This window comes from Solibacillus sp. FSL W7-1324 (assembly GCF_038008025.1).
In the GTDB taxonomy this organism is placed as follows: domain Bacteria; phylum Bacillota; class Bacilli; order Bacillales_A; family Planococcaceae; genus Solibacillus.
This window is the reverse complement of the sequence record NZ_JBBOYH010000001.1, coordinates 2,603,239-2,660,909: the sequence shown is the minus strand read 5'-3', so window position 1 is coordinate 2,660,909 and position 57,671 is coordinate 2,603,239. Positions and strand designations below refer to the sequence as shown.

Sequence of the window (57,671 nt, the reverse complement as noted above, 5' to 3'; positions counted from 1 at the left end):
GAACATACGTCCATGATCCTCTTCTTTTAATGCCACGCCAAGCCCTTCGAAAAATGCAATAATATCTTCATTATTATAAACGGTAAAGGGACTGTATAAAAAACGTCCATTGCCGGGTATATGTTTAATGATTTCTTCCGCTGATAGTCGATTTGTTACGTTGCAACGTCCACCACCTGATATGGCCAATTTCTTTCCTACTTTTGAGCCCTTTTCAAGGAGCAGCACTTTTTTGTTTTGCTCGGCTGCTGCGATTGCTGCCATCAATCCTGATGGACCGCCTCCTATTACAATTACATCATACATAGATAATTTCTCACTTTCTTTTGCAAAAATTTTTTCGTTCAACGGATTTTTCTCTTACTTATTATACACGAAGTGAAGAAACTATTTGAGTAAATGGTCTTTCACATGTAAACTTGTAAAAGGAAATGTACGGGAACTTTTTGAGGAGAGTACCGTCACATGAAGGAAGTTAAATAATGTAAATAAATAACTTGCTCTACAGAGTTGTAAGGTAAGTGAATTGTTATACTAAGAGAATTTCATATAGAACGGTAGGTTATTTCATGTCTTCATTAATGAAAGGAACAGCCATATTGACAATCGGGTTGTTTCTATCAAAGCTTTTAGGGTTAATTTATATTTTCCCGTTTTACGCCATTGTAGGTGAAGATAATATTGCTTTATACAATTACGCCTACATTCCTTATAACATTATGTTAAGTGTTGCCATTGCGGGACTGCCGATTGCAGTTTCAAAATTCGTCTCGAAATATAATGCACTTGGAGATTATGATGCCGGCCGAAGACTAGTAAAAACAGGTGCTTTACTGATGACGCTTACAGGAATTGTAGCGTTTATTTTAATGAATATGCTTGCAACACCGCTTGCAAATATAGTGATTGACAGTGAAGAACAGACATTTACTGTTGAGCAAGTAGCGAACGTGATCAAATGGGTGAGCTATGCATTAATTGTTGTACCGTTTATGAGTTTAGTACGTGGTTACTTGCAAGGATACGGCCACTATTTACCGACATCTGTTTCTCAGTTAGTCGAGCAGATCGTGCGCATTGTCTTTTTACTTGGTGGGGCATTCCTCGTTGTTAAAGTGATGGGCGGTGATGAGATTGCCGCAATTAATTTCTCAGTGTTTGCCGCATTTATTGGAGCGATTGGCGGACTGTTGACATTGTTTTATTTCTGGAAAAAGCTACGCCCTGAAATTAAGGCTGTTCAAACTGTTGCACCGAAAGAACAGAGGCTTCCTTATTCGGATATGTACAAAGAAATTTTCAAATATTCGATTCCTGTTGTTTTTGTCGGGTTGGGAGGATCGTTATTCCAGCTTATCGATTTGCTGACATTTAACCGTGCGATGAGCGCAAGTGGAGTACCGGCGGAAATTTATGAACCGTATTTTACAATGCTCAATTTGCTAACACAAAAAATCGTCATGATACCTGTTGTGTTGGCGACAGGCTTTTCAATGGCAATCATTCCGACGGTGACGAAATTTTATACGGAAGGTAATTTGCGTCAAGTACATAGTGCGATGGATAAAACGTATCAAGTACTGCTGTTTATTACTGTACCGGCAGCGATCGGAATTTCAATTTTGGCGGAAGATTTGTATCATTTCTTCTATTCCTTCAGCGAAATGGGTACACAAGTATTAAGTCACTATGCACCACTTGCGATTTTCTTTGCTTTATTTTCAGTAACAGCTGCTATGTTACAAGGGGTCAATTACCAAAAGTGGGTCATCTTCAGTTTACTTGTCGGCTTGCTTACAAAGACGATACTCACGATACCGCTTATTCACCTCATGTCGGTTGATGGAGCGATTTTAGCGACAGCGCTTGGCTATGGAGTGACAATTGGAATTAATATTTTTGTCCTGAAAAAAGTGACAGATTACAATGCGACAGTTGTGTTGCGACGTATTTTATTAATTATTATTCTCACTGTTGTGATGGCTTTAGGTGTATGGATTACACATATGATTTTAACAGCGATTGCCCCGGCGGATACAAAAGTCTTGGCACTGCTGTATGCAATTATTTGTGCAGGAGTCGGTGCGATTCTTTACGGCGCGATTTCATATCGACTAGGGTTAGCCCAATTATTATTAGGTGAAAAATTCACGAAAATTGCACGTAAATTAAGATTAGTAAAATAAAAATGAGGACGTCTACAATAAAAGGCGTCCCCTTTTTTCATGGAGGACTTTATGCGTTTAGATAAATTATTGGCCAATATGGGCTACGGCTCACGAAAAGAAGTTAAACTATTATTAAAACAAAAAGCGGTAACAGTGGACGGAGTTACAGTAAAAGATTCAGCAATGCATGTAAATCCTGAAAAGCAAAATGTTTCGGTATTCGGTGAGCGTGTAGAATATGTGGAGTTTGTTTATTTAATGATGAATAAACCACCGGGTGTCATCTCAGCTACAGAAGACCGTTATGATCAAACGGTCATTGATTTACTTGATCCGTCTTATCAGCACTTCGAACCATTTCCTGTCGGACGGTTGGATAAAGATACGGAAGGGTTGCTGTTAATTACAAATGACGGCAATTTAGCACATAATCTGCTTTCTCCTAAAAAGCATGTCCCAAAATGGTATTACGCGAAAATAGACGGAGTAGTAACGGAAGCTGATATTGAAACTTTCGCACAAGGTGTAACATTGGATGATGGCTATCATACAAAGCCGGGGGATTTAAAAATATTAGTTTCTGGCGAAGAATCGGAAATTGAACTGATGATCCAAGAAGGTAAGTTCCATCAAGTGAAGCGCATGTTCGAGGCGGTAGGCAAGAAAGTGACGTATTTAAAGCGTCTGTCAATGGGAACATTGGAGCTTGATGAAGAATTGGCTTTAGGGGAATACCGCGAGCTGACAGAACAGGAACTTGAACTTTTAGCGACAAAATAATAAACAAAGGAAAAGCGAATGCCCCGACGAAAAGGCATTCGCTTCTTTTAGTTCTCTGTGTCAAGAACTAAGTGAACGCTTGCTGAGTCAGCAATGTTCATAATATTTCATTTGTAACTGATCGACACCTTACGTTATGTTGGGACAATTAGTCCTTTCTCACAAAATAAAGAATCAGCCGCTTTCAAGAATTCTAAGATGTCATTTTTACTTTTTTCTTCGTCGTTGTCCATTTACCCCGACTTGGACTCATTACCAAGTCATTGAAGGCTAACACATTCAAATCTCTTTGAATGGTGCGAGGAGTGATGTTAAACTCTTCGACTAAATCCTGTGTAGTCACTTCTCCTTTATTCAGGATAAACATATACACGTCTTTAATACGATTAAGCATTCTATCAGTAGTTGGCTTCATTTCTAAAAACCACTCCTTCGATCTTAATTTCTCATGGCATAAGACTAGCGGACGACAAAATATGTGCGGAGTGCACTTAGGCTTTAATAGTTTGCCTTAGACATCCCCTTTTCTGAAAGTTTGGTCAGAATAGATGTTCTGACACATACATTATAGCGGAAAACCAAACAGATTTCCAGAAATGAAAGACGAAAAACACTATTTTTACAGAAAATTCATATATTTAATATTCCTAGAAATAGAGAAAATGATGATTTTGTCAAATGATTATTGTAATTTCAAGAAGAAGGAGTACAATAACAATATTATAAAAATGAGGTGTCGTGATGGATTGGTTACAACTGGCTCAGGAAAGAAAAGAAGAGCTTATTCAGGAATTACAGCAATTGATTCAAATAGAAAGTGTAAAAGATGAAAATAATTTTTCTGATATAATGCCTTTCGGTGCTGGACCTAAAGCAGCATTGGAATTCATGCTTCAAAAAGGTATCGAGCAAGGGATGATTACAAAAAACGTGGATCATATGGCCGGCCATATTGAAATGGGCCAAGGTGAAGAACTTGTCGGGGTACTTTGCCACGTAGATGTAGTGCCTGCAGGAGATGCTGCAAGCTGGACATATCCTCCGTTTGAAGGACAAGTGGCCGATGGAAAATTATTTGGCCGTGGTGCAATCGATGACAAAGGTCCAACAATGGCTGCATGGCTGGCGATGAAGCTGATTCATGATGCAAAAATTCCGTTGAAAAAACGTGTACGTATGATTATTGGCACAGATGAAGAAAGTGGATTCCAATGCGTAACGCGCTACTTCGAAAAAGAGGAAATGCCAACAATTGGTTTTGCACCTGATGCAGATTTTCCGCTAATCAACGCTGAAAAAGGTATTGCCCATTTAACGTTCTCAAGTAAAGAAAAACAATCAGGCGATGAGCAATTACTGTCATTCTATGCAGGCAACCGAACAAATATGGTGCCGGATGAAGCGACAGCTATTTTAAAATATGCCGAAGAAAGCACAAATGAGAATTTTCTGAAATATTTAAAAGAAAATGATGTTGAAGGTACTTTCACTAAAAATGATAATGGGATTATAATTGTGGTGAAAGGTAAATCAGCTCATGCAATGGAACCGGAAAAGGGAAGAAATGCAGCAGTTTACTTAGCGAAATTTTTACAAAATGTTGTGAAGACAAAACAAAGTAAGGCATTTGTTGATTTTATTGTCCGTGTTTTTGAGGATCATTTTGGAACAGCATTGGACTTCCAATTTGAAGATGCAATGTCAGGACCGACAACATTAAATCCTGGAATCGTAAGCTTTGATGAGCGCGGGGCATCAATTGAAGTGAGTATGCGCTATTCTGTGACATATCCATTCGAAGAAAAAATTACGAAAGCACAGGCACTACTCCAGAATGAAGCATTTTCGCTAGATGTAGTGAGCAATTCAGTTCCGCATTATGTGAGCGAGGAAGATGAATTGGTGCAAACATTGCTGCAAGTTTACCGCAAATACAGCAATGACTACTCGAAGCCACTTTCAACTGGCGGAGGAACTTATGCGCGCGTTATGGAAAAAGGGGTCGCATTTGGAATGCTGTTCCCAGGCGAACAAGATGTTGCCCACCAGGCCGATGAATTTGTTGATATTGAAAACTTGATAAAGGCGGCTGCGATTTATGCAGAAGCAATCGTAAATTTAGCAACTAACTAATAAAAAGGTGGTATTTGAGATGAGCTTTAGTTTATGGAATGATCAAATTGTAAAAAATGAAGAAGTACTGGTGGATAAGGAAGACCGCGGTTACCAATTCGGCGACGGTGTATATGAAGTCGTGAAAGTATATAATGGAGAATTGTTTACAGCGACTGAGCATATTGACCGTTTTTATAGCAGTGCTGAAAAAATCCGTATTACAGTTCCTTATACTAAAGATAAATTGCACCAATTATTGCATGAACTTGTAGAAGCTAATAATATTGACACAGGTCATGTTTACTTCCAAATTACACGTGGTGCCGGCCCTCGAAACCACATTTTCCCTGGGGATGATGTGAAACCGGTAATTACAGGGAATACAAAAGAAAATCCACGCCCATTAGAAAATTTTGAAAAAGGTGTAAAAGCTACATTTGTGGAAGATATTCGCTGGTTACGTTGTGATATTAAATCATTAAACTTGCTTGGTGCGGTTCTTGCAAAACAGGAAGCATATGAAAAGGGCTGCTATGAAGCGATTTTACACCGTGATGAAATCATTACGGAAGGTTCATCTTCAAATATTTACGGAATTAAAGAAGGCGTACTCTATACACACCCAGCCAATAACCTGATTTTAAATGGAATTACACGTCAAGTAATCATTAAATGTGCTGCGGAAATCGGTCTTCCTGTTAACGAACAGGCGATGACGAAAGAACAGCTGCTTGCTATGGATGAAGTAATCGTTTCTTCAACAACATCAGAAGTAACGCCAGTTATTGAAATTGACGGTAAAGTTATCGGCAATGGTACACCGGGCGAATGGACACGTAAATTACAAGCACAATTTGAAACAAAAATTCCAAAAGGGATTAAAGCATAATTTAGTACGCCGTATTATATTAATAAGCAAAACATTATTGCGAACAAGTTGATTGGAGTGGAGGGCGAGTGTTCGTGCTGACGGTTACACCTTTCGCACTGCTAAAACACTAGCTGACGGCTTACGCCTTTCGCTACAAGATTTTCTCTGTGACGAAAGCGTAAGCGTCAGTCACAAGCAAAGCTTCCTGCGGGAATAGCGTGCCGCCTGAGATTAGGAACAAAAGCTAAGAACGCCACGTCCTGTGGCAACGCTTTTGTGACCAACATCCTGTTGGCCTCACGCCCGCGGAAAGCGTCCGACCCGGAATGGAAATCAACCCCGATGTTATGGGGAAATTATAATTCCTTAATTTAAAAATAGCGCGTTGCTTAACGGCAAGGCGCTATTTTTTTTTGCAGATAACCTGTAAAATATAACGTAATGAAGATTTGGAATGAACTTAGGGAGTAGATAAAATGGCTCAGTTAATAAAACTTCAAGATTATATTTCACGATACGAAATTGACTTGGCACGCTATCCAACGCAGTTTATTCGCTTAAAGCAAAATCAGTGGGAGCGAATAAAGTATCAATGGCAGACGGGTGAAACAATCGAACGTTGGGAACATATTGAGGAAGAAGTAAAGGAAGAGAAGAAAAAATCATTGTTCCAAAAACTTTTCCCTTTCAAAAAAGGTGTAGAAGTATTTGAAGAAGAACAAGAAGATATCGAAAAAGTGAACATTTCCAACGATTGGGCTGTAGAAGAAAATACGTATCAGGAAGAAGATACGACGTTAATTTTTGAACCGAATCTTGTCTATACGCCAAAAACATTGGAAGAACTTAAGAAAATGTTCATTGATCAGTTTTTTCATTTTCAAATGAAATGGGCAAGCTCGACATTACGTGAAAAATCTTATGTAGATCCAAAATTTATGCGTGATACATTATTGCGTTCCATGCTTCAAACATTGCCGGACAATTACTTAGTATTCTATTATCCGATTTTACGTGTAAAAAAAGCGCCGATAGAATTGGATATTATCATTATGACACCGACAGAATGTCTATGCATTACGGTTTTGGAACAGGAAAGTCAGGCGGTATATATCGCAAATAGTGAACGTTTCTGGTTAAAGAAGGTCGGGAAAAATGAAAAAAAAGTGTTAAGCCCTTTAATTCAATTAAACCGGATGGAAAAAGTGATCGAACAGATTTTTCAACAGAATCAAATTGAATTGCCGATTCGAAAAGTATTGTTAACACGAAATGGCTATATTGATTATCCTGGAACAATGTATGGCGTTTCATTTGTGGATAAACGAAAATTCCCTGAGTGGATGGGCCAATTAGCGCGTTCCGTTTCACCGATGAAGCATATGCAAATACGTGGGGCACAATCCATCTTAAATACTGTTCAGACAACATCCTTTCATCGGGATATTTGGAATACGGAAAATAAGGAAGATTAAACAATGGAAGTGCATTTTATAATTAATCCTAAGGCAGGTAACGGCCAGGGGGTTATACGTTGGCGCCATTTCCAAAATCAGTTGACGATCCCTTATCAAATCCATTGGACAAAATACAAAGGTCATTCGCTTCTGCTGGCAAAGGAATTTGCCGGACGGTCAACAAAGGAAAACCCGGTCTGTCTAATTGCTATCGGAGGCGATGGGACAATCCATGAAGTGTTGAATGGCGCAATCCATTCTGAAAATGTCTATATAGGGGCAATTTCGGCAGGTTCCGGCAATGATTTTGCCAGAGGATATAAAGCATTCGAAACGGGTGAACAGCTAGAGCAATTTGTAAACACAGTAAAAAGTACTTCACACGATTGTGGGGTAGTGAACCTCAATGGGAGAACCAAATACTTCATTAATAATTTTGGTGTAGGGTTTGATGCATTAGTGGCGAATACCGCAAACAACTCCCCACTCAAAAGTACCCTTAATAAATGGAAACTGGGAAAGCTGAGTTATCCGTATTATGTCATTCAAGCCCTATTTTCATATCGACCATTTACGCTTACAGTATTCCAGGAAGAGAGAATAAGGCGCTATGAAAATGTGTGGTTTGTTACGGCGAGCAATCAGCCTTATTTTGGTGGGGGAATGAAGTTATCTCCACAGTCAAATACAACCGACGGCCGGTTCGAACTGACCGTCGTTTCCAATTTATCGAAATGGAAATTATTATTTCTTTTCGGAACAGTCTTTTTAGGGAAGCATACACTTTTGAAGGAAGTTGAGCAGTTTGCAGCGACGGATGTACAGTTGATTTTTGAGGATCCGGTCTTGGTACATGCAGACGGGGAAACTCAAAAGTTAACTCCTGGTCAAAATACAATTGAAATTTCCGTTCAGAAAAATGCGTGGAATTTAGCAAAATAAAAGCAAACGAAGCTATTTTCCGTTATAATATGAGGCAGCTACACAATAGAAAAGAGGATAAGTAAGTGAGATTAAAGCATAAACCATGGGCAGCGGAATACATTCAACAACATCCTGATGTAATTATTCCAAACCCGGAAGATTATAAAGGTAAGTGGAATGAAGTATTCGGCAACGACAACCCGATTCATATTGAAGTTGGTACGGGTAAAGGGCAATTCGTTTTAGGAATGGCACTGCAAAATCCGGATATTAACTATATCGGTATTGAATTATTTGATAGTGTTATCGTCTGTGCCCTTGAAAAAATCGAAGCAGAAAACAAACCATCGAATTTACGTTTGTTAAAAGTTGATGGCGCGAAGTTGGAAGAGTTTTTCGGAAAAGGGGATGTGGACCGTGTTTATTTAAACTTCTCGGATCCATGGCCAAAAGTACGACATGCAAAACGTCGCCTGACACATGAAGGTTTCCTGAAAATTTATGAAAACATTTTAGTTGATAACGGTGAAATCCATTTCAAAACGGATAACCGTGGTCTTTTTGAATATTCACTCGTAAGTATGAACGAGTATGGTATGGCATTAAACTATGTATCGCTAGACTTACATGCGAATATGCCGGAAGATAATATTATGACAGAATACGAGGAGAAATTCTCGAAACTCGGTCAGCCAATATATCGACTAGAATGCCAATACAAGACGAAATAATAACGATTTAGGGGGATGGAGAAATGGATCGATTTGAATTTCACAACATGACATTGACATGGTTACATGGAGGTGTCACAGCACTGGATGGCGGAGCTATGTTTGGGGTAGTGCCAAAAGCACTGTGGTCTCGTAAATATCCGGTGAATGAATTGAACCAGATTGAATTAGCATGTGAACCGATCTTAATTCAATACGAGGGGAAAAATTACTTAATCGATACGGGTGTAGGTGCTGGTAAGTTAAATGAAAAGCAGCTGCGCAACTTCGGTGTTTCTGAAGAATCAACAATTGAAAAAAGCTTAGCTGAAGCTGGATTACAGCCAGGCGATATTGATGCAATTTTAATGACACATCTCCATTTTGATCATGCTGGTGGTTTAACGAAGTGGGAAGGGGACAAGCTTGTTCCGGTTTTCCCGAATGCAGTTATCCACACGACACAGATTGAATGGGACGAGATGCGCAATCCGAACATTCGTTCAAAAAATACGTATTGGAAAGAAAACTGGGAGCCTGTACAGCATTTAGTATCAACGTATGAAGGGGAGCTGGAAGTGGCACCTGGATTAAAAATGATCCATACAGGCGGCCATAGTGAAGGACATGCGATTATTCGCCTTGAACAAAACGGTGAAGTGGCACTACATATGGCGGATATTATGCCGACACATGCCCACCAAAATCCGCTTTGGGTATTGGCGTATGACGATTATCCGATGACAAGCGTATTTGCGAAGGAAAAGTTAATGAAAGAAGCGCTGTCAAATGGCTACCGCTTTATCTTTTACCATGATGCGTATTACCGCATGATTCAGTGGGACGCAACAGGCAAGGAAGTAACGGACAGCCTGGAACGTTCAAAACCGGCATTAATTAAGTAAACACGAAAGCACCTGCATGATGATCGATGCAGGTGCTTTTTATTATCGGTTGCGTACTTTCAGCATGTATTGAGTGTTTACAGTAATTAATATGATAGCGATGATAAGGATGGCGAAAAGCTGGGATTCGCCGGATGCGACTGAATAGAACATGCACAGCAACAAAGAACATAATAATAAAACATTTGTCAGATTGAATGCGGAGTATAATCCTTGCAACATAATATGGCGTTCGCCTTCGTCCGACATTTCAAACATCTTTTTCGAATATTGTTTATCATTATAAGAAGGGATTTCACGGTACGGATACACATATTTAATATAATTGCCTACTAGTGGTGTACCAATAATAGGGATTAATATAACAGGAACTGATATGATCTGAATAATGATTGACTGTTCTGTGATGATAGCTACACAAGCTCCTACAATACTAAGAATCAATGACATATTAATTGCCAGTGAAGCATCACTGTACAGTTTATATAAATTCTCTTCCTGCAAATCTTCGTCTTCACCGCTTAGTTGGTGTAGTGATTGTCTTTTTAACTGACTTAATTTAATGAAGCCAACAACTGTTAAAAGAAACGCAATCCCCAAAAAAACAAAAGTCATTTCTGTTGCAATTTCGTACAACGGCAGTGTAAACCCGCCTGATACAATAAAGACACTTATAAGTCCCCCTACAATACCTCCCAATAAAAATTGTTTTACAGTTCGTTTCATTACAATTCCTCCTCTTCGAAAATAAAAATCTCATCAATCGGTTCATTCAAAATTTTTGATATTCTTACGGCTATTAATAGTGAAGGGACGAGTTCTTCGCGTTCGATCAGGCTAATCGTCTGTCTTGATACTTTTGCGCGTTTTGCTAATTCGGTTTGATTTAACTGATACCTTGCCCGCAACTCCTTTAATCTTGTTTTCATTTCTTCACCTCTTGTATATGATTGTAAAACAATCGAGTCAAATTGACGAGTATATTTGTCAAGTTGACTAAAATATTTTTATTGGAGGCCGAAAAAATACGATGACTAAAATTACGTCATCGCATCCTCTACATTATATTTGTTTAATATCAACAATGGCACCGGAACGTGCATCTGCTGCGAACTCGTAGTTTTCAAGCTCGCCATCGATTGTACGGGAAATACCTCCACGATAGACCGGAGTTTCTGTAAAGCCATTACTGAAGTTTTCTGTTTTCATGTAAATCCAAGAACCATCAATTGGTGCGTGTTTTTTAAATTCATCTTTGATGTTGGCTAAAATTTGATCTGGATTCGCAAATGGTGCGACACGATTGCTCATTTCTTTAACAATGACAGCTGCTGCCATCCCTGTTACTACCCCTATTGTAAAGTCTTTTAAATTCATCTCAAAATACCTCCTCAAAATAGTGACTACATTTACTTTATCATATTCTGAAAATAGAGTAAAAATAATAGAAGGTTCGAAAGTCGAAATATTGCTTGCAATTTGTGGTATAATGAATGCAAATCTACATTTAGAGGTGTTGCAGAATGAATCAAGATACACTTGCTCTTTTTAAAACATTAACAGAACTGCCTGGTGCACCAGGGAATGAGCGCGCGGTCCGCAATTTTATGCGCTCTGAATTAGCAAAATATTCTGATGAAGTTATCCAGGATAATTTAGGTGGCGTATTCGGCGTGCGTAAAGCAAAAGATGAACAAGCGCCAAAAATATTAGTCGCTGGCCATATGGATGAAGTTGCTTTCATGGTTACTTCCATTACTGAAAACGGCATGATCCGTTTCCAAACACTTGGCGGCTGGTGGAATCAGGTTATGCTGGCACAACGCGTTACGGTCTATGCAAAAGATCGTGAAATTCCGGGTGTTATTGCATCAATTCCGCCGCATTTATTAACAGATGCTGAGCGTTCAAAACCAATGGATATTAAAAATATGCTGATTGATATCGGGGCAGATTCTAAAGAAGATGCGTTGAATTTAGGTGTACGTCCAGGGCAATCCATTATTCCCGTATGCCCATTCACACCGATGGCCAATCCGAAAAAAATTATGGCAAAAGCTTGGGATAACCGATACGGCTGTGGTTTAGCGATTGAACTGTTAAAAGAGATTCAAGGTCAGGAAGTGAAAAGCCATATTTATTCCGGAGCAAATGTTATGGAAGAGGTCGGCTTACGCGGAGCGGCTGTTTCATCGAATATGATCAAGCCTGATCTGTTCTTTGCATTGGATGCATCACCTGCGAACGATACAACTGGCGACAAAAATGAATTTGGACAATTAGGTAAAGGAACATTACTTCGAATCCTGGACCGTTCAATGGTAACACACCGAGGTATGCGTGAGTTCGTGCTGGACACAGCAGAATCAAACAATATTCCATACCAATATTTCGTTTCTCAAGGCGGTACAGACGCAGGACGTGTGCATACACAAAATGACGGTATTCCTTCTGCAGTAATCGGGGTTTGCTCACGTTATATTCATACTTCTGCTTCGATTATTCATGTGGATGACTATGCGGCGGCTAAAGAATTGTTAGTAAAATTAATTCAAACAGCAGACCGATCTACAATCGAAACTATTCGCGCAAACGTATAAAAAAATTCAATATTATATTATAATACAAGGATGCGAACTTATCGCATTCTTGTTTTTTAGTTGCGGATACTAGGTTGAACGTGACTTACATAGGAAATCGGTAAACCATTTTATACAGGTATAGACCGTTTAAAAACGAACAGCTTGGAGATGAAATAATGAAAGTAGCAGTCGGATCAAAAAATAAGGCGAAATTAGGTGCCGTTGAAGCAATTGTCAAACAGTATTTCCCTGAAGCCACAATCGAAAATATGGAAGTACCCTCAGATGTATCGATTCAGCCTTTTTCAAATGAAGAAACGAGACAAGGTGCGATCAATCGTGCACGCCATACAATGATGCTGACAAATGCAGATATGACATTTGGACTTGAAGGTGGAGTCGATGAAATCGAAGGAACGATGTATTGCTGTAACTGGGGTGCGGCTGTTTTAAAAGATGGAACAGTTATTGCCAGTTCAGGGGCACAATTTGCCTTACCTGAAGAAATTGCTCAGGAGCTTCGTATGGGCAAGGAACTTGGGCCGGTGATGGACGTCTATACAAATAGCGAAAATATTCGCCATCATCAAGGAGCAGTCGGTATTTTCTCAAATAATTTAATTGACCGTCAGGAAATGTTTGAACATATTGTGAAATTATTAGTCGGTCAAATTTTATTTAAAATGAATAAAGAGAAAAAGGATCAGATGTAAAGCACATTCGTTGCAATACGGCTCGAAAAATTATTATGATACGATTGAACGTTTGAAAGAGAGGGAAAGCAATGGGTCGTAAATGGATACATTTGTTTTTGCTTACTTCAATTGTTGTTATATTATCAGCATGCAGTCAAACAGTCGAAGAACAGGCACAAGCTGGGATGGAAAATGCTGAAACAATATTTAGCAGCGAAACGAACGAAGCAAACAAAACGATTGGACATATAGAGCTATATTTACCAAAAGGATATAGCATTGAAAAAGGAATCGATGAATTGAATTATACAATTTTGAACGGAAAAGATTCTTATATACTTTTCGTCAATCAAAATGAACCGGAAGACAGTCGGTTACAGTATGACTTGCTAAAGCAGGAAAACAAAAATGAAATTGTGGAAGAAAAAACTTTCGAAGAGGATGGCCATTTCGGATTTTCTGCTGTCACGAAATTACCTGAAGAGAAATATGAGCTGATTGTAAATATTGGCGGAGTGAAATTATCGACTATTTCCGAGGATAAGAAAATGGACGATAAAATCAAGGAAATGATGGAAATTGTGAAATCGGTGAAAGTGGTTAACTAGTTGAAGCGTTAGGGAAAGTAATCATATAGCTTTTTTGTTACAATAGATGAAGTAAATGGAACGGTTCACATTTGTGAGCCGTTTTTGATTAGATAAAGGAGTGGTTGAATGGAATCGAAACAGTTAGTAGCTGAACTGAAGGCTAAGTTAGGTGAGGCAAACTTTACATTCACATTCGATGAAAAGCATGATAAATTACGTCTTGAACATAAAAAAATCGGGCGGGGTATGGATATTTCTTTACCCGAAATTTTAACGAAGTACGAAAAGAAAAAGCAGCAGGCAATCGATGAAGTGATTTATACAATCGAACAAACCTTTTTAGCGATGCAACGGGAAAAAGAGCAGGGGTTTGCTGGATTGGCATCGGTTTATCCGATCATCCGCTCAACATCTTTCCCTAAAAAGTCGAATGAAGGACATGCGTTTATTATGACAGATCATACGGCGGAAACACGTATTTATTATGCGCTTGATCTAGGCACAACATATCGTTTAATCGATGAGTCCATGTTATCGAAATTAAATGTAACAGAGGAGCATATACGCGAAGCTGCCCGTTTTTCTGTAAAAAAATTGCCGACTTCTGTTAAACGGGATGAAGTTTCAGGTAATGTATATTATTTTTTAAATCAGAATGACGGTTATGATGCAAGCCGAATTTTAAACGAAAGCTTTTTAAAGGAAATGGAAGGCCAAATTGAAGGCGAAATGACGGTATCTGTCCCGCACCAGGATGTATTAATTATTGGTGATATTCGCAATGAAGTAGGGTATGATGTATTAGCGCAGATGACGATGCATTTCTTTACAGTTGGCGCGGTTCCGATTACGAGCTTGTCATTTGTATATGAAAACGGTCATTTAGAACCAATATTTATTTTAGCGAAAAACAAAGTAAAAAAGGAGCAAGAAGAAAAATGAAAGTAGCTTACAACAAAGCACACGTAGGAGATGTCCTATTAGTTCAATTATCAATGGAGTCAATCGTAAAAACAGCGATGGATCGCGCTGGCGATGTAGCCATTTTAAAAGAAGAGACAACTGGTGAAGTGAAAGCTTTCAACCTTTTTAATGCAAGTAAGTACGTACAACTGGATGTTGCAGGAAATGTGGAAGTAACACCGGAGCTTGTAGAAAAACTAGAAGCGGCATTAAAAGCAAATGGCGCAGAAATCTCATTGGATGTAGACTTCTCACCAAAATTTGTAGTTGGCTATGTTGAAACAAAAGAAAAGCATCCAAATGCAGATAAATTAAGTGTTTGTAAAGTAAATGTCGGGGATGAAACATTACAGATCGTATGTGGAGCACCGAATGTTGATGCAGGCCAAAAAGTAGTTGTAGCTAAAGTTGGCGCTGTAATGCCTTCAGGTTTACTGATCAAAGAAGGTAACCTGCGTGGTGAAGATTCATTCGGTATGCTTTGCTCAGCACGTGAACTGGCAATTCCAGGTGCACCTGAAGTAAAAGGGATTTTAGTACTGGATGATTCTGCAGAAGTAGGAAGCCCATTCGAAGTTCCAACTCGTTAATAAGTACGATAAGTTAGTATGTTGAGCTGAGTCTCTCATACTAACTTTTTTTTATCCTTAAAAATATCAGCGACAAAGCGCATTTAACCGGCAAATATGATATGCTTTTGAGGTGTATATTATTTATGCACAGCAATCTAAATAAGAATAAAGACCGTTGCAAATAGTGGAATTTGTACGGCAATGTTTTTAAGGAAAGAAGTGGTATTTATGAGTTGGATTAAAAATAAATTTAATAAACTATTTAAAATGGATTCAGATGAAGAATATGATGAGTATGAACAATCACCAAAATCGGATGATATAAATCAGACAAACCAATCACAAGCGCAGCAAGATTATTATGAAGAACCTGATGCACCAAAAAAAGCATTCCGTTTTCCTCTAATAGAAGATAATTATGAGCAATCAGTAAAACCGGAAAATGAGCAGCGACAAACGACGCGCTTTTATGATGATGATAAGGAAGAACTGACATTACCGAATTATTTGCAAAAACATTCTGCGAAGGAAGTATATGATGTTGAAGTCTCCGGCATTCGGGATTTGCTGGAACGCCGCCGTAAAGGGAAAAGTCATACAAATGCAGCACATACAAGAGACCCGGTTCGCCGTTTGCCAAATTTAAAAGAAGAACGAGAAGCAATACGTCACAATAAGCCTGTACGTGGTGAAAGAACTGAAAATAAACAAATTTTAAAACCGATCGAAATTAGGAAACGTTTTATTCCTACTGACGTTCCATCACCTGTCCATGGTTTTAAAAAACCGTCACCTATTGAAAAATTAATTGAAAAGCAGCAGGATGAAAAGTTAAAAAAAGAAGAGCAGGAACCTAAATTACGAACTGAACAAGAACATACTGATAATGCAGAACAAGCGATGGAGCAGGTTGTTATACCAACTAATGAGGAAGAACAACAAGCTGCGCCAAATCTTGAACAAGGAATATACGAGTCTAGTAAAGAAGTAGAAATTTCACAGACTGAAAACCTTGAACCAGAGTCACAATCAGAACCTGAACTAGAACCTGCATATGAAGCTGAGGCAGATCCAGCACCTGAACCGGAAGAATTAATTTTAGGCGAAACGGACGAATCAGTTGAAGAAGAGCAGCAACCGATGGAAGAAGAGGTAGTTGAACATCTGACAGAAGCGGTTAGTGAGGTAGAAAATGAAGTGGAAGAGGCTGTAGTAGACGAACCTTCAGCTACAGAAACAATCAATGATGTTCAAGTGAAACATGTAACGATTGAAAATTCAACGATTCATATCGGTCATTTAAATGTGGAGCAAATGCCTCCATCATCTGAAGAAGCCGTTGTAATTGAAGAGAAGAAGGAAGAAACGGATGAAGTTCAGCCAATCAGTACGAGAAGCCGTGTTCCGTTTAATGTGGTGATGCTGAAGTCAGATAAGCAAAAATTGATGACAAAACAATTTGTCGAGCAGCAGCTTAGCATGCAAAGCAAACAAAATAAAGTAGATGAAGTAAAGCAAGAGAACATGATTCATCCGACTGCACAGACAGATGAAGCTAATCCAGAACTAGAGGATACAGTGCAGCAAGGAAACAATGATGAAGCAGAAGCTGTTAATCCAGCAACAGAGCCATTGCAAAATGAAGTACGACAAGTACAGGAAAATGCTGAAATCAATTTTAACGAACATGTTATAAAGCATGAGCCGACGAATCAGTATGAAGAGGAAACGATGCGCACATCCACTTCTACATCTGTAGGGTTGCTGGAACGTGAATCCGATATACCTGAAAAAGTTGAAGAGCTATTAGAGGTAGCAGCAACTACGGAAGCTGTAGTGGAAGAAGTGCCGGAAACTTTGAACGTTCAGGAAGTACCGGAAATTCAAGAAGTGACAGAACTACCGTCAGTTAAAGTAGAGGAAGAGCCAATTGTTGAAGAAACGGCAGATGGAAAAGAATTATCTACGCAAGAAGTGATGGAAGAGGAAGCTGAAACCGTAATAGAAGCACCACCAGTAAAAAGAATTCCTTATGTGAAACCACCGCTTGAATACTTAGTACCGCCAGAGGAAATGGTGGAAGACCGCGACTGGATGGATGAGCAAGGCGAAAATTTAGTGGAAGCACTGTCTCATTTCCAAGTCCAGGCTCAAATTGAATCGATAGTCCAAGGACCGGCTGTTACTCAATTTGAAATTACCGTAGGACACGGCACAAAGGTAAGCAAAGTCCGCAATTTAACGGATGATATTAAATTGGCATTAGCTGCAAAAGATATTCGAATCGATGCGCCAATTCCAGGGAAGCGATCAATCGGTATTGAGATTCCGAACAGGATTTCTCGTTCGGTTCGCCTTTCGGAAGTGACAGAATCAGCTTCTTTTAAAGATTCGGATTCACCACTGGAGGCAGCACTCGGATTGGATCTAACAGGGAAGCCGGTCACAATCGACTTACGGAAAATGCCGCATGGTCTGATTGCCGGTGCGACAGGTTCAGGTAAATCGGTATGTATTAACTCGATTTTAGTGAGCCTCCTGTATAAAGCAAATCCGAATGAATTAAAGCTGATGCTGATTGACCCGAAAATGGTGGAACTTGCGCCATTTAATCATATTCCGCATTTAGTCAGCCCTGTAATTACAGATGTTAAAGCCGCGACTGCAGCATTAAAATGGGCAGTAGAGGAAATGGAAAGACGTTATGAGTTATTTATGCATAGCGGTGCACGTAAAATAGAAGCATATAATAAAATGTGCGATGCAAATGGTATGTATGCACAGAAACTTCCATACTTATTAATTGTCATCGATGAGTTGGCAGATTTAATGATGATGTCCCCGCAAGATGTGGAAGACAGCATTGTACGAATTACGCAAAAGGCCCGTGCTGCAGGAATACACTTAATTGTTGCTACACAGCGCCCATCTGTAGATGTTATAACAGGTCTGATCAAGTCCAATATTCCAACGCGTATCGCCTTTTCTGTATCATCGCAAATCGACTCTCGCACAATTTTGGATTCACAGGGCGCAGAACGATTGCTCGGTCGAGGAGATATGCTATATTTAGGAAATGGAATGTCGGCTCCAACACGTATTCAAGGTACATTCGTAACAGATGATGAAATCGAAGAAATAATCGAGTATGTACGTGAACAAGGCGAGCCACAATATATATTTAAACAGGAAGAACTATTAAAACGCTCAGAAACAATAGAGGAACAAGACGAGTTGTTTGAAGAGGTATGCCGATTTGTGTTTGAACAAGGCTCAGCATCGACATCACTTTTACAACGCCGTTATCATATTGGCTATAATCGGGCAGCTAGATTAATCGATATGTTAGAGCGACATGGTTATGTTTCAGAACCAAAAGGAAGCAAACCAAGAGATGTATATATTACAGAGGAAGAGCTGTTTGAGCAATTCGGAGGCTAATGCACCAGCAAGTTGAACAATAAAAAATTAGAATTGTCGTTCAATTATCGTAACGTGTATTTAGTGCTATAATGTAGGCATACTTTGAAACAATAAATTGATAATTCAATGGGGTCTTCGTATCCTAGGAGGGTTTTATAAATAATGACACGCTATCATTTTACCGGTATTAAAGGTTCAGGCATGAGTTCCCTGGCACAAATTCTATTTGATGCAGGAGAGGAAGTTCAAGGTTCCGACTATGAAACATATTATTTTACGGAACAACCATTACGTGATCGAGGAATAGAAATTTTAAATTTCGATGAAAACAATATTAAAGAAGGTTTAACCGTTATTGCAGGGAATGCATTTAATGATGATCATCCAGAATTAGTTCGTGCACGCGAGTTGGGTGTTGAAGTTATTCGCTACCATAAGTTTTTAGGCGAATACAGCAATCGCTATACTTCTATTGCCATTACAGGTGCACACGGTAAGACGTCTACGACTGGTTTAATGAGCCATGTTATAGGCGGTTATATGCCGACATCGTATTTAATCGGTGATGGTACTGGTTCAGGTAAAGAAGATGCTTCATATTTTGTTATGGAAGCATGCGAATACCGTCGCCACTTTTTAGCGTATCATCCGGATTATGCAATCATGACAAATATTGATTTTGATCACCCGGATTATTTCACAAGCATTGATGATGTATATGATGCTTTCCAACAGCTTGCTTTACAGGTGAATAAAGCAATTATTGCTTGCGGTGATGATGAACAGCTTCAGAAAATTCAAGCCAATGTACCGGTTGTCTACTACGGTTTTGATCCTGCTAATGATTTTTCAGCGCGTAATATCGTTAAAACATCGGAAGGTACGGAGTTTGATGTTTATGTTCGAAATGAGTTTTACAGTAAGTTCTTTATCCCGTTATTCGGTGATCATACGATTTTAAACTCGTTGGCGGTAATCTCACTGTGTCATTATGAAGGGGTTCCGGCAAAGCTGATACAAGAACGCCTTAACACATATGGCGGGGTAAAACGTCGCTTTACTGAAACGAAAATGGGCAATGCGATTTTAGTAGATGATTATGCACATCATCCAACAGAAATCGCGGCAACTTTGCAATCAGCACGCCAAAAGTATCCGGATCGTGAAGTTGTTGCGGTATTCCAGCCGCATACCTTTACTCGAACTAAAGCATTTTTACAAAACTTTGCGGATAGTTTGAGCGGTGCCGACGCAACCTACTTATGTGATATTTTTGGTTCGGCACGTGAAAAACAAGGTGAGCTTTCAATTCAGGATTTAGCAAACTTAATTGATGGCTGTATTGTTTTAACACTTGAAACAATTGATCAACTTAAAAAACATGAAAATGCCGTATTCCTGTTCATGGGAGCGGGAGATGTTCATAAATATCAAGATGCTTTTGAAGCAATTTTGAACTAATTGAAAAACAGCTTAACCTCAAACTAAAGGATAAGCTGTTTTTCCATACATAACGTGAAATACTTGTGACGACCAACAATGTGTTTTGAATGAACCAATTGGGCTTTCCGTTATTGCGGGGAAATGTAGAACTTCTCTCCATAAAGGGTTTTATTCATCTACAGATTGGGGAATATGAAAGCATGGACAAAAAGGTCATTCGCCTATAGTGAATAAATAAATAACAAATTAATGGTATTCACGTAAGAAAAGCTTGTATTTCTTGAGGGTTTTGCGGAAAAAATGCTTTTCTAGGAAAAGGATTGTCGCAATTTTTGTCGAATGTAATAAATGGAACTAGATAGAGGAGGTTATATTTGATGGAAGTATTACTTTATATTGCGGCATTAGTGGCTGCAATCGGATTTTTAGTCCTATGTGTAAGTATTGGTATGACATTGTTTTCTGTGAAGAATACATTAAATTCAATTGCAGGAACAGTTGCCGGTATTGAAGGACAAATGGAAGGCATTACACGTGAGACAACAAGCCTTCTTACAAAAACGAATGCACTGGCAGATGATATTTCAGATAAATCGGAGAAGTTAAATTCAGTAATGCATGCTGTAAAAGGTGTTGGTGATTCTGTTAATAACTTGAATTCATCCGTTCAACGTATTACAACATCGATCTCAACAGAAGTGCATAAAAATGAAGACAAGATTGCGCAAGTCGTTCAATGGAGTAATGTAGCAATGGGGATTGCAGATCAATGGCGTCAGCGCAAGCCGATTAATGAAGAAGATATTGTGTATACGAGTACTAAAACAAATGAAACACCACCAAATTTAGGCCAGAAGTCAAAGTTTGGTTTCTTAAAACGCAAGTAATAAGGGAAACGACATTCAATAACAAGGGGGAGTTTTTAAAATGGAAGAAACACGTTATGATTATAACCGATTAAATGATTCGATTTATGATGATGAAAAAATTCATGTTAAGGATTTTGTTATCGGAGCATTGGTAGGCGGTATTGTCGGTGTAGCGACAGCATTATTACTGACACCGAAGACAGGCAGTGAAATGCGTAATGATGTGGCGGTACAAGCTGTTACATTAAAAGATAAGAGTATTGAGCTTTCTGGTACGGCAAAGGAAAAGACAGCACAGCTTTCAACGCAATTAAAAGAGCAGTCTTCTTCAATTGTTGAAAAAGTAAAAGCAAAGACAGCAAAACAACCACCTGTTATGGATGATGGAACAGCTTCATCGGAAGGTGAGGAACCATTACCATTAGACAAAATGGTCGATGAAGAAGTACTTGCTGCTGAATCTCCGGATCCGGATAGTGTAAATACAGACCCGGATATCGCACCAAACTCAACACGCCATACAGATGTACAATAAGAAAAACGGCTCCCAAAATATGGGGAGCCGTTTTTTATTTTATTCAATAACCGGTTGATCCGTTAGCTGAATTTCCAATTGGTCACCACCGAAGATTTCGGCATCAAACGAAGAGGGCTGTCCATTCCGTAAAATCGTAAATGACCCTTTAAATGTTGCAGGTAGCTGCCAGTTGGAAAAACGAAAGACATCCTGATAAATCCACTTGCTTGTATCTTTCTCGATAATATTAATTGTAGCCCCATTCGGCACAATTGCTTCATGTTGGACTACTTGACCGTTTAGTAAAAACTCACGGGCTACTTTTACAAGTTCGACTTGTTCATGCTGAAACGATACGATTGCTTTTTCTTCCAGCAATAAATTTAAATGTGCTGCAATTTGTTCAGCTGTCGGTAAATGGCGTTGTTCAAATGTAATAATATCCCCATTTTGAATAGGGTAATGCAGTTTCCCTAGCTTTCCGTTAATGAAAAGCTGTGATGAAAAATCAGGGAATGATACAGGTTTCCCGTCGATATGAACAAAATAAGATTGGAACTGCTGCATATGCACAGATTGGTTCAATGACTTCAATGCATCTTCTACCGTTTCGATTGTTTCGACGACAATTACGTCTCGGTCCTGTATAGGTGTATCGAGTTTGACGATTTTACCGTTTACAAATACTTTCGGTTTAATATTATATGGCTTTTCTTGAATTGTCACAGTCATGACGGAAGCATGGTCAATAATATCTCCAATAGTAACAGCTGCGGCTGTCCCATCTTTTCCTGGAATCAGTTTTATTTGATCTCCATTTTTAATAAGAGATTTAATCGAGGCATTTTCCCCATTGAGTATAATTTGTGCAGGCTGACCATGTTCACCAGGCACGAAAACATTTTGACCGTTCACTGTTATCGACAATCCATGTCCTGGCTTGCCGTATAATTGTTTTGCTCTAATATTCGCAGCCAAAAATGCATCACCGACAGTCATTTCCTTTAATTCAAATAGTCTTACGATTTGTTCGTTCACTTGAATTGACATGTAATGAATCGGCGCTTTTTGTGCAGCAATCGCAATTCCAATCGGTGTCACAAGCTCAGGCGTTGCAGCAATATTCTGTGCGCGTGTTAAATTCTGTATGGCATTCACATCACGTACCGCCACACGGTTAGCCGGCAAATTTAGTGTTTTGCCGATTTCTTCCGGCAAGCGGGGTGTTAAGCTCCCGCCGCCGACTAACATGACCGCTTTTGGTGGGATGTTATTGTTTAACCTTAAAATTTCCTCGCCAATGGACTTTGCCAAATTTTCAATCGCAGGGTATATTGCTTTAATTACTTCTTCCCGTGGGTAATGTTCGTCAAATCCTAAAATATCCTGGATGAGAATTTCCTCGCTCGTATGCAATTGGCGCTTTGCCATTTCAGCGACCGGGAAATCCAGTAAATAATGGTCACTTAAACTTTCGGTAATCTCATCACCGGCAGTCGGCACCATTCCGTATGCGACAACCGTACTTTTGTCTGTGATGGCAATATCCGAAGTTCCGGCACCAATATCAACAAGTGCCACATTTAAGCGGCGCATAGATGGTGGAATAAGGACATTGATTGCGGCAATCGGTTCTAACGTGAGCGCCTCCATCTCCAAATCGGCTCGCTTTAATGCGGCAAGCAATGATTCCACTACAACACGTGGCAGGAAAGTGGCAATCACTTCAACGGATGCTTCATCACCTTGCTGATCAAGGAGGCTTCCAATTTCTTCACCATCCAAACGGAAATATAAAACGGAATAGCCGACACAATAATAATGGTTATTTTTTGTATCTTCCTTATGGAGCAATAATTGTTGCTGCGCCTGCTGAACGGCTTGCAGCTCCAGGCGGTTAATATCTTCTTCCGTAAAGATCGGTCGGTTTTTAATAGAAATGGAAACACTGGCCTGTTCGGTCTTTAATGCACGCCCGGCTGCTGCTACACTCACTTTCTCCAAAGGACCATGCGTTTCTTCCAATTCAGTCTTGATTTCCTGTATTAGCTCCGCTACATACAGGACGTTATGTATTTGGCCATCAACCATTGCACGCTCTTTATGTTCTTTTACTAATATATCGGCAACATGGTAGGTGTCTGCATGCTGCTCTAAAATAATGCCGACAACGGACCGTGTTCCAATATCAAGTGCGAACAATTTGTTTGCCATATGAAAACGCTTCCTTTCTATTATTATCACAATATACTTTAGCGAGTTGAAGCGCTAAATTAAAAATGCGTGACATTCTACAATAGTTTGATTATAATAAGATTATTACTTAAAAATGTATCATACTTTTTATTTAACTGAAAGTGCCGGATACGCAAAGAAGAGGGGTAGAGGAATATGCATCAACAAGATTTAGAAAGCTTACGTAGCCAGATTGACAGCCTGAACTTAGAAATTTTACGTTTAATAAATGAACGTGCAACTGTAGTAGAAGAAATTGGTAAGATTAAAGAAAAACAAGGTGTGAATCGCTATGATCCGCTACGCGAGCGTCATATGCTTGACTTAATTAAAGAAAACAATAACGGTCCGTTAAATCAAATGACGGTTGATTATATTTTTAAACAAATCTTCAAAACAGCGCTTAAACAATTAGAAGCAGAAAAGAAAAAAGAATTACTCGTTTCACGTAAAGAAAAGTCAGAAGATACTGTCATTAATGTTAATGGTGAATTAATCGGTACAGGTGCTCCTTCTTTCGTATTTGGACCATGTGCGGTTGAATCATATGAACAAGTTGCCGCAGTAGCTGCAACAATCCAGGAAAAAGGATTAAAACTGATCCGTGGCGGTGCATACAAACCACGTACATCACCGTATGATTTCCAAGGTTTAGGTCTGGACGGGCTTAAAATTCTAAAAGATGTTTCAAAAGAATACGGTTTAGGTGTTATCACAGAAATCGTAACACCAGCTGATTTAGATCATGCATTAGATTACATTGATGTCATTCAGATTGGTGCTCGTAATATGCAAAACTTTGAACTATTAAAAGCGGCTGGATCAACAAATAAGCCTGTATTATTAAAACGCGGTCTTGCAGCAACAATTGATGAGTTCATCCATGCAGCAGAATACATCATGTCAAAAGGTAATGAAAACATTATTTTATGTGAACGCGGTATCCGCACATATGAAAAAGCTACTCGTAACACATTGGATATTTCGGCAGTTCCGATTTTAAAACAAGAAACTCATTTACCGGTAATGGTAGACGTGACGCATTCTACAGGTCGCCGTGATTTATTGTTGCCATGTTCAAAAGCGGCAATCGCTATTGGAGCAGACGGTGTCATGGCAGAAGTGCATCCAGATCCATCAATCGCATTATCGGATCAGCAACAGCAAATGGATATCCCGACATTCAATGCATACTACGATGAACTATTAAAATTCATGAAACAATACGAAGTGTCAAAATAAATATTAATAAGCCCATGTTGAGTCATTTCAACATGGGCCTTTCTGTATTTTTCGCAAGTGCTTCCGTGTTGATGGCATATTTTTTGAATATTTTAAGACAATTGATGAAAAAACCAGGTATTCACTAGGTTTTGGATTGAAAAGAGAAATGAAAATATTATATGATGAAGCTATACATAACAATTAGTATTACTAGTCAATTTGAAAAACTTGTATCACTAAGATAAAAAAGGGGGAGAAACTTTTGACTGTCACAATTTATGATGTTGCACGTGAGGCGAATGTATCAATGGCAACCGTATCTCGCGTAGTAAATGGAAATCAAAATGTTAAGCCTGCAACAAGAAAAAAAGTGTTGGAAGTGATAGAGCGTCTGGAATATCGTCCAAATGCAGTAGCACGTGGCTTAGCAAGTAAAAAAACAACATCAGTAGGAGTCATCATCCCTGATATTTCGAATAATTTAAATGCCGAGCTTGCTCGAGGCATTGAAGATATTGCGACAATGTACCGCTATAACATTATTTTGGCGAATTCAGATCAAAATGAAGAAAAAGAACTAACGTTACTTGATACGATGCTAGGGAAGCAAGTGGATGGCATTGTGATGATGAGTGAAGAGGTAACAGACACTATTCAACGTGCGGTGGAGGCTTGCCCTGTACCGATTGTATTGGCAGGGTCTATCAGTTCTACTGAAAAAGTAGCTTCTGTAAATATTGACTATTATAATGCGGCATTTGAAGCTGTAGAAACACTTATTAATAATGGACATATGAGAATTGCATTTGTCTCAGGGCCGTTAAAGTATACAGTGAATGGTCAGCATAAACTTGCTGCCTATAAAGATGCCCTTAAAAAAGCAAACATAGAAATAGATGATGCTTTAATTGATGCCGGAGATGGCTCTTATGACGACGGATTGGAAAGCTGGGCGAATTTAAGTGAACTACAGCAACCGCCTACTGCCATTTTTGTCGGGAATGATGAGTTGGCAATTGGATTAGTCCATGGCATTCAAGATAGCGGGAAAAATGTACCGAATGATGTGGAAATCATCAGCTTCGAAAATTCAAAACTAGCGCGCATGGTACGACCTAGACTGACAAGTGTTGTATTGCCTTTATACGATATCGGAGCAGTTGCAATGCGCTTATTAACGAAGTATATGAACAAAGAGGAAGTTGAACAGCAACATGTCATCTTACCACACCGCATAGAAAAGCGCGGTTCAAGTAAATAATAAAAGCGTCTGTCAACAGCTGACAGGCGCTTTTGTTTTAGGATAGCTCTATAATTTCACCCGGAATTTATAGCAACATTATAAACGGTTTTTTTCTGTACGAATTATATGTAGGGCTTTTTCAAGCATTCGTGCATTTTTTTCCTCAATTTCAGCTTTACGCGGAATCGGATCGTATAAAGGTTGTGGATCATGCCAAGTCGGTATTAGCTGAACAGGCGATTCCGTCTGCCATTTATCGAGCCATTGCTGCGGTAACGGTCCAGTCGGGGCAGGCTGATCGGTCATCTCCGTCCAAATATGTGACCAAGCACGCGGAACGACCCGCCAAATATCATAGCCACCGCCGCCAACTGCAATCCAGCGACCTTCACAATATTCATGTGCCAATTTATGCGCAAGCTTTGGTATTTCTTTGTAAATGTTCATTGTCCCGTACAAATGTGTGAGCGGATCAAAATAATGGGCATCTGCACCGTTTTGCGTCAAGACGACATCGGGTTTGAAAAATTCAAATACTTCACGCATGGACTGTTCATATATTTCCAGGAAGCTCTCATCCTCTGTAAATGCGTCAATAGGGAAGTTAAAAGAAGTCCCGTATCCTTCACCGTTCCCGCGCTCTGTTATATTGCCTGTACCAGGGAATAAATAGCGGCCTGTCTCATGAATCGATAATGTACATACATTCGGATCATCATAAAAGGACCATTGAACACCATCGCCATGATGTGCATCAGTATCTACATATAAAACGCGTAGCCCATACTTTTCCTGAATATATTTAATCGCTACGCTGCTGTCATTATAAATGCAAAAACCGGATGCTTTTCCACGGAAACCGTGATGAAGTCCGCCGCCCAAGTTTAAAGCATGCTGAGATTTACCTTGCAGTACTTGATCGACTGCCTGCAATGTACCGCCAACGAGCAGTGCGCTTGCTTCATGCATATTTTTGAATATCGGTGTATCCTCTGTTCCAATACCATATGGTTCCCCTTGCTGGGGTGTTAACTCGCCATGACCAGCTTTTTTTACGATTTCGATATATTGCATGTCGTGGGCCAGCGCAATTTCTTCATCTGTCGCAATACGGGCAGGGACGATATCCTCATCCTTGAGGGCACCGATATTTTTCAATAAATCAATCGTTAAGTGTAACCGTTTGTGGTTAAACGGGTGTGTGTCCGAAAATTTGTAAGTGAGTTGTTCTGGTGAATAAATAAATACAGCTTTTTTCATAATGTAACGCCAGGCAAGTTTGGCCACAATACATCGTATCCTTGCTTACGCAACTCTTCAATAATATGCAGCGGATTGATTACTTGCAGACGGACACTTACAATTCGGGACTTCTTATTTTCACCATCAGGATATACGAGAACACTTAATACATTTGCCTTGTTATCATGGAATACTTTTGTTATTTCAAACAGCATACCGGGCTTGTCATTTACCCGAATGTCAATTTTAGATCCGGGTTTATGTGCGCCTGTTAATTCGATGTAAGTATATAGTAAATCAGTCGTCGTGACGATACCGATCAGCTTTCCGGCAGTAACAATAGGTAAACAGCTGATTTTAGCATCATAAAAAGTCATGGCTACTTCTTCAACGAAGTCTAGCGGATGGCCGACAATCGGATTTTTGACCATGATTTTCTCGATTGGAGCATCATAAACCGTAGAGTCCGGTTCTTCGCGTAACCGGGAAGGCAAAGCGTTTTTCAAGTCATGGTCTGTAATGATGCCTACAACAAGATTCTCTTTGTTTACAATCGGCACATGACGGATATTTTTATCCCGCATTAGTCCGACAGCATCACGTACTGTGTTTTCAGGCAGGAGTGTATGTATCTCTCTTTGCATAATTTCTTCGACAATCATAGTTCATTCCCCTTTGTGATAAGAATTAATACATGAAACGATTTCTAAAGCGAAGTCTGTCAAATCTCTCCAATGTCTCAGTTCCGACACGTGCCCCCACACGCGCCATGAGACAGTTGGCAGGATGGGAAGTGATTTCAGGATCATCTGTTGCATAATACTCGAAATTGACGGATGTCATCATTCTCTCCATCATATTCCGGTATTCCCACACGGATAAACCTGTCCCTTTTAAATCCCAGTGCCAGTAATATTCAGTTGTAATGACCAAATAATCTTCCATTGCATTATCCATAAATGATACTTCCAATAATTTTTTGCCGGAGCCGGATCCTCTAAAAGAAGGAATGACTTCAATGGCGCCAAGCTCAATCATATTCGGAATCCGATCCTCAGACCAGCGTTCCAAAGGGTCTGGATAGAGATACGTGACATAGCCGACAATAATATTATCCTGTCGAATGACAATAATGCGCCCTTCTTCCAGCTTAGCAATCCCGACAAGGGCTTCATGCTGTTGATGGGAAGGTCTGAAAGCTTTTAAATCTTCATGTAATGTGTAGGTAGCTAGTTTTTCGGAAGAAACAGGTCCTTCTACTAAAACATTACCATTCTTCGTTTTGAATTCAAGACGATAATAATTTTTCACATGAATCATAATCACACCACCTGCATTTAATACATCTATTATACTCTATTTCATGCGAAAATACGCTTAAATTCGCGAGATGTCACTAAATTGATTGAAAGTTTTAAATATTTTGCCTATTATAGTATTTTTATTGTAAAATGATTGTAGTTTTTAATGAAAGGGGATTTTTCATGGGGATGAAAACAATGGAAAAGCTAGCAGTCATTCCGGGGGAACATAATTTAAAAAATTATGAGGAAACAGCTGCGAATCATGTTTGGCAACATAGTGAAACAGCATTTTCTTGGTTTGAAACGGGGAAGGTCAATATTGCATATGAAGCAATAGACCGACATGCAACAACACACCGCAAAAACAAAGTCGCTCTTTATTATAGTGATGGGAATCGAAAAGAAGCCTATTCTTTTTATGATATGAAACGTCATACAAATAAGGCTGCGAATGTGTTGAAGGAAAAGGCGGACTTAAAAAAAGGGGACCGTATATTTATTTTTATGCCACGCACGCCGGAGCTTTATTTCAGCTTAATTGGTGCATTGAAAATTGGCGCAATCGTAGGGCCATTATTTGAAGCATTTATGGAAGGGGCCGTATATGACCGGTTAATGGATAGTGAAGCGACCGCAATCATTACAACACCAGCATTGTTAAGCAGAGTCCCGCTTGAGAAGCTGCCGCTTTTAAAAACGGTTTTTGTTGTCGGGGAAAATATTGAAGAAACGGATAAGATACTAGATTTTAATAAATACTTTGCAGAGGCATCTCAGGATTTTGACATTCAATGGGTCGATAAGGAAGATGGCTCCCTTTTGCATTATACTTCCGGTTCAACGGGTGCTCCAAAAGGGGTATTACAGGTCCATTATGCAATGATCCAGCAATATCAGACAGCACAATGGGTACTGGATTTAAAGGAGGATGACATCTACTGGTGCACAGCCGATCCTGGATGGGTAACAGGGACGGCTTATGGGATTTTCGGTCCATGGTTAAATGGTGTGACGAATGTCGTTATCGGGGGACGATTTAGTCCGCAGGCTTGGTATGGAGCAATTGAGGAATATGGTGTCACAGTATGGTATAGTGCGCCAACTGCATTTCGAATGTTGATGGGTGCAGGTCCGAATATTATCGGTAAATATAATCTTTCAACTCTTCGTCACGTTTTATCGGTCGGTGAACCATTAAATCCGGAAGTCGTAAAGTGGGGTATGGAAATATTAAATCACCGTATTCACGATACATGGTGGATGACGGAAACGGGTGGCCATATGATCTGCAATTACCCATCAATGGATATTAAGCCGGGTTCGATGGGGAAACCTGTGCCAGGTATTTATGCAACGATTGTAGATGATCAAGGCAATGAAGTCCCGCCATATACAATGGGGAATTTGGCCATCAAAAAAGGATGGCCTGCAATGATGCGGCAAATTTGGGGGAACCCTGAACGCTATGAATCCTATTTCTTAAAAGGAGAATGGTATGTTTCAGGTGATTCTGCATTTAAGGATGAAGAAGGTTACTTCTGGTTCCAGGGTCGAGTAGACGATGTCATTATGACGTCAGGAGAACGTGTAGGACCATTTGAAGTGGAAAGTAAACTGCTTGAACATCCTGATGTAGTGGAAGCAGGCGTCATCGGAAAACCAGACCCGGTGCGCGGTGAAATTATTAAAGCATTTATTTCATTGCGTGAAGGGGTAGAGCCTAGCGAAGCGCTTGAATCGAATATTAGAGATTTTGTAAAAAACGGTCTATCCGCCCATTCGGCACCACGCGAAATTGAATTCAGAGATAAGCTGCCGAAAACCCGAAGCGGTAAAATTATGCGCCGTGTTTTAAAGGCATGGGAACTTGATTTACCGGCAGGCGACTTATCAACAATGGAAGATTAATTTTATATGCCAGTACTTCTTAAATCGGGGCGCTTACATATGTAGGCGCCTTTTGTATTATTATTGAACAATAATTTAGAATAATCTAGAATTATATAAAAATACAGTTGACTAAATAAATATACATACTTATACTTATTTTTATCATTTAGAATTCGTAAAAGATTTTTTCGGTTATATAAAATTGACGAGGTGACAACATGAAGGCAGGTATTATTGGTGCAACAGGGTACGGCGGGCTAGAACTGCTGCGTTTTTTGCATAATCATAAAGAAGTAGAAGAAATTGGATTATTCACATCTTCTGATGAAGGAACTCAGTTTTCGGATAAATTTCCGCATTTAACGGATATTTATAATCAATCATTACTTAAATTGGATGATGAGGCATTGGCGCAATACGATGTCATATTTGCAAGTACGCCATCCGGGGTATCAAGTACGATTTTTCCATCTTTAGTTGAACGGGGTCCAAAATTAATTGATTTATCCGGGGATTTCCGGCTGAAAAATTTAGCAAGCTATGAAACATGGTATAAAAAAAATCCGGCACCACAGGAAGTTGTGGATCGAAGTGTTTACGGATTAACGGAGTGGAATGCGTCGGCGATTGAAAACGCAGATTTAATTGCCAACCCGGGCTGCTATCCAACGGCTGTTTTATTATCCATCCTGCCTCTTATAAAACATCGTCTAATTGATCCGAGCTTCCTCGTCATCGATGCGAAGAGCGGAATTTCAGGAGCAGGGAACAAACCGTCACAGGCAACACATTTCAGTGAAGCAAATGAGAGCTTCTCGATTTATAAAATTAATGAACATCAGCACATTCCCGAAATCGAACAAGCGATTTCAATGTTTACCGATATCGAAACAACAGTAACATTTAATACGCATCTTGTACCGATGACACGAGGTATTTTAGCAACTTCCTATGCACAAGTAACGGAAGGGGTTACTCAAAAACAATTAGTGGACTGTTTAACAGAAACATATAAAGATCATCCATTTGTCCGTGTCATTCAACAGGCTTCCGCAGTGGGAACAAATCGCGTGAAAGGTTCAAACTATTGTGATATTTATGTGAAACTCGATGAAAGGACAAATCGGGCAACGATTATCGGTGTGATCGATAATTTAGTTAAAGGAGCTGCCGGCCAGGCTATTCAGAACATGAATGTCCAATTCGGCTTCCCGCAGCAAACAGGCTTACAACTCGTTCCGTATTTTATTTGATTTATAAAGATGAGAAATAAATGACTATCAAGTTGATTGGTTGGAGGGGAAGGCGAGTCGATTGTGCCTTCTCATTCATCAGCGAACAGATTATGACGAGGACAATTAAGGGAGGGTCATTAGATGACTTCAACAATAGAGATGAAGAAATTATCAAGCAAAAATATCGTATCACCAAAAGGGTTTACAGCAGCAGGTGTTCATTGCGGACTTAAACATAAGAAAAAAGATTTAGCGATTCTAGTAAGTGAAGTACCAGCAAGCGTTGCCGGAGTATTTACAACTAATGCAGTTCAGGCAGCACCTTTAAAAGTAACAAAAGAAGTTGTATATGAAACGAAAAAAATGCAGGCAATGATCGTCAACTCAGGAAATGCCAATGCATGTACAGGTAAACAAGGCGTATTGGATGCATATGAAATGCAACTGCTTGCCGCACAAAAGCTTGGCATCGCATCTAATTTGGTAGGGGTAGCCTCTACGGGTGTCATCGGGGAAATTATGAAAATGGACCCGGTTAAAAAAGGTGTTGAACAATTAAATCCTGATTCAAAGTTAGAAAGCGGTATTGATTTCTCTCAGGCAATTTTAACAACAGATACTGTCATGAAAAATACAACTTATGCCACGATCATTGATGGCAAGGAAGTCATTGTATCAGGAACAGCTAAAGGTTCCGGAATGATTGAACCGAATATGGCGACAATGCTCGGGTTTATTACAACAGATGCCAATATTGCATCAAATGAGCTGCAAAAAGCATTATCAAGTGTAACGGATTGCACATTTAATTCAATCACAGTGGATGGTGATACATCTACGAACGACACGGTTATTGTAATGGCTAATGGCTTAGCGGGAAATGAACCACTATCTCCATTACATCCTGACTGGGAAAACTTTTACACAGCACTACGTCTTGTGGCAGAAGACTTAGCAAAGTCAATTGCACGTGACGGGGAAGGCGCAACAAAGCTGATTGAAGTAGAAGTGGATGGAGCAGTTTCAGATGAAGAGGCACGTAAAATTGCAAAAACAGTTGTAGGTTCACCGCTTGTAAAAACAGCAGTATTTGGCTGTGATGCAAACTGGGGACGTATTATTGCAGCAGTTGGCTATTCAGGTGCTGTAATCGATCCCGATAAAATCACAATCAAAATCGGTGGGGCAACAATGGTGGAAAATGGCGAACCAATTAAGTTTTCCGAGGATGAGCTTATCGAAATTTTAAAACAGCATGAAGTAAAAATATATGTGTCACTTGAAGTTGGGAAAGGGCACGGATTTGCATGGGGGTGTGACCTGACTTATGACTACGTTCAAATCAACGCATCATACCGCTCGTAAAATGGTCATCAAACTTGGCGGCAGCACATTAGAAGGTCTTAACGAGACCTTCTTTCGCAATTTTAAAGCGTTGCAGGATCAAGGGTTCCAACTCATTATTACACATGGAGGTGGACCTGCGATCAACCGTGAATTAGCCGCTGCCGGTATCGTGTCACAAACGGTAAACGGACTGCGTGTAACAAGTGAAGAAATGATCGGTATTGTACAGTCAACTTTAATCGGAAAAGTAAACCCTTCACTTGTACATGAGCTCCATTCAGCAAATATTTCTGCTATTGGGCTGAATGGATTTGACGGGGGACTGCTGGAGTGTGAATTTTTAGATTATAAAAATTACGCATATGTTGGAGAAGTGAAGCGTGTTAATATAAATATGTTAAACTCTTTGACGGAAGCTGGAATTGTACCTGTTATTGCCTGTATCGGTGCAACGAAGGATGGGCAGGCGCTGAATATTAATGGCGATACAGTGGCAAGTGAAATTGCATTGGCTGTCGAGGCGGAATGTCTCCTGCTTGTGACGGATGTGGCCGGTATTCGCATACAGGATGAATACCAGACAGAAGTAACACCACGCCTGATCGAACAATGGATTGAAGAAGGGCATATTTACGGCGGGATGATTCCGAAAGTACAGGGTGCCCTGAATTGTTTGAAGGCAGGTATACCTTCTGTACAAATTGTTAATGAAGCTTTAACCGGGACGACTATTTTAAGTGAGGAGCTAGTGAAATGAGTGCATTATTCCAAAATTACGCAAGAAGACCTTTTGCTATTGTCGAAGGCAAAGGAACAGAAGTATTTGATACGACAGGGAAGAGATATTTAGATTTTACGAGCGGCATTGCTGTTTGTAGTTTAGGGCATGCACATCCATCAATCGTTGAAGCTATTCAAAAACAAAGTCAAAAACTGTGGCATATTAGTAACTTATTTGAAAGTCCAGGACAGGAAAAACTTGCCGCATCATTAGTGAAAGATTTGCATTTATCATATGCATTTTTCTGTAATAGTGGTGCAGAGGCGAACGAAGCGGCTATTAAATTAGCACGTAAGCATACAGGGAAACATAAAATCATTGTGTTTGAACAGAGCTTTCACGGACGTACATTTGGTGCGATGAGCGCAACTGGACAAGATAAAGTGCGTAAAGGATTCGGTCCTTTAGTGAGTGAGTTTATAACATTGCCATTTAATGATATCGAAGCATTGAAAGCTGCAGTTGATGAAGATACTGCTGCGATTATGCTTGAAATGATTCAAGGTGAAGGCGGAGTAAATCCTGCAACGGATGAATTCGCGAAAGCCATTCATGAAATTCAGCAATCCTCAGATATTTTAGTCATTGTTGATGAAGTACAAACAGGTATCGGACGTACAGGAACTCGTTTTGCATTTGAACAGACAGCTATTAAACCGGACATTGTATCAATGGCTAAAGGTCTCGGCGGGGGTTTCCCAATCGGGGGAATTCTTGGGACAGAAAAGCTGTTTAACACATTTAATGCAGGTACACACGGTACGACATTCGGCGGGAATCCATTAGGTGTTGCCGTTGCTCAAACAGTTATCGATCAAATATTCAATGATGCCTTTTTGGATAATGTAAAACAAAAATCAGCATACTTTATTAAAAAACTGGAAGAAGCTTTTCCGGAAGATAAATATTCAGTTCAAGGGAAAGGGTTAATGCTTGGTCTAAGCCTTGGCGGAGAAGGTGTGGCACCTTATGTGGCCGCATTGGATGAAGCTGGTCTATTAACAGTTGCTGCCGGCCCGAAAGTGATTCGACTATTACCACCTTTAACAGTGAGCGAACAGGAAATTGATGAAGCAGTCAATTTACTTAAAGATGTATTAAAAGCAGAACAATTATCAATTTAATTACATTAAAAATCTCACCAACCTATAAAAGTTGGTGAGATTTTTTCTTTTATTCCCCTGATGGTTCTGGTTCGACCGGATCGACGTCAACTTCAATCTCATCCAGGTCTTCAATTACTTCCCCAGGTACAACATTTTCCTCATCTTCCGTTTCCGGTGGAGCTGGTGGTGCAGTTTCAACCACTTCTCCGACTTCATTCGAATAGCCTGATTCCAATCCTGTAATATCGACTGCTACAACGATGTAGCGAACACCTGGTGAAACAGATACCCGGTAACCTTCATAAGATTTTAATGAACGTACAAGCGATCTGCCCTGATCGGTAACACTATATACGCGGTAGCCAACAACATCATTGGATGCGGAGGCTGTCCATGATAGTGAACCGTTTGCCAATGTCGCATAAACAGGTTGCGGTGGTGCACTGTCCGCAGAGAATGGAGCACCGGTTACAACTCCATTACCAGAACTGAACGACAGCAATTTTGAAGCGTCTCCACCCAGTCTGCCTAACATCCGGTCAACGAATGCCTGATTCAATCCGAAACCGCTCATTTGGACAAACTCAGTAGGTGTATTCGGTAATGCAGCATACGTGTTGCCGTTAATCACAACCGATGTAGAAGATACAAAGCTGTCATCCGGCTGTGTTGGTAAAAATACATTTTTATTAAATAGATCGGAAGTGACTAAACCGGCATTGGCGCATGAAGTTGAAGGTGCCAGGCCTGAAATACCACAAAATGATCGTGTCACAACGCCTTCAGGTTTTTTGAATGCTTCTTTCGTACCGACTAATTCCGGGTTGATATCATATAACGTATTCAAGTAATTTGCCCATAGACGGTTTACACGTTGACTTGGGTGCTGGTAACGGTTATTAAATGCATAAAGGGTACGCAGTTTTTCGTAACCCATCCAGACACCTACCGAGATATTCGGATTATATCCCACGAACCAAACATCGTTATGGTCCTGTGTTGTGCCGGTTTTGCCAGCAAAGTCAGACGAGAATTTCAGCTGGCTCTTTGCCAATGTACCAGTTCCGCCCTGCTTCAACACATCACGCAGCATATCGGTCATGATATATGCTGTTTCAGGTGCAAATACTTTCACAGGCTCTACTTCATGTTCATAAACAATATTGCCGTCCAGATCTTCAATGCGTTCAATCATGTAAGCATCGATAAATTGACCATTATTGGCAAATGTAGCATAAGCGTTAGTATTTTCTTCAACAGAAGCACCAATCGTCAAACTGCCCAGAACGGTCGAACTGTTTTCGTAATCAACAGGCAGTAATTTAGAGAAGCCCATCTTTTCCAGGAAAGTAGCAGGGCGACGATCTAAAATGGAATCATATAAACGTGCTACAGCCAAGTTTTGCGATGACGCAACAGCCTGACGTGCAGGAATAATACCTAATTCCTGGTTCGGGTTATAGTTCACAGGATCCCAACCAGTAACCGGATGTTTAAATTTCACGTCGACAACAGGGCTTCCTGCTCCGATGACACCATATTCGATTGCCGGTGCATAGGCAAGTAATGGCTTCATTGTTGAACCATTTGAACGGAATGCGTTTGTTGCATGGTTCACTTGTGTAATAGTGTGGTCGCGTCCGCCAACGAAACTTAAAATGCGGCCGGTGCTATTTTCAATAACGATACTTCCTGTTTGTACAGGAACATCCACTTCTATTTCTTCTCCTGTTTCAGGATCCTTTTCTTTCTTTTTGTATGTTTGACCGTATAAAGTGAACTCTTCCGTCACTTTTTTCATGGCATCATACATATCTTTATTGATCGTAGAGTAAATACGGTAACCACCGGAACGTATTGTACGGTCGGCCATTATAGTATATTTCTCATTTAAGTTTTCTTCTTCTTTTAAACGATCCGGATCAATACCGTCTTTTTCAGCAAGTATTTTTGCAAAAATTTCTTTTGAACGGAGCTCAAGCTCTGCTGTTAACCAAGGATATTTTTCTTCGGGACGAATTTCATATCCTTTGAAGTCTTGTGTAACATCGTACTTAATCGCTTCGTCATATTCTTTCTTCGTAATATAACCAGCTTCCTGCATACGATAAAGAACCGTCTTCATACGGTCAATACCTGGCTGCATCCCATCCGCACTTTTTTTCTCACCTTTATTTGTAAAAGGTGTGTACTTGAACGGTGCCTGAGGGATACCGGCAATATAGGCCGCTTGCGGTAAATTTAATTTAGATGCAGATACACCGAAAATACCTTGCGCTGCCGTCTCAATACCGGCAATATTACGTCCCGAAGAGTTTCGGCCATACGGGATAATATTTAAATACGCTTCAAGTATTTCTTCTTTTGTCATAAAATGTTCCAGACGATACGCAAGTAAAATTTCCTTTGCTTTACGTTCATATGAAACTTCATTCGTTAATATTTGGTTTTTGATTAATTGCTGTGTAAGTGTAGATCCACCTGTCTGTGTAGATGAGTTGGATACATCTTGCAGTAAACCGCGGATTACAGCTTTCGGTACAATACCTGTATGCTCGCGGAAATATTCATCCTCTGTTGCAAGAACAGCATTTATTAAGGATGGGGATATATTGGCAAGCGATGTTTCACGACGGTCCAAATCTGTTCGGATCTTTCCTATGTAAATATCGTTCGCAAAATAAAGTTCACTTGTTTCTTCATAACTGAAAATTTGCTCGCGCATTTCATCTTTTGATCGCAAAGGTTCATCTTTTGTTAATGATGCGAAGTAACCTGCGCCTACAGCTCCGACAAACAATAGTGTCGCGGCTGTAAAAATAATCGCCAGCAATATTAAATTCCAGAATACACCGCTTCCGATCCGGACATAGCGCATTCGTTCTGAAGAAGCAAGGATTTCGATTTTTTTATTCAATTTTTCGAGCCATTCTCTCACATCATCGACCTCCTAAAATCTTGTTTATTATAGCATATTTGAGATATAAACGAATATAAATATTGACATCAACTATTTTCTAGGTAGAATAGAAAATATAAATTTCAGGCAACGAAGAGTTTGCAGTAATAAATGTGTTCCCTGCATAGAGAGCTAGCGGTTGGTGAAAGCTAGACATAGCGCATTTATGAATTACGTACTTGGAGCCTGAACGGATCGTCACGTTATAGACGCTTAAAGTGGAAGAAAGACTGAAATTTCTTCAAGCCGGGTGGTACCGCGTTAAATAATAATTTGACGTCCCTGCATGCATTTGCGTGTAGGGACGTTTTTCGTTTCCTTACAAGTAAATGACGCATCATGTAAAAGGAGAGAAAACAAATGACAAATGAATTACTGCAAGACTTGGAATGGCGCGGACTGTTATACCAGCAAACAGACGCGGAAGGTATGGAAAAGCTATTAAATGAGGAAAAGGTTTCCCTATACGTAGGTGTTGACCCGACAGCAGACTCGATGCATATCGGACATATTGTGCCATTGCTTACATTACGCCGCTTCCAAAAAGCAGGCCATACACCGATTTTATTAGTTGGCGGAGCTACAGGAACTGTAGGAGATCCATCTGGCCGTTCAGAAGAGCGTCAGTTACAGACAATGGATCAGATCGAAAAAAATGTGCAAGGTCTAAAAAAGCAAATGGAGCGCTTATTCGACTTTTCATCGGATGCGGCAAACAGTGCTGTTCTTGTAAACAACAATGACTGGGTTGGTCCGATGTCATTAATCGATTTCCTTCGTGATTACGGGAAACTGATCAATGTTAACTACATTTTAAATAAAGATACAGTTGCATCACGACTCGACTCAGGTATTTCATTCACTGAATTTGCCTACACATTAATCCAAGGTATCGACTTCAACCACTTGTATGATCATCACAATGTTCGAATTCAAGTAGGCGGTTCGGATCAGTGGGGCAACATTACAACTGGCCTGGAAATGATTCGTAAAACACATGATGAAAATGCGAAGGCGTTCGGTATTACAATTCCGCTTGTAACAAAAGCGGATGGTACGAAGTTCGGTAAAACAGCGGGTGGCGCTGTATGGCTGGACGCTGCAAAAACATCTCCATACGAGTTCTACCAGTTCTGGATCAATACAGCGGATGCCGATGTCGTGAAATACCTGAAAATCTTCACATTCCTGACACGTGAAGAGATTGAAGGTCTTGCAGTAAGTGTGGAAGAAGAGCCGCATTTACGTAAAGCTCAAAAAGCGCTGGCTGAAGAAATGACACGTCTGATTCATGGTGAAGCAGGTCTGGAAGCAGCAGAGCGTATTACAAAAGCATTATTCTCTGGTGATTTAAAAGCATTATCAGTAGAAGAAATGAAAGTAGCCTTCTCTGGTGTTCCTTCTGTAGAAGTGACAAAAGAGGATAAAAATATCGTGGAATTAATCGTAGAAGCAGGGATTTCTTCATCCAAACGCCAAGCACGTGAAGATGTAACTAACGGTGCGATTAGTGTGAACGGTGAAAAAATTACGGATCTTGACTATGTAATCGATTCGAAAGACCGTTTGGAAGATGCTTTTGCCATTATCCGTCGCGGTAAGAAAAAATACCATATGGTTAAATTTGCTTAATTAAAATAAAACGTCTTGGAAGGCAGCAGTTTTCCAAGACGTTTTTTTAAAAGGAGTTTCCTGTTTCATAAAGAAGGTATAGGATAGGGGTGATAATATTGGGAAATAAATCGTATTTATGGAAAATTGTCGTTTCCATTTTTGTCTTACTGACTGTCAGCTTTTTTACTTTCATATTATTATTTATGGTAGCGTTTAGCGGTAACATTCACTTTATACCGTTCATCATTTCCGCTGCGGTCATTATATACATTGGTTATGTGCTTGTGCTTTTTGATGTATTTTATAAAAATAGAAAACGTATAAAAATCTTTTGGACGATTGCCGGAATCATTTTAGTCGTCTGTTTGATACAACCTGTTTATAAATGGTTCGATAATAGGGTGCCGACTGTTGATGCAGAAGTGAATATTTACCAATATGAGCCATTTACAGATGAAAATAAATTAGTTCAATTGGAGAATGAGCCTACTTTAAAGCTAGAGGAACCTTTACCGAAGATGGATGGCGCAACCGCATTGTATCCATTGTATGCCGCCATTACAGAGCATGTATATCCAGAAAAAGAATACAATCCCTACAAAAGTGAAGTTATGGTCAACCAGACGCATGAAGCCTATACAAATCTGATTTTCGGAAAGACGGACATGATTTTTGCAGCGGGTCCTTCCGATGCGCAAATTAACCAGGCTGAACAACAGGGGATTAAACTTCATCTGACACCAATCGGAAAAGAAGCATTTGTCTTTTTCGTCAACAATAAAAATAAAGTCAATCGTTTATCGCTCGATCAAATTAAGGGAATCTATGCTGGGGAAATTACAAACTGGTCAGAAGTTGGGGGCAAAGATGATTCAATCAGGGCATTCCAAAGACCCCAGGACAGTGGATCGCAGACAGCCCTTCAACGGCTTATGGGAGATACTCGATTGATGGAAGCACCAACGGAAGATATAGCGACAGGAATGGGCGGAATAATCAATGAAGTGTCCCGATACAAAAATTATAAAAATGCAATCGGCTATACTTTCCGCTACTATTCAAATGAGATGGTTAAAAATAAAGAAATCAAACTTTTGGAAATCGATGGAGTTGCACCGACAAGAGAAACGATTCGCAACAATACGTATCCGATAGCTTCCGAATTTTATATTGTGACAGCAGGCGAGCCAACAGGAAATGTTAAGGAACTGATTGATTGGGTGCTTTCGGAAGAAGGGCAGGCATTAGTTGAAAAGGCTGGCTATGTATCTCTTAAATCTGGCGAATAGCAAAAGATTGGTATGCTACTAAAGGAGCAATAATTTTGTATCACCTTAAAAGTATCAGTATAATAGAATGTATACATATTTTTAGGGGGATGTTATTTTGAGTGAGCAATTAACGGGCACAGTCGATGATCGACATGCCATATTAAGCATTGCTGTTAAACCCCGAGATACTATTCGTTATGTGTTAACAACTAAAAAGTTATCTTATTTCATTTTCGTTGGTATTATCGGAGTATTTGCTAGCAATTTAACCGGCTTTATCGGTGAAGAATTTACAGGACAATTTACATTGGGGGATATCGTCTATTCAACATTTCTAGTTAGTCTAATACTGTACTTTCTTTCTACCGTCTTATCGGCAGGTGTATTGACACTATCAGCAAAAGCGTTCGGTGGTGTAGGGAAATTTAAAGAAATGTTCCGCATGATTAGTATGACAATGATTCCTTATATTTGGATATTGCCGGTACTGCTTTTCTGGATGCAGTTCGCACCACAGTCATTTTTCTCGATTTCTTATATGGAAACATCATTAGGTGATTTGATCCTGCAATTTGTTTGCGGAACACTGATTATTATTAGTAGTATTTGGACATATGTCATTACCGTGATTGGAATTTCAGAAGTCCACCACATTTCGAAATTGAAAGCATTTTTTGCTTCATTTATAGTAATTGCTGTATTAGGAGCAATGTACTTTTTGTTTTACTAAAATACATTTTTAATAATATTATGTGTTTAAAATATAGTTAAAAGATGCTGCCGCTAAATTAGCGTACAGCATCTTTTTTGTTGTTAGCAGGCTGTATATCGTCTAAGTATAAAGGAAAAAGCTGAATAAATTGTCACGGAACGTAAAATTAAAAGGGTCACTGGGGGAAGTGACCCTAATGGCGTGAAAAACAGTAATAAGTAGTTGGAATTATTTCTGGCTAGCTAAAGAATTTTTGTGATCGATGCTATTAGTAAGCGAAAGTAGCGCCCACAATAATTAAAAGAATGAATAGAACAACGATCAGAACGAAAGTTGAGCTGTTACCACCGCTGTTACCGCCACCACAGCCGTAACCACCGTAGCTTGGTTGTTGTTGATACCCTTCATATCCGTAACCCATTAAATTCACCCCCTTTCCTCGTTATCCTATTCAACGAAGCAAGGTTGACCGGGGCGATTGAACAAATTTCAAAAAATTATTTAATGCAAAAAAAACCACCAGGCACCTGATGAACAGGGCTTGATGGTTTGATTCGAATATATCTGAAGCTCGAAAGATTAACGAGAGTAGAACTCTACGATGAACTGTTCGTTGATTTCAGAAGATAATTCAGAGCGCTCTGGTAAACGTACGAAAGTACCTACTTTAGAGTCTGCATCGAATGATAAATATTCTGGTACGAAGCTGTTTACTTCGATTGATTCAGCAACAACTGAAAGGTTAGCTGATTTCTCACGTAAAGAGATCGTTTGACCTGGTTTTACTGAGTAAGATGGGATGTCAACGCGGTTACCATCAACTAAGATGTGACCGTGGTTAACTAATTGACGAGCTGCACGACGAGTGCGAGCTAAACCTAAACGGTAAACTAAGTTGTCAAGGCGAGTTTCAAGTAAGATCATGAAGTTTTCACCGTGTACACCTTGTAATTTACCAGCACGTAGGTAAGTGTTTTTGAATTGACGTTCAGTCATACCGTACATATGACGTAATTTTTGCTTTTCAGTTAATTGTAGACCGTACTCTGATTTTTTACCACGAGAGTTCGGGCCGTGTTGACCTGGTGCGTAAGGGCGTTTTGCGATTTCTTTACCTGTGCCGCTTAATGAAATACCAAGACGACGAGATAGTTTCCAAGATGGACCTGTATAACGAGACATAATTGTGTCTCCTCCTTAAAATTGGTTTTTGTTGTAAAAGAAAAAACCAGTTGTACCCGACATTAAACGGTATTCTATTTTCATGTATCTTCGCCCATGCAGCCGAAAGGGTTACACAATACACCATTCTGTCTAAACAGAAGGAATAAAATACTACATTTAAGTTATACAACTACTGCATTCATTTTACACAAAGGCTATTGTATCTTTTTTTTATCTATTCGTCAACAAAGGTGTATTACTTTTGAATATATTAAGAGGAAATGAAAAATAAAAATAAATGATCATTTGTATGGGTATTTAAGCATAAAACTGGGTAGTAGATAAGAACGGTAAAATGCTTGAATGTTCGAAAAACAATGCAAATGGAGGTGTTTATTAGAAAAATATAACAAAATTAAATAGTCAATAAGGCATAAAATGTGTATACTTGTGGTTAAGTGAAAAGAACCGACATTGCAATAGTAAAAGAAAAGGTGATTTAATGGTGGAAAATCAACAAAAGATTGATCAATTTAAATCGGATATTTTAAGCCTTTGTATGAAGACGAAATTACAACGAAGTAAATTTTATGATTACTTTTTCTTATTAGAAGAAAGCCTAATAAAACACTTTAATATGGAACATTGTTTTTTATTTCATGTAAGCGAAAATAAATTGAAACCGATCGACAACTTAGAACTGCTGAATGTTGATGTAACATTAGATTTAATACAACCCTATTTTAACGGTAATAAAGTTGTGAAGTTACCCGGGTTTTTAAGAGAGCAGCCGTATTTTGCGAACCATACGGATGTAATGCCACTTATAATAAACGATAAAATAGAAGCTATTATTATATTTAAATATAATCCAGTAAACGCACCTATTGAAAAAGTGCTGACAGAAGATATTGTAAGTGCGATATCGGGTTCCTATTCATTTTTAACTTCAAAATATGAAGTTTATTCGAATGAACAAAAATACCGTAAATTGTACGGTATGACCGATCTTTTCCATTCGACGATGGATATTGATGTAATTTTGGAAAATGTGCTTGTTACAATCGAAGAGAATTTTCCTGGTCTGGAAGTTGAACTGATTTTATCGAATGACCAAGACCGTCAAACGAGAGTGAAAATAAAACCTTTCGACTATTTGTCAGAGCGGCCAGCAACCATCGAGTCTTTCGTATCGGGAGAATTGAATGAGGATATAGCTGTTGAACAAAACCGCCGATTATTGAATGTTCCTATAAAAGGGAGACAAGCCATATACGGAATTTTACAGGTGAAAGCGCCTATCAATTACCCATTTGCAAGTTCAGAAAAAGAATTTATCCGCATGCTTGCCCAAGCTTCAGGAAATGCTTTGGAAAACGCAAAACTCTATCATCAATCACATCGTCTCATAACGGATTTGCAGTTGATCAATGAAACTTCCCATCGTTTAAATATGAAATTGACAATCAGTGAAATGCTATTATTTTTACAAAAGCAAATGATGAAATCGTTTCAGCCGATGGAGTTAGGATTCCTTTTTAAAGAAGATGACAAGTATATTTTGACTGAAGCTTGTACAGACCTTTTCAATCATATAGCGTGTAATGTATATATCCAGCATGTGGAAAAACATTTCCAATCGACACAAGACCCATTATTTATTGCTGATTTCAGCCGTCTTATTTCAGGGGACATTGAGTATAAATCGATCATGGCCATTCCAATGATTGTAGAAGAAGATATTATCGGGTTTAGCATTGTATTGCATAAAGAACCATATTTCTTCTCCTTTGATAGCTTCAAATTAATGCAATCACTTATTCATCATTCCTCGTTAGCAATTTCCAATTCGGTATTGCGTGAACAGCTTCAGGAAATGGTGGATCGAGACCATTTAACAAAGCTTTACGCTAGAAGTTACTCCGATGCATACGTGGAAAAGGCAATTCAAAAGGACGATTCAGGGATGTTCCTGTTAATTGATATTGATAACTTTAAAAAAGTTAATGACACATACGGCCATCAAGTTGGAGATGATGTAATCGTACAAATAGCTAAGCGACTCCAAAGTGAAATAGGAAAAAGAGGCATATGCTCACGCTGGGGTGGTGAAGAACTCGCTATCTATATTCCGAATATTTCAGAAAGAGAGGCAATTGAAATTTCTGATGGGATTGTACAGATGGTGCCAAACGTAACAAATCCTTCAGTTACGGTTTCTGCGGGTATGATTACGTGGCATAAGAGCAGCCGTCCGGATTTTAAAAATATGTTTTTGCAAGCTGATATTGCACTTTACCATGCAAAACGAAACGGAAAAAACCGACTATGTGTATATGAAAAACCAATGGAACTACAATGTTAAAGGGAGTACCCGGAATTATTTTTCGGGCACTCCCTTTTTAGCAATTAAATATGCTTTAACAGTATATTCACGAATTTTTCCAAACCATCTTTATCTTCGGTAGTAAAACGTGCTTCAATCGGGCTATCAATATCTAAAACACCTAAAACGACTCCATTTTTAATTAAAGGAATAACGATTTCCGATTTGGATGCAGCGTCACAAGCAATATGACCTGGGAAAGCGTGTACATCGTCTACAACCATTGTCTGTTCTTTTGCAACGGTTGTGCCGCAAACACCGCGGCCTACAGGAATTCGAACACAAGCAGGCAAACCCTGGAATGGTCCGAGTACCAATTCGCCTTCATCCATTAAATAAAATCCAACCCAGTTAATTTCCTTTAAAAAAGTATTTAATAAAGCGGAAGCGTTACTTAAGTTAGCGATTAAGTTTTTTTCCCCTTCCAGCAATGCATCCAGCTGTTTAGAAAGCAGTTCGTACTGTTCTGTCAAAGTCCCGTTATAAGTAATATTTCCAAACATAGAAATCCTCCAATTAAAAAGTTATTTTGTCTTGCAATAAATCATAATGCTGATGTAAATCAGCTGCCGTATGGGCATCCGAGCCGAAAATAACCGGGATTTGTAAATCAATTGCCTGTTTCACAAATGGATAGGGCGGGTATGGCTCCTTACAATACGGTTTACTCAGACCGGCACTATTAAAATCCAGCTCATAATGACCGGTTTGCATCATCTTCAATAATTCACTGATGTCCGCTGCATCATCGATCTGTTCGTCATGGGCATGCTGGAATTTATGGATTAAAGTAGGATGTCCTATACGCTTTGGTTTATATAAGCCTAAATCTGCTTTGATCGACTTTTTCACAGTTTCGTAGTAAAGCTTATACATAGGAAGAATGCCGCCAACCTTATTGGCAAATTGTAAATATACTTCCTGTGAAAAGTCAATACATACATACTCGTCTTGAAAGTTTAAAAAGTGTACGGACAATATGGCGTCATCCATCAATGGACCGACTTCATTCAGAAATTGTTTTGTTTCATGTTCATAGCCGACAATATAGTCTACTTCTAAGCCAATATTGATTTTAATTTCAGATTGATACTGTTCTTTAACGCGCTTCAGTTGTTTAAAGTAATCCATCAAATAAGCGGAATTCATGCCGCTATCCTTGTCAGGTGTTGGATCGACAAAGTTTTCAGGTAAGGGGGCATGCTCTGTAAAAGTAATCTCTTTAAAGCCGCTTGCTATCGCTTTTTCGACATATTTTTCGATCGAATCTGTAGAACCATGGGGACAAAAAGGTGTATGTATATGACCGTCTCGTTTCAATTGAATGACCTTCCTTCAAAATTATGGTATTTAAAAGTAAAAAAAGCTGGAAATAGTTAAACAAATATAAAAAAACATGTTATTATAAATAATACGTATATAGCTAAAATATTGATTTTATTTGGGATTAGGGGGCTTACAATGATAAAGTATATCATCATTGTTGTCGTCGTACTATTAGCATTATTAATGGCAGGCTTAGTAGTAAGACGCAAGCATAATGCAGAAATAGGACGATTAGATAAGGAAAAACTACAAATACAACATTACCCGATTTTTGAGGAGCTCGCAAAAGTAAAAGCCCTTAATATGAACGGTCAAACAGAAGAGCTGTTTGAAAACTGGCGTAATCGCTGGTTGGATGTTGTCGATAAGCAAATTCCGAAAATTGACGAATTGTTGTTTGATGCGGAAGAATTTGTCGACCGATTTAAATTTAAAAAAGCATCACATACAGAACGTGATATCGAACAGGAGCTTGCTAAATGTGAGCAAGTACGTGTGCAGATTATTACTGAACTGGATGAATTGATTGGCAGTGAAGAGAAAAACCGCATTGAAATCGAGCAGCTGAAAGAATATTACCGCTCTGCACGCAAGACAATTTTGGCGCACCAGCATTCATTTGGACCTGCGTTGGAAGCGTTGGAAAAGAAGCTGGAGCAATTTACGCCGAAGTTTGAAGAGTTTGATGAGTTAACGAAAGACGGCAACTATTTGCAGGCACGTGAAATTGTCCTACAGCTGAACAGTGAAGCACAAGAAATTTTTAGTTTATTAAATGATGTGCCGACACTGCTTACAGAAATTCAAACTAAAATCCCAACTGCAATTCATGAACTTCGTAATGGACAGCGTGAAATGGAAGAACAAAGGTATTATTTACGCCATTTAGAACTGACTGAATATTTGAATGGACTTGAAAACGAACTGGAAATGTTAAAAGCGGCAATTGCTGAATTGAACTTGCCGGCAGTTTCACCACGCATTCAAACAATTAATGATGAAATTGATCACTTCTATAACTTGCTGGAAAAAGAAGTTATGGCAAGAAAATATGTTGAACGCAACTGTTCTGGTATGTACAGTGTGATCAATGATGTAATGCGCCTCACTAAGGACATTAATGATGAAGTCGCTTATGTACAGCATAGCTACCGTTTACAGGATAAAGAAGCGGAAATTCCAAAAGCGGGCTTAAAGCATTTGGAAGTATTACAAAGACGCTATGAACTGTTATCAACACGCGTTCAAGAAGAAAAGTCAGCTTACTCGAGCTTACAGGAAGAGCTAAAAGAAATTACGGATGAAATCGAGCAAATTGCTGAAGAGCAGGAAAAATTCTCGAACAAACTGAAAAATCTCCGTATCGATGAAAATAAAGCAAGAGCTGAATTGGAAACTTTAAAGCGATTATTGCAAGATACAGAGCGCCTGCTAGGACGTGCCAATATTCCGGGGATTCCGGAAGAAATGGATGCTAGATTAGAAGAGGCAGCAGAACAGATTTTTGTAGTTGTTCAAAGCCTACAGGAAGTACCGTTGAATATTATCCAAGTGAACCAGCATTTACTTAATGCAAAGCAGTCGATTGAGGAAACACATGAAAAAGCACAGGAAATGATTGAAAATGTATTAATTATTGAGCGTCTTATTCAGTTCGGTAACCGCTACCGTGCTACAAATCGACAAGTACATGAATATTTGCTTGAAGCTGAAGATGCATTCAAGAAATTCCGCTACATAAAAGCACTGGAAGATGCAGCAAAAGCGGTTGAAATTATCGACCCTAATGCAATTAAGCGCATTGAGGAGCTCGTTCAGGAGCAGCTGCTTACAAAATAATAAGCATAACGGTTACATGTTGATCCATTTAGCGTTATAATAAATAAGCACATTTATGAGGTTGTGTTAATCGTCAAATTGACGATTAACACAACCTCTCTCTTTGGTAAGTGAAGAATAGAAGCAGGAAACTGTAATGGTAATAAGATTACGGGAAATTAGTTTTAAAAAGAAGGTTGAGTATAGATGATATATTTAGATAATAGTGCGACAACAAAGCCGCACAAAGATGTCTTGGCTACATTTATGTTAGTGAATGAACAGTATTATGCGAACCCTGCATCTATTCACCGTGCGGGTGTCGAGTCAAATGCTTTACTAACAAAAGCCCGGGAGCAATTAGCGAATATTCTTCATACAGAGGAAAAGAATATTTTGTTCACTTCCGGAGGGACGGAATCGAATAATGCAGCACTTTTTGGTTTAGCCAAATCGAGCAATTTTAGAGGCAAGCATATTATTACGACAGAAATAGAACACCCTTCGATTCTGGAAGCAGTCAAGCGATTGGAAGAAGAAGGCTACGAAATTGATTACCTAAAAGTGAATAAATATGGAGTCATTTCTTTAGATGAATTACAGCAAAAGCTTCGCAAAGATACTATTATTGTGAGCATTATGCATGTCAACAACGAAATCGGAGCTGTGCAGCCGATTAAGGAAGCTGCACAAATTATTCACGATTCATGCCAGGCAATGTTCCATGTTGATGCGATTCAAAGTTTCGGTAAGCTGCCGGTCTTTTTTGATGGAGACAACGGTCCGGATGTCATTTCCATTTCAGGTCATAAAATTCAGGGTTTAAAAGGAAGTGGCTTGTTAGCATTCCGTAAAAAACCACAGCTTAAGGCATTTATTGTTGGTGGTGGACAAGAGTTTGGATTAAGAAGTGGTACGGTTGCTGTACCTCAAGCTGTATCATTGGCAAAAGCCGCCCGTTTAGCTGTTGAAGGCATGGCGGAGAATGTTGAAAACTTTAAAAAGTGGTCTGCAGATCTTCATCGTTTCTTTGAGCAATTTGGTCAGGAAGTATATGTCCTGTCGCCGAAAGACGGTGCACCGCATATTTTATCGTTCAGTGTAAGAGGATTAAAAGGTGAAATTTTAATAAATGCATTACAAAAACGTGATATTATCGTTTCAACATCAAGTGCCTGCTCGTCAAAACAGACGAAAACAAGCCATGTTGTGGAAGCTCTTAATATCGATAGCCGCTATAAAAACGGTGTCCTCCGTTTAAGCCTAGGCGCCATCAATACAGACGAAGATATTGCCTCATTTAAAAAGCAATTCACAATCGTAATGAAAGAATTAAAAGGAGATATTACGCAATGATTTTTAAAGAAATTTTAGTTCGCTATGGTGAACTTTCAACAAAAGGTCGTAACAAAAAAGATTTTATCAGCCGTTTACGTGATAATGTACGTTATTCATTTAACGATATTGCACCACTGAAAATTCGTGCAGAGCGTGACCGTATGTTTATTGAAGTTGAAAATAAAGAAAAATTTGATGTACTGATGGATCGTTTACCACATGTTTTCGGTATTCAATCAATCAGCCCTGTTGCATCTTGTGAAAAAGATCTGGATGTGATGAAAGCTTTAGCCTTTGAAATTTTAGAAGACTATCGTGATAAAGGCGATTTAACATTTAAAGTTGAAGTACATCGTACAGATAAAACATTCCCGTTGGACACGCATGAATTACAGCGTGAAATGGGTGCGACGATATTGCCGAATTTCCCGAACTTTAAAGTACAGGTGAAAAAACCGGATTTTGCACTACGCATTGAAGTTCGCGAAGATGCGATCTATATGATGGCTCAAGTGATTCAAGGTGCTGGAGGTATGCCGATTGGTTCAAACGGACGTTCATTGCTGATGCTTTCAGGTGGTATCGACAGCCCAGTTGCAGGTTACTTAATGATGAAACGCGGCGTGCGACTGGATGCGATTCATTTCTTCAGTCCTCCGTATACGAGCGATAATGCATTACAAAAAGTAAAAGAACTTGCAAATGAATTAACAAAATTCGGTGCAAATATTCGTCTGCATGTCATTCCGTTCACGGAACTGCAAGTGGCAGTAAAAGATGCAGTGCCAGACAACATGTCAATGACATCAACACGCCGAATGATGATGAAAGTAGCCGATAAAGTGCGTGAAGATATCGGCGCATTAGGTATTGTAACAGGCGAAAGCTTAGGACAAGTCGCTTCACAAACATTGGAAAGTTTAACGGCAATTAATGACGTGACAAATACACCGATTTTACGTCCGCTAATCTCTGCAGACAAAAACGATATCATTAAAATTGCAAAAGATATTGGCACATACGAAACATCAATCCAGCCATTTGAAGATTGCTGTACGATTTTCACACCATCTAGTCCGAAAACAAAACCGAAACTAGAAAAGGTTCAACGTTTTGAAAGCTTTACGGAATTCGATGATTTAATTGATCGTGCCGTTAAAAACCGTGAAGTATATCAGTTCCCTCAAAAGGAAGTTAAAGAAGATAAATTCGCTGATTTACTATAGTTTTTAGCTACTGAAAATGATTTCCTAATCGAGCTATAATTTACCTGTGTTTTTTATGTATTAATCTCTCCTCCCGGCACATTCTAATGTCACAAGGAGGTGAGAGACAGATGGCAAACAACAACAGCTCAAACAAATTACGTGTACCTGGTGCACAACAAGCTTTAGACCAAATGAAATATGAAATTGCACAAGAATTTGGCGTACAATTAGGTCCTGACGCATCATCTCGTGCAAACGGTTCTGTAGGTGGCGAAATTACGAAACGCCTAGTACAGATGGCTGAGCAGCAATTACGCGGCGGCAACCAAAACCAATAATACGTTTTAAAAAAGAACGCTACTTTTAAGTAGCGTTTCTTTTTATTTTGTTTATAAATAATTTTTGTTATGCAACAAAAAGTGGCGGAATATTTTGATATTAATGAAAAGGATTATTATACTTAATATGTAAGGCTCATTTTTTTCAAACAAAGGGGAGAATATGAAAATGAATGAAAACCAATTAATTGCACCGGAAATTTATAATATTGTAAATGAATTCGAAAAGCATGAAAATAAAAGCTCAAAAACAGCATTAGTGTTTCAGGAAGAAAACGGACATCAAGAGCGGTATACATACGAAGAGTTACTACAAAGGGCAAATCAGGCCGCAAATGCGTTTTATGCACAAGGATTAAAAAAAGGTGATGTTATTTTAATTATGCTGCCGCGCTGTTTAGAAGCATATGTTTCTTATATTGGAGCATTAAAAGCAGGACTAGTCATCATCCCGAGTTCCGAGCTTTTGCGGGCTAAAGATATCGATTATCGTCTAAATCATTCAGAGGCGAAGGCAATTATCGTAATGGAGCAGTTCGTAAATGAGTTTGAACATGTGGAAAATTTAGCGAATGTTGAATGCTTTATCGTCGGAAATGAAAAAGAAGGTTGGACTTCTTTGACGGCGCTTGCAGATCAGCAGTCAACCGAGTTTGATTCTGTTGAGACAACAGCAAATGATTTGGCGTTTTTAGCCTATACGTCAGGGACAACAGGCAATCCAAAAGCCGTAATGCACTCACATGGGTGGGGTTATGCCCATTTACGTACAACGGCAGCTGAGTGGCTTGGTGTACGTGATGGCGATACAGTATGGGCAACAGCGGCACCAGGATGGCAAAAATGGATCTGGAGTCCGTTCCTTGCTGTGTTAGGCAGTGGCGCAACAGGATTTGTATACAAAGGAAAATTTGATCCAACACAGTTTTTACATTTAATCGAGCAACAGCAAATCAATGTACTATGCTGTACACCAACGGAATATCGAATGATGGCGAAATTAGATCAGTTGAACTCATTTAATTTATCTTCATTGCGCAGCGCTGTATCTGCTGGTGAGCCATTAAACCGTGAAGTGATTGAAACATTTGAACGTGAACACCATTTAACTGTCCGTGATGGCTATGGTCAAACAGAAAATACATTGTTGATCGGGACATTATTAAATATGGAATTACGCCCTGGTTCAATGGGAAAACCGACTCCGGGAAATATCATTGATTTAATCAATGAAGACGGTGACCTTGTACCACCTGGTGAAGTCGGTGATATTGCAGTGCACAGATCGACTCCTGCATTATTTAAAGGATATTATAAAGATCCTGAACGTACAGCAATTCAGTATCGTGGAGATTGGTATGTAACAGGCGACCGGGCAATAAAAGATGAAGACGGCTATTTCTGGTTTGAAGGACGTAATGATGACATTATTATTTCATCAGGTTATACAATCGGACCGTTTGAAGTAGAAGATGCGTTAACAAAACATCCAGCTGTCCAGGAATGTGCTGTTGTTGCAAGCCCCGACGAAATTCGGGGAAATGTTGTAAAAGCATTTGTCGTTCTAAAGGATGGTACATTAAAGGATAGCCCGACAATTGTTGAAGATCTGCAAAATCATGTCAAACAACTGACGGCACCATACAAATATCCGCGAATTATCGAGTTTTTAGACGAATTACCTAAAACAATTTCAGGGAAAATCCGTCGAGTTGAATTGCGTGTAAAGTAAGGGAAATAACATTGCTCGACAATTATTTCCCGGGTAATTAAAAAAGGTGGCGAAATTTGCCGCCTTTTTTTACTTTATCATGCAAGTATTCATATAACAGTTAACGTTTGGTGGTTGGCTGTTCAAATGGTAGTATGTCGAAATCACTGCAGGAAATGGTTTTTGATGAAACTTTTTGTAAAATAGTTTCGTACATATATTGAGGAGGCGTGAAAATGAATACAAAAAGAGTAGTGGCACTCATTATTGCTGCCGTATTATTATTTTTCTCTATCGGAATCAATACGATTATTTCGATTTTTAAGACCGATTTCTTTACTAGTTTCGATAACTTGATGGGTACAGAATCGCTCACATACGAAAATGTCGTGGAGACAGGAGATTTAACGAGTCGAATTGCACATTTAACGGTAGATGGTGTAATTCAGGATGTAGGGGAACCGAGTATTTGGGAAACGGTCGATTACAATCATCAGTTATTTATGGAGCAACTGGATGCTGTACTGGAAGACGATACAGTCAAAGGCGTTGTATTATCTGTAAACACTCCAGGTGGCGGTGTCATTGAATCAGAAGAAATTTACCAAAAGTTATTGAAAATTAAAGAAGAAAAGCAAATTCCGATTTACGTATCAATGGGATCAATGGCTGCTTCGGGCGGTTATTATATTTCAGCACCAGCAGATAAAATCTTTGCTCAACGCGAGACAATTACCGGGTCAATCGGTGTTATTATGCAATCGATTAACTACGGGAAATTAGCCGAGAATTTCGGAATCGAGTTTGAAACAATCAAATCAGGCGAACATAAAGACATGTTTGGCGGAGTAAGACCTTCTACTAAAGAGGAGCTTGCGATGCTGCAGGAAATGATCGATGAATCATATGAACATTTCGTTGATATTATAGAAGCCGGACGTAATATGTCTGAAGCGCAAGTGAAGAAAGTAGCGGATGGGCGTGTACTGGGCGGTACGCAGGCATTACGTGCAGGTCTTGTTGATGAAATTGGAAATGAGGAAGCGACGATTAATGCATTACGCACAGATTATGGATTGGAAGATGCAGCGCTGTTTGAATATACAAAGGATACATCAAGCTGGGGTTCATTATTAGGTGTGAAACTGGGTTCTATGCTGCGACCATCTGCTGAGTCTGAAGTATTGTCCAAAATTATATCGACGACAAATTCACCTCGTATGATGTATTTATATGGTGACTACTAATAGGAGGGATTACGATGACTGACATAATCGAAGTAGTGGATGAAGCATCTGTCGTAAAGCCGCCTTCTATAAAACAAAAAACAGCCGGCTTCTGGATGCGTTTCTGGGCATTTCTGTTGGATTCAATTGTTGTTAGTGCGATTATCGGTGTATCGATTAGACCGATATTTGCATTGATGAATTGGAGTGTTGCCAGCGATGTATGGTATGCACCGATGACAATTATTTCGGGATTTATTTTCTATGCTTATTTTGTGCTCATGACAAAATTTTTCAAGCAAACGTTAGGGAAAATGACGTTTGGAATCAAAGTTGAAAAAGACGATGGGGAAGCACTGGATTGGATGACGGTACTATTTCGTGAGGGGGTCGGCCGGTTTATTAACGGTACATTATTATATTTACCGTATTTAATTGTCGCCTTTTCACCAAATAATAAGAGCATTGCCGATTATTTTGCCGATACGGTCGTTGTTCATGAAAATATTTATACAAAAGATGTTTAAAAATGAAAAGAACGGGAAATAAATTACTATCGACACCTTCTAAGCAAGAGAAGAGCTGTTTTGTAAGATACGTCTTATAAAACAGCTCTTTTCTTTTTGTTTACTTTATTTAAATGAATATAAGCTCAGTTAGTTGCAATTGTTAAATCTTTTTTAGTAATATTAGGGAATATAAAGGAGGCGTTTAGTATGGCACAAGTAACATTTAAAAACAGTCCAATCACATTAATCGGTAATGAGGTAAAAGTGGGTGATCAAGCACCTGACTTTACAGTAGTTGCAAATGATTTATCAGAAGTAACTTTAAAAGATTCTGAAGGTAAAATTCGCTTATTCTCGGTTGTTCCTTCATTGGAAACAGGTGTTTGTGATAAGCAAACTCGTACATTTAATGAAGCAGCGGCAAGCTTAGGCGACAATGTTGTAATTTACACAGTGTCAATGGATTTACCATTTGCTCAAAAACGTTGGTGTGGAGCTGCGGGTATCGATAATGTTGTAACAGTATCAGACCACCGCGATGCATCATTCGGTGAAGCATATGGCGTACATATGAAAGAATTACGCCTTTTAGCACGTTCAATTTTCGTTGTTGATGAAACAGGTAAAGTTGCTTATGTGGAATATGTTCCAGAAGGTACAGACCACCCGAATTATGATGCTGCCATCGAAGCAGTAAAAGCTCTTGCAAAATAATTTCGTTTTCAGTGATTTTGTTGTAAAGTAATTACATGTATAATTAACACCCACTCAATGATCATTGAGTGGGTTGTTCATTTAGTGGATATGTCGTATTCAGGCGAGAAATCCAAATGAATGGAATGAGGGAGTCAGTTTAATGGAAAAGTTTGAACAAATTTTTAAATATATTAATGACAACGCAGAAAAAGTTGCCGCCGAGCAAGAGCAGGATTATTTGGAAGCGTTACTGCAAACATTGGAAGATACGTTGGATGGGAAATTTGAATGGCAAGTTGTAGGTGCAACGAAGGAAGATATGCGTAAAGCAATCCAAATTGCCATTTTAAAAGGAATGCGTAAAAGTGCACAGCCGAACCACCAAATGACACCGGATACATTGGGGCTCATCGTAAGCCATTTTGTAGAGCAATGCTTCGAAGAGGAATTAAAGGACCGGACGATTTCTCTTGTGGACCCGGCACTCGGTACAGGGAATTTACTTTTTACAGTCATGAATGCGCTCGAAGGGAAAGTAGTCGCTTCAGGAGTGGAAGTCGATGATTTGCTAATTCGACTGGCAGCAGCGACAGGCGACCTGATCGAACAACCTGTTACACTTTTCCGTCAAGATGCTTTGGAAAAACTGTTGGTCGATCCGGTTGATGCGGTAGTTTGTGATTTGCCTGTAGGATATTATCCGAATGAAGAAGTGGCACTTGACTACGAATTATGCGCGGCAGAGGGAATGAGCTATGCACACCATCTGTTTATCGAGCAATCTTTAAATTATACAAAAGAAGGCGGATTTGGATTTTTCCTGATTCCTGCAAATTTATTCGAATCAGAACAGGCCAAACAGCTTCATCAGTATATTAAAGGGCACGCGTGGATTCAGGCGGTCATCCAATTACCGGAAAACCTGTTCTCATCAAAAGCGCATGAGAAAAGTATTTTGATTTTACAAAAGCAAAGCGAGCAGTTAAAAGCTCCACGTGAGGTTTTATTGGCAAAAGTACCGAATATGTCAAACCGTGATGCGCTGGCGATGTTCTTTGAAAAAGTACGCATGTGGAAAGAAAGCAATGATCAGAAGCGATAAAGTTTAGAGGCGGAAGTACTGCCTCTTCCACTATATATGCAATGCATGATAAATGATAAATGCCATCGACTCAATTTGAGAAGATGGCATTTTGTATGTTCTTTATTTAAATCACTCTGGAGTACGGATAACTAATACGTCGCATGTAGCTGAACGTACGATTGCTTCTGATACAGAACCGATCAGGAAACGTTCTACAGCGTTTAAACCAGTTGCGCCACAGATGATTAAATCTGCTTCTACAACATTAGAAAGTTCTTTTGTAATGATATTTTTAGGAGAGCCATATTCAATAATCAGGTTAACGTTTTCAACGCCTTCTTCTTCAGCTTGCTTTTTATAGCCGTTTAATAATTCTTCTGCATGTTGTTGAGCTCGCTCAGCAATTGAACGGTCGTACGCTTCTATCGCTGCGAAAGAACGTGTGTCGATAACGTTTACTAGGTTGATTGTTGCACCTTCATTGCGTTTTGCAACATCGATTGATTTACGGAATGCATATTCTGCTTCTTTCGAGCCGTCTACTGCTACTACAATGCTTTTATAATGGTTTGCCATTTTACATACCTCCTAATTATCTATAACTATATTATACCAAATAATTTTTCAAAGGACATAATTCCTGCGCTGAAATATAGGTGGAAAACAATAACTTCCATGAAATAGTCACAAATTTGTATATAGGAAATAATAGTTTTTACTATTATAAAATATTTTTCTACGCAAAATAATTGTACAATCTCTACAGTCCCAAGATATTATTGCCCCTTCACTTTTCTGAATAGAATTTACATTCAAAATCCTCTACTAATTTGCTGGTAAAATTGGTAAAATGGATTTGATTTATGTTAAGCATATTTCTAAGTGATTGTTAAAGGGAGGAATTATGGTGAAAATTGGGGTACCGAAAGAAATAAAGAACAACGAAAATCGAGTTGCGATGACACCGGCAGGGGTGTTGTCTTTAATCGCAAATGGCCATGAAGTATACATTGAAACAGGTGCAGGATTAGGTTCTGCATTTACGGATCAGGACTATATTGAAGCTGGTGCCCAAATTGTACAAACAGCAGCTGAAGCATGGGCAGGAGAAATGGTTTTA

At 39.2% G+C, this 57,671-nt stretch carries 53 protein-coding genes and 1 other annotated feature (2 of these 54 only partly in view); of the genes, 38 read left to right on the top strand and 15 right to left on the bottom strand.

Features of this window, described 5'->3' with window-relative positions; all coding sequences use genetic code 11:
• Positions 1–306: the 5' end (the start) of a BaiN/RdsA family NAD(P)/FAD-dependent oxidoreductase gene (locus tag MKY71_RS13110; protein ID WP_339176634.1), read on the bottom strand. It extends 948 nt beyond the left edge of the window; the window shows 306 of its 1,254 coding nt (coding positions 1–306); its start codon is at positions 304–306; the stop codon falls past the left edge of the window.
• 263 nt (positions 307–569) lie between these two features.
• On the opposite strand from MKY71_RS13110, the gene MKY71_RS13105 reads away from it, so the two are divergent.
• Both MKY71_RS13105 and MKY71_RS13100 read left to right on the top strand, forming a co-directional pair.
• A complete protein-coding gene (locus tag MKY71_RS13105) occupies positions 570–2,186 on the top strand; it encodes a putative polysaccharide biosynthesis protein (RefSeq protein ID WP_340732899.1) in 1,617 nt (538 codons plus the stop codon).
• 51 nt (positions 2,187–2,237) lie between these two features.
• The gene (locus MKY71_RS13100) at positions 2,238–2,948 is read left to right on the top strand and encodes a pseudouridine synthase (RefSeq protein ID WP_340732897.1); all 711 of its coding nucleotides are present in this window, start codon (positions 2,238–2,240) and stop codon (positions 2,946–2,948) included.
• Between the two features lie 193 nt (positions 2,949–3,141).
• Here the strand turns inward: MKY71_RS13100 and MKY71_RS13095 are convergent, their stop codons facing one another.
• Positions 3,142–3,363, bottom strand: coding sequence for a DeoR family transcriptional regulator (locus tag MKY71_RS13095; protein ID WP_008408196.1), 222 nt, complete (start codon positions 3,361–3,363; stop codon positions 3,142–3,144).
• A gap of 326 nt (positions 3,364–3,689) precedes the next feature.
• On the opposite strand from MKY71_RS13095, the gene pepV reads away from it, so the two are divergent.
• From pepV to MKY71_RS13065, 6 genes are all read left to right on the top strand, one after another.
• The gene (gene pepV / locus MKY71_RS13090) at positions 3,690–5,081 is read left to right on the top strand and encodes a dipeptidase PepV (protein WP_340732895.1); all 1,392 of its coding nucleotides are present in this window, start codon (positions 3,690–3,692) and stop codon (positions 5,079–5,081) included.
• Between the two features lie 19 nt (positions 5,082–5,100).
• Positions 5,101–5,952, top strand: coding sequence for a D-amino-acid transaminase (gene dat, locus MKY71_RS13085; protein WP_339172689.1), 852 nt, complete (start codon positions 5,101–5,103; stop codon positions 5,950–5,952).
• Positions 5,953–6,410: 458 nt separating this feature from the next.
• On the top strand, positions 6,411–7,409 hold the full coding sequence (locus MKY71_RS13080; protein WP_340732894.1) for a nuclease-related domain-containing protein: 999 nt from the start codon (positions 6,411–6,413) through the stop codon (positions 7,407–7,409).
• A gap of 3 nt (positions 7,410–7,412) precedes the next feature.
• Positions 7,413–8,333, top strand: coding sequence for a diacylglycerol/lipid kinase family protein (locus tag MKY71_RS13075; protein ID WP_340732893.1), 921 nt, complete (start codon positions 7,413–7,415; stop codon positions 8,331–8,333).
• A gap of 65 nt (positions 8,334–8,398) precedes the next feature.
• Complete coding sequence (trmB, locus tag MKY71_RS13070) at positions 8,399–9,046, top strand: tRNA (guanosine(46)-N7)-methyltransferase TrmB (protein ID WP_340732892.1); 648 nt, start codon at positions 8,399–8,401, stop codon at positions 9,044–9,046.
• Between the two features lie 23 nt (positions 9,047–9,069).
• A complete protein-coding gene (locus MKY71_RS13065) occupies positions 9,070–9,930 on the top strand; it encodes a YtnP family quorum-quenching lactonase (RefSeq protein WP_339172680.1) in 861 nt (286 codons plus the stop codon).
• Positions 9,931–9,972: 42 nt separating this feature from the next.
• Here the strand turns inward: MKY71_RS13065 and MKY71_RS13060 are convergent, their stop codons facing one another.
• From MKY71_RS13060 to MKY71_RS13050, 3 genes are all read right to left on the bottom strand, one after another.
• Complete coding sequence (locus MKY71_RS13060) at positions 9,973–10,656, bottom strand: DUF3169 family protein (protein ID WP_339172678.1); 684 nt, start codon at positions 10,654–10,656, stop codon at positions 9,973–9,975.
• Entirely contained in the window at positions 10,656–10,859 is a 204-nt protein-coding gene (locus MKY71_RS13055; protein WP_339172676.1) for a helix-turn-helix transcriptional regulator, read from the bottom strand. Before MKY71_RS13055 ends, MKY71_RS13060 begins: the two co-directional genes overlap by 1 nt.
• Before the next feature lie 133 nt (positions 10,860–10,992).
• Positions 10,993–11,307 carry a PepSY domain-containing protein gene (locus MKY71_RS13050; RefSeq protein WP_339172673.1) on the bottom strand — a complete coding sequence of 105 codons (315 nt, stop codon included), beginning with the start codon at positions 11,305–11,307 and terminating at the stop codon, positions 10,993–10,995.
• Positions 11,308–11,453: 146 nt separating this feature from the next.
• Here MKY71_RS13050 and MKY71_RS13045 point away from each other — a divergent pair, with 146 nt between their 5' ends.
• The 9 genes from MKY71_RS13045 to MKY71_RS13005 all read left to right on the top strand — a co-directional run bounded on the left by MKY71_RS13045 (position 11,454) and on the right by MKY71_RS13005 (position 21,602).
• The gene (locus tag MKY71_RS13045) at positions 11,454–12,530 is read left to right on the top strand and encodes a M42 family metallopeptidase (RefSeq protein ID WP_339172670.1); all 1,077 of its coding nucleotides are present in this window, start codon (positions 11,454–11,456) and stop codon (positions 12,528–12,530) included.
• Positions 12,531–12,688: 158 nt separating this feature from the next.
• Positions 12,689–13,225: a DUF84 family protein gene (locus MKY71_RS13040; RefSeq protein WP_340732890.1), complete on the top strand. Its 537-nt coding sequence runs from the start codon at positions 12,689–12,691 to the stop codon at positions 13,223–13,225.
• A 71-nt stretch (positions 13,226–13,296) separates the two neighbouring features.
• Positions 13,297–13,815, top strand: a complete 519-nt coding sequence (locus MKY71_RS13035; RefSeq protein ID WP_339172664.1) for a hypothetical protein — start codon at positions 13,297–13,299, stop codon at positions 13,813–13,815.
• Between the two features lie 108 nt (positions 13,816–13,923).
• The gene (locus MKY71_RS13030) at positions 13,924–14,739 is read left to right on the top strand and encodes a DUF1444 domain-containing protein (RefSeq protein WP_339172661.1); all 816 of its coding nucleotides are present in this window, start codon (positions 13,924–13,926) and stop codon (positions 14,737–14,739) included.
• On the top strand, positions 14,736–15,350 hold the full coding sequence (ytpR, locus tag MKY71_RS13025) for a YtpR family tRNA-binding protein (protein WP_339172659.1): 615 nt from the start codon (positions 14,736–14,738) through the stop codon (positions 15,348–15,350). The genes MKY71_RS13030 and ytpR overlap by 4 nt, the downstream gene beginning before the upstream one ends.
• 210 nt (positions 15,351–15,560) lie before the next feature.
• The gene (locus tag MKY71_RS13020) at positions 15,561–18,773 is read left to right on the top strand and encodes a DNA translocase FtsK (RefSeq protein ID WP_340732887.1); all 3,213 of its coding nucleotides are present in this window, start codon (positions 15,561–15,563) and stop codon (positions 18,771–18,773) included.
• Positions 18,774–18,917: 144 nt separating this feature from the next.
• A complete protein-coding gene (murC, locus tag MKY71_RS13015; protein ID WP_339172654.1) occupies positions 18,918–20,216 on the top strand; it encodes a UDP-N-acetylmuramate--L-alanine ligase in 1,299 nt (432 codons plus the stop codon).
• A gap of 359 nt (positions 20,217–20,575) precedes the next feature.
• Positions 20,576–21,085, top strand: coding sequence for a DUF948 domain-containing protein (locus tag MKY71_RS13010; RefSeq protein WP_339172652.1), 510 nt, complete (start codon positions 20,576–20,578; stop codon positions 21,083–21,085).
• A gap of 40 nt (positions 21,086–21,125) precedes the next feature.
• Entirely contained in the window at positions 21,126–21,602 is a 477-nt protein-coding gene (locus MKY71_RS13005) for a YtxH domain-containing protein (RefSeq protein WP_339172650.1), read from the top strand.
• Between the two features lie 39 nt (positions 21,603–21,641).
• Here MKY71_RS13005 and MKY71_RS13000 read toward each other — a convergent pair whose 3' ends face one another.
• The gene (locus MKY71_RS13000; RefSeq protein ID WP_340732884.1) at positions 21,642–23,798 is read right to left on the bottom strand and encodes a cell division FtsA domain-containing protein; all 2,157 of its coding nucleotides are present in this window, start codon (positions 23,796–23,798) and stop codon (positions 21,642–21,644) included.
• 177 nt (positions 23,799–23,975) lie between these two features.
• Here MKY71_RS13000 and MKY71_RS12995 point away from each other — a divergent pair, with 177 nt between their 5' ends.
• On the top strand, positions 23,976–25,061 hold the full coding sequence (locus MKY71_RS12995; protein ID WP_339172646.1) for a bifunctional 3-deoxy-7-phosphoheptulonate synthase/chorismate mutase: 1,086 nt from the start codon (positions 23,976–23,978) through the stop codon (positions 25,059–25,061).
• 244 nt (positions 25,062–25,305) lie between these two features.
• Complete coding sequence (gene ccpA / locus MKY71_RS12990; RefSeq protein WP_340732882.1) at positions 25,306–26,304, top strand: catabolite control protein A; 999 nt, start codon at positions 25,306–25,308, stop codon at positions 26,302–26,304.
• A gap of 78 nt (positions 26,305–26,382) precedes the next feature.
• Here the strand turns inward: ccpA and MKY71_RS12985 are convergent, their stop codons facing one another.
• The 3 genes from MKY71_RS12985 to MKY71_RS12975 are packed head-to-tail and all read right to left on the bottom strand — an operon-like array spanning position 26,383 to position 28,848.
• Positions 26,383–27,546 carry an acetoin utilization protein AcuC gene (locus MKY71_RS12985; protein ID WP_339172641.1) on the bottom strand — a complete coding sequence of 388 codons (1,164 nt, stop codon included), beginning with the start codon at positions 27,544–27,546 and terminating at the stop codon, positions 26,383–26,385.
• Positions 27,543–28,190, bottom strand: a complete 648-nt coding sequence (locus MKY71_RS12980) for an acetoin utilization AcuB family protein (RefSeq protein ID WP_340732881.1) — start codon at positions 28,188–28,190, stop codon at positions 27,543–27,545. The genes MKY71_RS12985 and MKY71_RS12980 overlap by 4 nt, the downstream gene beginning before the upstream one ends.
• A gap of 25 nt (positions 28,191–28,215) precedes the next feature.
• Positions 28,216–28,848 (bottom strand): GNAT family N-acetyltransferase, encoded by a 633-nt coding sequence (locus tag MKY71_RS12975; protein WP_340732879.1) that lies wholly within the window; start codon positions 28,846–28,848, stop codon positions 28,216–28,218.
• Between the two features lie 164 nt (positions 28,849–29,012).
• On the opposite strand from MKY71_RS12975, the gene acsA reads away from it, so the two are divergent.
• The 5 genes from acsA (at position 29,013) to MKY71_RS12950 (ending at position 35,209) form a co-directional block, all read left to right on the top strand.
• Positions 29,013–30,740, top strand: coding sequence for an acetate--CoA ligase (gene acsA, locus MKY71_RS12970; protein ID WP_445683738.1), 1,728 nt, complete (start codon positions 29,013–29,015; stop codon positions 30,738–30,740).
• 200 nt (positions 30,741–30,940) lie between these two features.
• Positions 30,941–31,975, top strand: a complete 1,035-nt coding sequence (argC, locus tag MKY71_RS12965) for an N-acetyl-gamma-glutamyl-phosphate reductase (RefSeq protein WP_339172634.1) — start codon at positions 30,941–30,943, stop codon at positions 31,973–31,975.
• 123 nt (positions 31,976–32,098) lie between these two features.
• Positions 32,099–33,322: a bifunctional glutamate N-acetyltransferase/amino-acid acetyltransferase ArgJ gene (gene argJ / locus MKY71_RS12960; protein WP_340732878.1), complete on the top strand. Its 1,224-nt coding sequence runs from the start codon at positions 32,099–32,101 to the stop codon at positions 33,320–33,322.
• Positions 33,285–34,061: an acetylglutamate kinase gene (gene argB / locus MKY71_RS12955; protein ID WP_339172630.1), complete on the top strand. Its 777-nt coding sequence runs from the start codon at positions 33,285–33,287 to the stop codon at positions 34,059–34,061. The genes argJ and argB overlap by 38 nt, the downstream gene beginning before the upstream one ends.
• Complete coding sequence (locus MKY71_RS12950; protein WP_340732877.1) at positions 34,058–35,209, top strand: acetylornithine transaminase; 1,152 nt, start codon at positions 34,058–34,060, stop codon at positions 35,207–35,209. Before argB ends, MKY71_RS12950 begins: the two co-directional genes overlap by 4 nt.
• 49 nt (positions 35,210–35,258) lie before the next feature.
• Here MKY71_RS12950 and MKY71_RS12945 read toward each other — a convergent pair whose 3' ends face one another.
• A complete protein-coding gene (locus MKY71_RS12945; protein ID WP_339172625.1) occupies positions 35,259–38,129 on the bottom strand; it encodes a transglycosylase domain-containing protein in 2,871 nt (956 codons plus the stop codon).
• 102 nt (positions 38,130–38,231) lie between these two features.
• Positions 38,232–38,437: a binding site (T-box leader), on the top strand.
• A gap of 73 nt (positions 38,438–38,510) precedes the next feature.
• On the opposite strand from MKY71_RS12945, the gene tyrS reads away from it, so the two are divergent.
• The 3 genes from tyrS (at position 38,511) to MKY71_RS12930 (ending at position 41,765) form a co-directional block, all read left to right on the top strand.
• Positions 38,511–39,782 (top strand): tyrosine--tRNA ligase, encoded by a 1,272-nt coding sequence (tyrS, locus tag MKY71_RS12940; protein WP_340732875.1) that lies wholly within the window; start codon positions 38,511–38,513, stop codon positions 39,780–39,782.
• A 98-nt stretch (positions 39,783–39,880) separates the two neighbouring features.
• Complete coding sequence (locus MKY71_RS12935) at positions 39,881–41,053, top strand: substrate-binding domain-containing protein (protein ID WP_340732872.1); 1,173 nt, start codon at positions 39,881–39,883, stop codon at positions 41,051–41,053.
• Positions 41,054–41,150: 97 nt separating this feature from the next.
• On the top strand, positions 41,151–41,765 hold the full coding sequence (locus tag MKY71_RS12930) for a YIP1 family protein (RefSeq protein ID WP_339172620.1): 615 nt from the start codon (positions 41,151–41,153) through the stop codon (positions 41,763–41,765).
• 250 nt (positions 41,766–42,015) lie between these two features.
• On the opposite strand, the gene MKY71_RS12925 is transcribed toward MKY71_RS12930, so the two are convergent.
• The gene (locus MKY71_RS12925; protein WP_339172618.1) at positions 42,016–42,168 is read right to left on the bottom strand and encodes a YjcZ family sporulation protein; all 153 of its coding nucleotides are present in this window, start codon (positions 42,166–42,168) and stop codon (positions 42,016–42,018) included.
• A gap of 158 nt (positions 42,169–42,326) precedes the next feature.
• The gene (gene rpsD, locus MKY71_RS12920; protein ID WP_008407801.1) at positions 42,327–42,929 is read right to left on the bottom strand and encodes a 30S ribosomal protein S4; all 603 of its coding nucleotides are present in this window, start codon (positions 42,927–42,929) and stop codon (positions 42,327–42,329) included.
• Between the two features lie 484 nt (positions 42,930–43,413).
• Between rpsD and MKY71_RS12915 the strand changes: the two genes are divergently transcribed.
• Positions 43,414–45,276 (top strand): sensor domain-containing diguanylate cyclase, encoded by a 1,863-nt coding sequence (locus tag MKY71_RS12915; protein WP_340732869.1) that lies wholly within the window; start codon positions 43,414–43,416, stop codon positions 45,274–45,276.
• A gap of 44 nt (positions 45,277–45,320) precedes the next feature.
• Here the strand turns inward: MKY71_RS12915 and MKY71_RS12910 are convergent, their stop codons facing one another.
• On the bottom strand, positions 45,321–45,800 hold the full coding sequence (locus tag MKY71_RS12910; RefSeq protein WP_339172613.1) for a GAF domain-containing protein: 480 nt from the start codon (positions 45,798–45,800) through the stop codon (positions 45,321–45,323).
• Between the two features lie 13 nt (positions 45,801–45,813).
• Positions 45,814–46,617, bottom strand: coding sequence for a histidinol-phosphatase HisJ (gene hisJ / locus MKY71_RS12905; RefSeq protein ID WP_340732867.1), 804 nt, complete (start codon positions 46,615–46,617; stop codon positions 45,814–45,816).
• A gap of 141 nt (positions 46,618–46,758) precedes the next feature.
• Here hisJ and ezrA point away from each other — a divergent pair, with 141 nt between their 5' ends.
• The 9 genes from ezrA (at position 46,759) to MKY71_RS12860 (ending at position 56,569) form a co-directional block, all read left to right on the top strand.
• Positions 46,759–48,462 (top strand): septation ring formation regulator EzrA, encoded by a 1,704-nt coding sequence (gene ezrA, locus MKY71_RS12900; protein WP_339172608.1) that lies wholly within the window; start codon positions 46,759–46,761, stop codon positions 48,460–48,462.
• 186 nt (positions 48,463–48,648) lie between these two features.
• The gene (locus MKY71_RS12895) at positions 48,649–49,797 is read left to right on the top strand and encodes a cysteine desulfurase family protein (RefSeq protein WP_339195411.1); all 1,149 of its coding nucleotides are present in this window, start codon (positions 48,649–48,651) and stop codon (positions 49,795–49,797) included.
• On the top strand, positions 49,794–51,005 hold the full coding sequence (thiI, locus tag MKY71_RS12890) for a tRNA uracil 4-sulfurtransferase ThiI (RefSeq protein WP_339172604.1): 1,212 nt from the start codon (positions 49,794–49,796) through the stop codon (positions 51,003–51,005). The genes MKY71_RS12895 and thiI overlap by 4 nt, the downstream gene beginning before the upstream one ends.
• A 110-nt stretch (positions 51,006–51,115) precedes the next feature.
• Positions 51,116–51,325, top strand: a complete 210-nt coding sequence (locus MKY71_RS12885; RefSeq protein ID WP_339172602.1) for an alpha/beta-type small acid-soluble spore protein — start codon at positions 51,116–51,118, stop codon at positions 51,323–51,325.
• 169 nt (positions 51,326–51,494) lie between these two features.
• On the top strand, positions 51,495–53,057 hold the full coding sequence (gene mbcS / locus MKY71_RS12880; protein ID WP_340732866.1) for an acyl-CoA synthetase MbcS: 1,563 nt from the start codon (positions 51,495–51,497) through the stop codon (positions 53,055–53,057).
• Positions 53,058–53,272: 215 nt separating this feature from the next.
• Positions 53,273–54,283 carry a signal peptide peptidase SppA gene (gene sppA / locus MKY71_RS12875; protein WP_339195405.1) on the top strand — a complete coding sequence of 337 codons (1,011 nt, stop codon included), beginning with the start codon at positions 53,273–53,275 and terminating at the stop codon, positions 54,281–54,283.
• Between the two features lie 14 nt (positions 54,284–54,297).
• Positions 54,298–54,789 carry an RDD family protein gene (locus MKY71_RS12870; protein ID WP_339172598.1) on the top strand — a complete coding sequence of 164 codons (492 nt, stop codon included), beginning with the start codon at positions 54,298–54,300 and terminating at the stop codon, positions 54,787–54,789.
• A 189-nt stretch (positions 54,790–54,978) separates the two neighbouring features.
• Entirely contained in the window at positions 54,979–55,485 is a 507-nt protein-coding gene (tpx, locus tag MKY71_RS12865; RefSeq protein ID WP_339172596.1) for a thiol peroxidase, read from the top strand.
• Positions 55,486–55,627: 142 nt separating this feature from the next.
• Positions 55,628–56,569 carry a class I SAM-dependent methyltransferase gene (locus MKY71_RS12860; protein WP_339172594.1) on the top strand — a complete coding sequence of 314 codons (942 nt, stop codon included), beginning with the start codon at positions 55,628–55,630 and terminating at the stop codon, positions 56,567–56,569.
• Positions 56,570–56,680: 111 nt separating this feature from the next.
• On the opposite strand, the gene MKY71_RS12855 is transcribed toward MKY71_RS12860, so the two are convergent.
• Positions 56,681–57,127, bottom strand: a complete 447-nt coding sequence (locus MKY71_RS12855; RefSeq protein WP_339172592.1) for a universal stress protein — start codon at positions 57,125–57,127, stop codon at positions 56,681–56,683.
• A 331-nt stretch (positions 57,128–57,458) separates the two neighbouring features.
• On the opposite strand from MKY71_RS12855, the gene ald reads away from it, so the two are divergent.
• Positions 57,459–57,671, top strand: the 5' portion of a protein-coding gene (gene ald / locus MKY71_RS12850; RefSeq protein WP_339172589.1) for an alanine dehydrogenase. It continues 921 nt past the right edge of the window; the window shows 213 of its 1,134 coding nt (coding positions 1–213); its start codon is at positions 57,459–57,461; the stop codon falls past the right edge of the window.

Coding starts and splice junctions, on each gene's coding strand:
- MKY71_RS12995 (WP_339172646.1), top strand. CDS start 23,976: ATGCATCAACAAGATTTAGAAAGCTTACGTAGCCAGATTGACAGCCTG.
- mbcS (WP_340732866.1), top strand. CDS start 51,495: ATGAATGAAAACCAATTAATTGCACCGGAAATTTATAATATTGTAAAT.
- sppA (WP_339195405.1), top strand. CDS start 53,273: ATGAATACAAAAAGAGTAGTGGCACTCATTATTGCTGCCGTATTATTA.
- MKY71_RS13100 (WP_340732897.1), top strand. CDS start 2,238: ATGCGTTTAGATAAATTATTGGCCAATATGGGCTACGGCTCACGAAAA.
- dat (WP_339172689.1), top strand. CDS start 5,101: ATGAGCTTTAGTTTATGGAATGATCAAATTGTAAAAAATGAAGAAGTA.
- MKY71_RS12950 (WP_340732877.1), top strand. CDS start 34,058: ATGAGTGCATTATTCCAAAATTACGCAAGAAGACCTTTTGCTATTGTC.
- MKY71_RS12985 (WP_339172641.1), bottom strand. CDS start 27,546: ATGAAAAAAGCTGTATTTATTTATTCACCAGAACAACTCACTTACAAA.
- MKY71_RS12980 (WP_340732881.1), bottom strand. CDS start 28,190: ATGATTGTCGAAGAAATTATGCAAAGAGAGATACATACACTCCTGCCT.
- argJ (WP_340732878.1), top strand. CDS start 32,099: ATGACTTCAACAATAGAGATGAAGAAATTATCAAGCAAAAATATCGTA.
- MKY71_RS13020 (WP_340732887.1), top strand. CDS start 15,561: ATGAGTTGGATTAAAAATAAATTTAATAAACTATTTAAAATGGATTCA.
- MKY71_RS13095 (WP_008408196.1), bottom strand. CDS start 3,363: ATGAAGCCAACTACTGATAGAATGCTTAATCGTATTAAAGACGTGTAT.
- thiI (WP_339172604.1), top strand. CDS start 49,794: ATGATTTTTAAAGAAATTTTAGTTCGCTATGGTGAACTTTCAACAAAA.
- argC (WP_339172634.1), top strand. CDS start 30,941: ATGAAGGCAGGTATTATTGGTGCAACAGGGTACGGCGGGCTAGAACTG.
- MKY71_RS13035 (WP_339172664.1), top strand. CDS start 13,297: ATGGGTCGTAAATGGATACATTTGTTTTTGCTTACTTCAATTGTTGTT.
- tyrS (WP_340732875.1), top strand. CDS start 38,511: ATGACAAATGAATTACTGCAAGACTTGGAATGGCGCGGACTGTTATAC.
- MKY71_RS13075 (WP_340732893.1), top strand. CDS start 7,413: ATGGAAGTGCATTTTATAATTAATCCTAAGGCAGGTAACGGCCAGGGG.
- MKY71_RS13105 (WP_340732899.1), top strand. CDS start 570: ATGTCTTCATTAATGAAAGGAACAGCCATATTGACAATCGGGTTGTTT.
- argB (WP_339172630.1), top strand. CDS start 33,285: ATGACTACGTTCAAATCAACGCATCATACCGCTCGTAAAATGGTCATC.
- MKY71_RS12870 (WP_339172598.1), top strand. CDS start 54,298: ATGACTGACATAATCGAAGTAGTGGATGAAGCATCTGTCGTAAAGCCG.
- acsA (WP_445683738.1), top strand. CDS start 29,013: ATGGGGATGAAAACAATGGAAAAGCTAGCAGTCATTCCGGGGGAACAT.
- MKY71_RS12915 (WP_340732869.1), top strand. CDS start 43,414: ATGGTGGAAAATCAACAAAAGATTGATCAATTTAAATCGGATATTTTA.
- MKY71_RS13080 (WP_340732894.1), top strand. CDS start 6,411: ATGGCTCAGTTAATAAAACTTCAAGATTATATTTCACGATACGAAATT.
- MKY71_RS12885 (WP_339172602.1), top strand. CDS start 51,116: ATGGCAAACAACAACAGCTCAAACAAATTACGTGTACCTGGTGCACAA.
- MKY71_RS12975 (WP_340732879.1), bottom strand. CDS start 28,848: ATGATTCATGTGAAAAATTATTATCGTCTTGAATTCAAAACGAAGAAT.
- MKY71_RS13050 (WP_339172673.1), bottom strand. CDS start 11,307: ATGAATTTAAAAGACTTTACAATAGGGGTAGTAACAGGGATGGCAGCA.
- MKY71_RS12910 (WP_339172613.1), bottom strand. CDS start 45,800: ATGTTTGGAAATATTACTTATAACGGGACTTTGACAGAACAGTACGAA.
- ytpR (WP_339172659.1), top strand. CDS start 14,736: ATGAAAGTAGCTTACAACAAAGCACACGTAGGAGATGTCCTATTAGTT.
- MKY71_RS13045 (WP_339172670.1), top strand. CDS start 11,454: ATGAATCAAGATACACTTGCTCTTTTTAAAACATTAACAGAACTGCCT.
- murC (WP_339172654.1), top strand. CDS start 18,918: ATGACACGCTATCATTTTACCGGTATTAAAGGTTCAGGCATGAGTTCC.
- MKY71_RS12860 (WP_339172594.1), top strand. CDS start 55,628: ATGGAAAAGTTTGAACAAATTTTTAAATATATTAATGACAACGCAGAA.
- tpx (WP_339172596.1), top strand. CDS start 54,979: ATGGCACAAGTAACATTTAAAAACAGTCCAATCACATTAATCGGTAAT.
- MKY71_RS13065 (WP_339172680.1), top strand. CDS start 9,070: ATGGATCGATTTGAATTTCACAACATGACATTGACATGGTTACATGGA.
- ezrA (WP_339172608.1), top strand. CDS start 46,759: ATGATAAAGTATATCATCATTGTTGTCGTCGTACTATTAGCATTATTA.
- MKY71_RS13000 (WP_340732884.1), bottom strand. CDS start 23,798: ATGGCAAACAAATTGTTCGCACTTGATATTGGAACACGGTCCGTTGTC.
- MKY71_RS13005 (WP_339172650.1), top strand. CDS start 21,126: ATGGAAGAAACACGTTATGATTATAACCGATTAAATGATTCGATTTAT.
- MKY71_RS13030 (WP_339172661.1), top strand. CDS start 13,924: ATGGAATCGAAACAGTTAGTAGCTGAACTGAAGGCTAAGTTAGGTGAG.
- MKY71_RS12855 (WP_339172592.1), bottom strand. CDS start 57,127: ATGGCAAACCATTATAAAAGCATTGTAGTAGCAGTAGACGGCTCGAAA.
- MKY71_RS12895 (WP_339195411.1), top strand. CDS start 48,649: ATGATATATTTAGATAATAGTGCGACAACAAAGCCGCACAAAGATGTC.
- MKY71_RS13010 (WP_339172652.1), top strand. CDS start 20,576: ATGGAAGTATTACTTTATATTGCGGCATTAGTGGCTGCAATCGGATTT.
- MKY71_RS13055 (WP_339172676.1), bottom strand. CDS start 10,859: ATGAAAACAAGATTAAAGGAGTTGCGGGCAAGGTATCAGTTAAATCAA.
- MKY71_RS13040 (WP_340732890.1), top strand. CDS start 12,689: ATGAAAGTAGCAGTCGGATCAAAAAATAAGGCGAAATTAGGTGCCGTT.
- MKY71_RS13060 (WP_339172678.1), bottom strand. CDS start 10,656: ATGAAACGAACTGTAAAACAATTTTTATTGGGAGGTATTGTAGGGGGA.
- MKY71_RS12925 (WP_339172618.1), bottom strand. CDS start 42,168: ATGGGTTACGGATATGAAGGGTATCAACAACAACCAAGCTACGGTGGT.
- pepV (WP_340732895.1), top strand. CDS start 3,690: ATGGATTGGTTACAACTGGCTCAGGAAAGAAAAGAAGAGCTTATTCAG.
- rpsD (WP_008407801.1), bottom strand. CDS start 42,929: ATGTCTCGTTATACAGGTCCATCTTGGAAACTATCTCGTCGTCTTGGT.